We start from the raw sequence: 45,790 nt of genomic DNA, 5'->3' as shown, positions 1-45,790 counted from the left end.
GAATACCGCCGGCTCGGCGACAGCGATCTCGCCGTCTCCGCCATTTGCCTGGGCACCATGACCTTCGGCCAGCAGAACGACCAGGCCGAGGCCCACGCCCAGCTCGACCATGCCTTCGCGCGCGGCATCAACTTCCTCGATACCGCCGAGATGTATCCGGTGCCGCCCCGCGCCGAGACCGTCAACCGCACCGAGACCATCGTCGGCGCCTGGCTCAAGGGCCGGCCGCGCGACCAGGTCGTGGTCGCCACCAAGGTGGCCGGGCCGAACCGCAACATGGCCTGGCTGCGCGGCGGCCCGAAGGCCCTGGACCGCGACAACATCCGCACCGCCATCGAGGGCTCCCTGCGCCGCCTGCAGACCGACTACGTCGACCTCTACCAGCTGCACTGGCCGGCGCGCAACGTGCCCATGTTCGGCAAGTACCAGTTCGACCCGGCCCAGGAACTGGCGTCCACGCCCATCCGCGCCCAGTTGGAGGCACTTGCCGAACTGGTCGCCGAGGGCAAGGTGCGCTACGTCGGCCTGTCCAACGAACACCCCTGGGGCGTCATGGAGTTCCTGCGCCTGGCGAACGAACTGGGCCTGCCCCGGGTGGTGTCGATCCAGAACTCCTACAACCTGATCAACCGCACCTTCGAGACCGGCCTGGCCGAGCTCGCCTACCGCGAGCGGGTCGGCCTGCTCGCCTACTCGCCCCTGGCCTTCGGCCTGCTGTCGGCCAAGTACCTGGCCGACCCGGCCGCCCAGGGCCGGGTGACCGAGTTCAAGGGCTTCGCCCAGCGCTACGAGAAGCCCAACGTGCCGGTCGCCGTGGCCGTCTACGCCGACCTGGCCCGCCGCCACGGCGTGACCCCGGTCGAGCTGGCGCTGTCCTTCGTGTATCGGCGCTGGTTCGTCGCCAGCACCATCATCGGCGCCACCAGCCTGGCGCAACTGGAAGAGAACCTGGGTGCCTGGGACAAGCCCCTGTCGGCCGAACTGCTGGCCGAGATCGAGGACCTGCACCTGCGCTACACCAATCCGGCGCCCTAGACGGGCGGCCGTCTACCAGCTCCCGGAGGCGCCGCCGCCGCCCGAGCGGCCGCCGCCCGAGGACGACGACGAGGAACTGGAGCCGAACGACGAGCCGGACGAGGAACCGCGCGGTTCCGGCCGGGTGCCGCCCCGGCTCGTGGTGACCTCGGCGGGGTCGAACCAGACCCCGAATATCTGGCGCTTGAGCGGCGAGCGCTTGCGTATCCGGAGCAGGCGCTGGCGCGCCAGTTCGCGCCGGTAGGCCGAGTCCGACAGCCAGGCGCGCACGTTGCCGGCGAGCGGCAGGGCGAACGCGGTGGCGAAGAACAGGTTCATGCCGACCAGGCCGACCATCACCTCCGGGTCGGACGGGAAGGCGAAGCCGAACACCGCGAAGAAGAGGCCGAAGAAGACCCCGAAGAAGCCGAACGAGAGCAGCAGCCACTGCGTGTCGCCGGTGCGGCTGCCCAGGCCCTTGTCGCGGCCCCGCGCGCGGCCGCGCGCCCGGGCCAGGAAATAGACCAGCGGCACGGCCAGGTTGCCGGCCAGCCCGGCCAGGAAACGGTGCAGGAAGGCCGCGCCGTCGAAGGGCGGCTCGGCCGGCGCCGCGGGTGCTGCGAGCTCGGGCAGGGCCTCCTCGCCGTGTACCGCCTTGGCCATGGCGTCGAAGCCCTGCATCAGGCCGTCGGCGTATTGCTCGGCCCGGAAGGCCGGCTGGTAGAGCTCGTCGACCACGCGCCGGCAGAACAGGTCGGTGAGGACGCCCTCCAGGCCGTAGCCGACCTCGATGCGCATGCGCCGTTCCGCCGGGGCGACCAGGACCAGCACCCCGTTGTCCTTGCCGGCCTGGCCCAGGCGCCATTTCTCGAAGGTGGCCACGGCGGCCGCCTCGATGCTGTCGCCCTGCAGGCTGCGGGCGACGTAGACCGCCGCCCAGACGCCGTCGTCGTCGCGCAGCGTCTTGATGCGTTCGGCCAGGGCGCTGCGGTCGGCTTCGGCGAGCAGGCCCGCCTCGTCGAGGACGTCGCCCTGGAAGGCGGGTGCGTCAAAGGCCCGGGCGGAGGACGGCAGGATCAGGCACAGGGCGAGCAGCAGGGCGAACAGGCGGGCGCCCGGATGGCTCATGGCGTCGGCTTCAGCAAACTGCCCGGGGTGACCGCGGCGGCCGCTCAGCGGCGCTCGTCATAGTGGCCATTGCCACGCTGGTCGCGCCGGTCGTCGCGCCGGTCGTCGCGGCGATCGTCACGCCGGTTGTCGCGGCGGTCGTCTCGGACGTCGGCACGGCCGCGATGCTTCTCCTGGTAGCGCGGCACGTACTCGCGGTTGTACCAGTCGTCGTCGACGAAATAGACGCGCTCGCCGCAGGCGTGGTACTCCTGGCAATGCTTGCTCCAATGCTTGGCGTGGCCGGGCGGGACGTGCAGGTAGACGGGGCCGCGGTGGTAGGGACCGCGCTCGACGATGACCGGCTCGGCATAGATCAGCCGGGGGCGCGGGAAGTCGCCGATGTCGATGCGGCCGTAGAAGCCGGGTTGGCCGACAGTGATGGAGACGCCGACGTCGGCGGCGAGCGCCGGCAGCGCGGCGAGGCCCAAGGCGGCGGCAAAGAGCAGGCGTTTCATGGGGTGGTTCCTCTTTCGGTTGGTGGCGGGCGGCACCCGGGTGGCCCCGGGCCCATGCTGGCGCCGACGTTACTACTCGGAGCGGGGCGGCACAAGGGAACGTCGGGGCGCGCGAGCGGGGCCATGGGCGTGGCTGCGATCCGGTAGGATAATCGCCCCGAGGAGGAGCACAACATGACAGTCAACCGCCGTGAATTCCTGGCCGCCACGGGCGGCCTGCTCGCCGCCGCCGGCTTCCCCGCCATCGCCGGCGCGCGTCCCAAGATCGTCGTCGTCGGGGCCGGCTACGGCGGCGCCGCCTTCGCCCGCTACCTCAAGCTGTGGACGCCCGAGGCCGAGGTGACGGTGATCGAGCCGAACGACCGCTTCATCTCCTGCCCGTTCTCCAATACCGTCCTGGCGGGCTGGAACCGGCTCGGCGACATCAGCTTCCCGTACGACTACCTGCGCCGGACCGCGGACCATTTCGTGCGCGACGCGGTGACCGCCATCGACCCCGGCAAGCGTACCGTGACCACCCTGGGCGGCCACGTCTTCGGCTACGACCGCCTGATCCTGGCGGCCGGCATCGAGCTGATGTTCGACCGCATCCAGGGCTATGACGCCGCCGCCCAGGAGCACGTCAAGCATGCCTGGAAGGCCGGCCCCAGCCAGACCGGCGTCCTGCGCCGGCAACTGGAGGCGATGCCGGACGGCGGCACCTTCGTGATCTCCATCCCGATGGCGCCGATCCGCTGCCCGCCGGCACCCTACGAACGGGTCAGCCTGATCGCGGACTACTTCAAGCGCGCCAAGCCGCGCAGCAAGATCATCATGCTGGACGGCAACCCGGACATCGTGTCCAAGAAGAAGCTGTTCCTGACCGCCTGGCAGACCCACTACGGCTACGGTACCGAGAACAGCATGATCGACTACCGGCCGAACAACATGCCGGCTTCGCTCGACGTGGCCAAGATGACCATCGGCACCGACTTCGACGACGTCAAGGGCGACGTCATCAACCTGGTGCCGCCCATGCGCGCGGCCGCCCTGACCGGCCAGATCGGCGCCCGCACCGGCGACAACGGCGCCTGGTGCCCGATCGACTACCTCACCTTCGAGTCCCTGGAGGTGGCCAACGTGCACATCCTGGGCGACGCCATCCTGTCCAACCTGTCCAAGGCCGCGGCCCTGGCCAACAACGGCGGCAAGCTGTGCGCCTATGCCCTGTCGGAGATCTTCGCCGGGCGTGCGCCCGACCCGGCGCCGGTGGTCACCAGCACCTGCTATTCCGCCAGCACCGACCACACCGCCTTCCACGTCGCCACCGTGTTCCGCTACAACCCGGCCGACAAGAGCATGGAGGTGCAGCCGGGCAGCGGCGTCTCGGACGTCGAGTCGACCGAGGAATTCAAGTACATGCGCGGCTGGGCGCGCAACATATGGGCCGACACCCTGGGCCTGCCGAAGAGCTACCGCTTCAGCAACCGGGTCTGACCGGCGGCGCTCACGCCGGGCCGGGCGCCGGGGCCTGGCCGAGCACGATGCGCCATTTCCCGGCCCGCACGTTGTCCGCGTACAGCTTGGGCAGCACGGTCTTCCAACTGCCGCCGGTGACGGTGACCCGGTAGCTGCACACCGTCCGGCCGCGCTCGTCGGCGATGGCCCAGGCCAGGCTGGCGCCGTCCGCCAGGTTCGAGCCGGCGCCGCTGACCAGCGTGCTCTGGGCGCAGCCGACGTGGAAGTCCGGACCCAGGTTGGCATCCGGGGCGACCGGGAACGGCCGGGCGTCGCCGAAGCCGAACCAGCTGTCGTGGCTGAGCAGGCTCTGCTTGAAGGTCGGCCAGACCACCTGGCGCAGGAAATGCTGGTCGACCAGGCGCCGTTCGTATTGGTGCCGGGCCGGGAAGTCCCGGGACTCGGCCATCAGACGGCCGTCGAAGACGCCGCCGCAGCCGCCGATCAGCCCGGCCAGGAGCAGCTCGGTATGGGTATAGGCGTCACGCATGACGTGGAACCAGCGTCCGCTCGCCAGCCAGTCCGCGACCGCGGCCGCCTCGCGCCGGGAGATCAGGGAGTCGGCGTCGCGGACCAGCCAGCGCGTCACCGTGGGGTCCGCCATGACCGCGAACCGCCGCATCAGGGGATCGACGCCGTCCCACGCCGGCCCTTCGCACAGCACGACCTGCGCGCCGCGTGCCGCCAGGCGTTGGCGCACGTCCTCGGGCACGCTGCGGTCGCAATAGACGCGCATGGTCCAGCCCGGCAACAGGAAGGCCAGGGCCCGGGCGTTGATGAAGGCTGTCTCGCAGTAAAGCGGCTTGGCGCCGAACAGCGTGTAGGCGACCACGTTGCCGGTCTTGTCCGCGGCCAAGCCGGGCGGCGGGCCGGCCGGGACCTGCCAGAGCGGGGCGGCGGTGACCTCGGCATCATGCAGTTGCAGGGCACGGTGGCCGTATTCGGCGGCGCGGCGGCGCGCCTCCGCGGCGTCGGACGGTGCGCCGGCCTTGAGGGCGGCTTCGGTGCGCCGGCCATACAGTTCGGCGAGGCCGTCGTAGGTGTTGCCGTCGTTCGGCTGCCGTTCGACCAGGCGCTGGAAGCTCCGCTCGGCGACGTCGAAGCGGCCGCTGCGCATGGCGGCACAGCCGACCAGGGCCAGCGGGTAGTCGGGCGAGGGGTCCAGGGCGAGCAGCTCGAAGGCATGCCGGTAGGCCGCCGGCCAGTCGTTCTCGGCCGCGGCCGCCCGGTATTGGCGGTGGATCTCGCGCAGTTGCCGCCGATCGCCCTTGACCATGGCGGTCAATCTCCTGCGCGACGCTCAGTCGCCGAGCGCGAAGACATTGGACAGGGTGTTGATGTAGTTGAAGTAGCCGGTGACGGCGACCGCCTCGACGATCTGGACGTCGCTGTAGCCGAGCGCCTTGAGGGCGTCGATGTCCGACTTGAGTATCTTGTAGTTGTCCTTGTGCGAGGCCCGCAGGCAGAACCGGAGCAGGGCCTTCTCCGGCTCGGGCACGGCCATCGCGTCGATCCCCTGCAGGACCTGGGCGACCAGTTCCTCCGACATGCCCAGCATGCGGGCGATGCGCTTGTGGATGCCGACGCACATCTGGCAGCCGTTTTCCTGCGAGACCAGCAGGGCGATGGCCTCCTTGACCTGGAACGACAGGGTCGTTTCTTCGAGCAGGTAGCTCTGCGCCATCTGGTCGGTCGCGAAGTAGACCCGTTCGTTGACGGCGAGGAGCTTGAATATTTCGCCCAGCTTGCCGGTCCGTTCCAGGATCGGACGTGCCTTGGCCTGGATTTCGGGAGCCATGTCGGCGTATTCGGGTAAGTCGATGTGAGCCATGGATTGTCTCTGGGTGGATGTCGAAAGCCGGCGACCGGTCGGTCCGCCGGCGCGCCGAGGCCGGCCATCCGGCACGACGCCCGGAGCGGCCGGCGGCCGGGCGGACGCCCTGTCGGATGGGGGCGTGGCCGGCGCCGCCGCCCGGGCCGGGCGCCTGGGCGCCGCGCGGCGGGGTGGTGGGGGAGGGCCACGCCGCATGCTACTCCCGCACCCGGCGGTCGTGCCAAGCGGGTTTTTTTATCACGTCGCCCGGGCGCCGGACGCCGCCACCAGGGCGAGGCCGGCCGCCAGCACGGTGGCCCAGAACAGGCGCGCCCGGCGGTGCTGGCGCTCGCCGAACCAGAACACCGACAGGAAGGCGGCGACGACGATGCCGCCGTTGCTGAGCGCCACCGCGTGGGCGGCCGGCAGGCTGGCCATGGCGTGCACGACCAGGGCGTAGGCGTTGCCGATGGCCAGGGCACCGGCGCCGAGCAGGGGCGCGGGCGGCCGCGCCGCCGGCAGGCAACGGCCGCTGCGCCGGTACAGGGCCAGGGTCAGCGCCAGCCAGGCGATCAGGTAGCCGAGCGAGATGTAGCCGAGCCGGCTGGCGTAGTCGGGCAGATGGCCGACCGCCACCTTGTCGCTCAGGGAATACACCGTCGTGGCCAGGGCGGCGGCCAGGGCCGGGGCGATGGCGCGGCCGGCCTCGGCGCGCCAGGCGCTGGCGCCGAGCAGGACCAGGGCCAGGCTGCTGAGGCCGATGCCGGCCAGGCCGAGGCCGTCGAAACGGTCGCCGAACAGCAGGGCGCCGGCCAGGGCGACGAACAGCGGCGCGCTGCGGGCGACCGGATAGGCGAGGGCGACCGGGGCGTGCCGGTAGGCGGCGCGCAGGCCGAGGAAATAGACCGCCAGGGCGGCGCCGGAGAGGCCGACGCAGGTCGCCAGGGTGGCGTCCCAGTGCACCTGGCCGAGCAAGGCCCAGAGCGCCCACGGGCCGATCAGCAGCAGGTGGCCGGCCAGCGCCCACCAGATGAACTCCTGGCGTGCCGGGACATGGCGGGCGAGCAGGTTCCAGGTCACGTGCAGGGCGACCGCGAGCAGGAGGGCCGAGGCGGCGGTCATCGGCGGGTTTCGGCGCTGGACATGGGCCGCACCCTACCGGTTCGGGCGGGAAAGGCAAGCCGCGCCCGGCTATCATGGCGGCCATGCCCGAACTGGTGATCCTCTATGCCGACGCCGACCTGCTGGTGTGCGACAAGCCGGCCGGCCTGCTCGCCGTGCCCGGGCGCGGGCCGGACAAGCAGGACTGCCTGAGCGCCCGCGTCCAGGCCCGCTACCCGGACGCCCTGGTGGTGCACCGGCTCGACATGGCGACCTCCGGCATCATGCTGTTCGGGCGCGGCGCTGCCGCCCAGCGCGCCCTCAGCATGGCCTTCGCGGCGCGCCGGGTGCACAAGCGCTACGTCGCCGTGGTGGCCGGCCGGCTGGCGGCGCCGGCGACGGACTGGGGCGTCATCGACCTGCCCTTGGCGCCGGATTGGCCGAACCGGCCCCGCAGCCGGGTCGACCCGGTACGCGGCAAACCCAGCCTGACGCGCTGGCGGGTGCTCGGCCGGGAGGCCGGGACGACCCGGGTCGAGCTGGAGCCGGTCACCGGCCGCTCGCACCAGCTGCGCGTGCACCTGGCCGCGCTCGGCCATGCCATCCTGGGCGACCCGCTCTACGGCCCGCAGCCGGAAGGCGACCGCGGCGGCCGCCTGCTCCTGCACGCCAGCCGGCTGCGCCTCCGGCACCCGGGCGACGGCCGCGAACTCGACTTCGCCAGCCGCGTGCCGTTCTGATCCGGCCGGCGTTGCCGCGCCGGCGTCGAAATGGCGGAATTTCGCCCGCGTCCGCGCCGGACAGTTGTCAAACGGAAGGCCGAATGTATATATTCGGACGATGTTATCGTTAAAGCAGCACCGGCGGCCGACGCCATGAGCCCCCATACCACCGTCGACCTGGTCGACACCCTGGTCATCCTGATCTACCTCGGGGCGATCGGCTACCTGGGCTGGCTGGGCTGGAAGGGTACCCGCACGGCGTCCGACTTCCTGCTCGCCGGGCGCGGCGCCCACCCGGTCGTGATGGCCATCTCCTACGGCGCCACCTTCATCTCCACCTCCGCCATCGTCGGCTTCGGCGGCGTCGCCGGCATGTTCGGCATGAGCCTGCTCTGGCTCACCTTCCTCAACATCGCCGTCGGCATCTTCGTGGCCTTCGTGGTCCTCGGCGAGCCGACCCGGCGCATCGGCCACCACCTGGGCGCCCACACCTTCCCGGAGCTCCTGGGCCTGCGTTACCAGAGCAAGGGCATCCAGGTCTTCGCCGGCGCGCTGCTGTTCCTCTTCATGCCCCTCTACATTGCCGCCGTGATGACCGGCGGCGCGGTCTTCGCGGCGTCCCAGTTCGGCATCGACTTCGAGGTGGCGCTGCTGATCTTCAGCCTGCTCACGGCCGCCTACGTGATCCCCGGCGGCCTCAAGGCGGTCATGTACACGGACACCCTGCAGGGCGTGATCATGATCTTCGGCATGGCCTTCCTGCTCTGGTTCACCTACGACAGCCTGGGTGGCGTCGGCGACGCCCACCGCGCCCTGACCGACATGGCCGACCTGGTGCCCAAGCCACTCGCCGACATCGGCCACCGCGGCTGGACCGCCATGCCGGCGTTCGGCTGGGGCGCCAAGTCCTACGACCTCTGGTGGACTGTGGTCACCTCGATCATGATCGGGGTCGGCATCGGCGTGCTCGCCCAGCCGCAGCTGATCGTCCGCTTCATGACCGTGCGCAGCCGGCGCGAGCTGGACCGCGCCGTGCCGGCCGGCGCCCTGTTCATCCTGCTCATGGTCGGCACCCCCTACGTCGTGGGCAGCCTGTCCAACGTCTGGTTCGCCCGGAACGGGCCGCTCCTGTCCGGCCGGGTGGTGCAGACCCTCGACGCCGGCCGCGGCCATGCCCTGGTCGAACTGGTGCGCGAGAACGACGCCGGCCGCTGGCAGGCCGTGCTCGACGGCAAGACCGGCAAGCCGGTCAAGGCCCCCCTCGTGGTCAGTGCCCGGCAGCCCGCCGTGGACGCCGACGGCCACCCGTTCGAGCGGGTCAGCGGGCGCTCCATCGCCCTGGTCTACGGCAAGGGCCAGGCCGACCAGATCATGCCGGCCTACATCACCTCGGCCCTGCCGCACTGGTTCGGGCTGCTCTTCTTCCTGACCCTGCTGTCGGCCGCCATGAGCACCCTGTCGAGCCAGTTCCACACCCTCGGCACGGCGGCCGGGCGCGACCTCTGGGAACAACTGACCGGCAAGCCGGGCGGCAGCCAGCCGAGCCTGAAGGTCATCCGCCTGGCCATCCTGGCCGGCCTGCTGGTCTCGGTGGCCCTCGCCTACACGGTGCGCGACGAATACGTCATCGCCCGCTTCACCGCCATCTTCTTCGGCCTCTGCGCCGCCACCTTCATGCCGGCCTACATCGGCGGCCTGTTCAGCCGGCGCATCACCCGGGCCGGGGCGGTCGCCTCCATGGTGGTCGGCCTGGCCGCGTCGCTGTTCTGGCTGCTCTTCATGAAGGCCAAGGAGGCGGGCGCGCTCGGCCTGGTCAAGTGGCTCACCGGCGGCCACAGCAGCCTGGTCGAGGACCTGCCCAACTGGCCGGTGGTCGACGCCATCGTGGTGGCCCTGCCGCTCTCCATCCTGACCGCCATCCTGGTCAGCGCCGTGACCCGGCCGCCGGACGCCGCCCACCTGGCGCGCTGCTTCCCGGAACGGCGCGCCTGAGGAAGACCCCGCATGCTCGGCATCGACGACCCCATGATCTGGCTGGCCTACGTGGCCTGCCTGGTGGCGACCGCCCTGTGCGTCGCCTACGGACTGGTCCGGCGCAACCGCGCCGGTGACGAACTGACCCAGGAGGACCGCGCCTGGGCCGTGGTGGACAGGCAGGTCGAAGATGAACTCTGATGCCCGTATCCTGGCCTTCGCCGGCCTTCTCCTGGCCGCCGCCCCGGCGGTCGCCGACGAGGCCGCCTCGGCCTGGAGCGGCGGCCTCGACCTGCGCCTGCGCGAGGTCGCCATCGAGAACGCCAACGCCCTCGACGAGGACAACGCCAGCGCCTCGCGCCATTTCGAGCGCTACCGCGTGCGCGGCTGGGGCCGCTACGCGGCCAACGACGTCCTTGCCCTGACCGGGCGCCTGATGTGGGAAGGCCGCCACTACTACCGGCCGGGCGAGAGCGCCCACTACGAGACCTGGTACGACGGCGCCCTGATGTTCGACAACCTCTATCTCGACGTCGCCAAGCCGGGCGGCCTGCCGGTCAACTTCCGGATCGGCCGCCAGGAGATCATGTTCGGCAACGGTTGGCTGACCGGCGACGGTACCCCTCTGGACGGCTCGCGCAGTTTCTACCTGGATGCCGCGCGGGCGACCTGGGCCAAGGCCGCCGACACCGTCGACGTGGTCCTGGTGCGCCAGGACGCCAAGACCAGCCTGACCCTGGATGGCGAGCGCGAGGACCAGACCGAGCAGGACGAGCGCGGCCTGATCGCCTACTGGCGCCACAAGGCCGGTCCGGACACCGACCTGGACGCCTTCTTCATCCGCAAGAACAACAGCCCGGTCTCCGGCGAGGCCGGCGCCGGCAGCCTGCGCCTGAACAACGGCTTCATCATCCCGGTGGCGGCGGACCCGTCCGACGACGGCCACGTCAACGCCCTCGGCGGTCGCGTCGAGAGCGCCCTGACGGCGCGCTGGAAGGCACGCGCCGAGGCGGCGTTCGAGTGGGGCCGGCGCAACGGCAAGGACCTGCAGGCCTACGGCTTCAACGGCCGCCTGACCCGGCGCCTCGACGGCGAGCGGGCGGCGCGCGTGCAGATCGGCTACGAGTTCCTGAGCGGCGACGATCCCGACAGCACCGGCAAGACCGAGGCCTTCGACCCTCTCTGGGGCCGCTGGCCGCAGTGGAGCGAGCTGTACGGCCCGTACAGCTACGGCGCCGAGACGCGCACCGGCGAGACCACCAACCTGCACCGCCTCAACCTCGGCTGGGCCGTCAAGGTCCATCCGACCACCGAGCTGAGCCTCGACTACCATGCCCTGTTCGCGGACCGGAACAGCAAGTGCGGCAGCACCGGCTTCAGCTGCTCGGACAAGTTCCGCGGCCACCTGCTCGCGGCCTGGCTGCGCAGCAAGTTCGACAAGCACGTCGCCGGGCACCTGGTGGCGGAATATTTCATCCCGGGCGGCTATTACACCCCGCCCAAGGGCGACAACGCCTATTTCCTGCGCGCGGAACTCGTCCTAAGTTGGTAATTTACTGTCCCATCCCCTTGTCATGAACACAGAACGGCAACTCCTCAACGGCGACGAAGCCGTCGCCCTGGCCGCGCTCCATGCCGGCGTCCTCCTCGGTACCGGGTATCCCGGCACCCCCTCCACGGAAATCCTCGAGGCCTTCGACCAGCTCGGCGGCCGGGCGCAATGGTCGCCCAACGAGAAGGTCGCCCTCGAGGTCGGCATCGGGGTCGCCTTCGCCGGCGGCCGCGCCCTGGTGACCATGAAGCACGTCGGCCTCAACGTCGCCGCCGACCCGCTCTTCACCGCCACCTACACCGACGTCGACGGCGGCCTGGTGGTCGTCTCGGCCGACGACCCCGGCATGGCGTCGAGCCAGAACGAGCAGGACAACCGCCACTACGCCCGGGCCGCCGCGGCGCCCATGCTGGAACCGTGCGATTCCCAGGAGGCCTACGACTACACCCTGCTGGCGTTCGAGATCTCCGAGCGCTGGAAGATCCCGGTCATCCTGCGCCTGACCACCCGGGTGTGCCATTCCAAGACCCTGGTGGTGGCGCGCGCCGACGCCGCCCGCCCGGCCGAGCCGGGCTTCCGGCGCGACGTGCCGGCGCGGGTGATGATCCCGGCCTACGCCAAGCCGGCGCACCTGCGCCTGCGCGCCAAGCTGGCCGAGATCGCCGCCTGGAACGAGGCCGAGGGGCCCAACCGCCGCGTCCCCGGCAGCCCCGAGCTGGGCATCGTCAGCAGCGGCATCGCCGCCATGCACGCCATGGAAGCGGCGCCCGAGGCCAGCCACATGGTCGTCGGCATGACCTACCCGCTGCCCATCGAGGCGATCCGCCGCTTCGCCGCCGGGGTCGCCAGCCTGCTGGTGGTGGAGGAGGGCGACCCGGTCATGCTGGAGGCCCTGCGCGCCGCCGGCATCGCCGCCGAGGGCAAGCCCGAGATGTACCGCTTCGGCGAGCTGACCGTGCCGCGCGTGCGCCGCATCCTGGCCGGCGACACGACGCCCGAGCCGGTGCCGCCGCGCGGCAAGCCGCCCGAGCTGTGCCCGGGCTGTTCGCACCGCGACGTCTTCGAGGTCCTGCGCGACATGGACTGCATCGTCGCCGGCGACATCGGCTGCTACACCCTGGGCGTGCTGCCGCCCTTTTCGGCCATGGACACCTGCGTCTGCATGGGCGCCAGCATCGGCGTCGGCCTCGGCCTCCGGCACACCCTGCCGGCCGAACAGGCGCGCCGGGTGGTCAGCGTGATCGGCGACTCGACCTTCGTGCACTCCGGCATCACCGGCCTGGCCGAGATGGTCTACAACCCGCCGGAAACCGGCCACGTGGTCCTGATCCTGGACAACAGCACGACCGCCATGACCGGCCAGCAGGAGAACCCGAGCACCGGCCGCACGCTCAACCACGAGCCGACCGGCAAGGTCGACTTCGTCGCCCTCGGCCGGGCCATGGGCATCCAGAACGTGGTCAGCCTGGAGATCGTCGGCGAGGGCGAGCAGCTGCCCGCCCTGCTCAACGATCTGCTCGCCAAGCCGGAGACCGCCCTGGTGGTGCTGCGCCAGCCCTGCGTGCTGGCGGCGCCGAAGATACGCTTCTACGACAAGGCGGCCTTGGAGAAGATGAACCAGGCCTGTGCCGCCATGCCGGCGGAGTGAGGGGGCGACCATGGCGAAAGTGACCAACATCGTATTCGGCGGCCTCGGCGGCCAGGGCGTCCTGACCGCCTCCGACATCCTTGCCGATGCCGTGGCCCGGGCCGGCTTCGACGTCAAGAAGAGCGAACTGCACGGCATGAGCCAGCGCGGCGGTTCGGTGTCCAGCGACGTGCGCTACGGCCCCACCGTGCTGAGCCCCATGGTGCCCGTGGGCGAGGCGGACTACCTGGTGGTCCTGGAAGCGACCCAGGTCGAGCCGAACCAGCCGGTGCTGCGCCCGGACGGCATCCTCATCCCGCCCGACGTCATCCCGCCCGACGGCCTGAAGAACAAGAAGAGCTTCAACGTCGCCATGCTGGGCGCGCTCTCGGCCTTCCTGGACATCCCCGAGGCGACCTGGCTGGACGCCATCCACGCCCGCCTGGCCGCCAAGCTGCACCGCCTCAACGACGAGGCCTTCGCGCTCGGGCGCAAGTCCGCGCGGGCACGTTTCAACCTGTCCTGACCCCTGACCCGGATTCCATCATGCAACACGAACTCTGGAACGACGCCGCCGGCGGCTTCAACCCGGTGAGCGCGCCCGACTACCTGCCCGAGGCGCAACTGCGCGAGATCCAGCTGCGCCGCCTGAAGGCGGTGGTCAAGCGCGCCTACGACAATGTGCCGCTGTTCCGCAGCCGCCTCGAGGAACGGGACCTGACGCCCGATTCCATCGCCACCCTGGCCGACGTCGCCAAGCTGCCCTTCACCCTGAAGAGCGACCTGCGCGACACCTACCCGTTCGGCCTGTTCGCCAGCCCCATGCACGACGTGGTGCGCCTGCACGCCTCCTCCGGCACGACCGGCAAGCCCATCGTCGTGGCCTACACGCGCGAGGACCTGGACGTCTGGTCCGAGGTCATGGCGCGCACCTTCGCGGCGGCCGGCCTGCACCGCGGCGACATCGTCCAGAACGCCTTCGGCTACGGCCTGTTCACCGGCGGCCTGGGCGCCCACTACGGGGTCGAGGCCCTGGGCGCCGCCGTGGTGCCGATCTCGGGCGGCAACACCGACCGCCAGATCATGGTCCTGCGCGACTTCGGCGTCACCGCCATCTGCGCCACGCCGAGCTATTTCATGCACCTGGCCGAGAAGGCCATGGACATGGGCGTCGACCTCAAGGACCTGCCGCTGCGCATCGGCGTGTTCGGCGCCGAGCCCTGGTCGGACGCCCTGCGCGCGCGCATGCTCGCCGACACCGGCATCCAGGCCTTCGACATCTACGGCCTGTCCGAGATCATCGGTCCCGGCGTCGCCGGCGAGTGCCAGCAGCACGAGGGCCTGCACGTGTTCGAGGACCACTTCCTGCCCGAGATCATCGACCCCGTGACCGGCGAACCGCTGCCCGACGGCGAGGAGGGCGAACTGGTCCTGACCACGCTGTCCAAGAAGGCGATGCCGATGATCCGCTACCGCACCCGCGACATCACCACCATCCTGCCCGAGCGCTGCGGCTGCGGCCGCACGGTGCGCCGCATCCGGCGCATCAGCCGGCGTTCGGACGACATGTTCATCATCCGCGGCGTCAACGTCTTCCCGTCCCAGGTGGAGGCGGCCCTGTTCTCGGTCGAGGGCACCCTGCCGCACTACCAGATCATCCTGTCGCGCGACCACGGCCTCGACCAGATGTCGGTCGAGGTGGAAGTCACCCCGGACGTGTTCAGCGACAAGGTGCGCGCCATGGAAGTGGTGCGTGCGCGTCTGGCGCACGCCATCGAGCACATCCTGGGCATCCGGGTCGGCCTGCGCCTGGTCGGTCCCCACACCATTCCGCGCAGCGAGGGCAAGGCCAAGCGCGTCGTCGACCGCCGCAACGACTAAGGAGAGCACAGACCATGAAGTTACCGCAGCTATCCGTATTCCTGGAAAACCGCCCCGGCAGCCTGGCCGAGCCGCTCAGGCTCCTGGCCGACGCCCGCATCAACCTGGTCAGCATCTCGCTGGCCGACACCGAGCAGTTCGGCATCCTGCGCCTGGTCCTGAAGGACTGGCAGGCGGCCAAGAACGTGCTCGAACGCGACGGCTGGGTGGTCAACGTCAGCGACGTCGTCGCGGTCGACGTGCCGGACGAGCCGGGCGGCCTGGTCGGCATGCTCGACCTGCTCGCCGCCGAGGGCGTCAACATCGAATACATGTACGCCTTCTGCCTGCGCCGCAACGGCCGCGCCGTGCTGATCTTCCGCTTCGAGGACCCGGACGCCGCCATCGCCACTCTGGCGCGCGTCAAGCTCGCCGTGGTCGCCGACAACGAGCTGTTCTGAGCCGGCGGGGGCCGCGTGAGCCGATTCGTGACCGAAAACCGCATCCTCGACCGCGAGGAATGCCTGCCGCGCGCCGACCTGGCGGCGCTGCAGCTGGAGCGCCTGCGCGCGGTGGTCGAGCGCGTCGCCCAGGTGCCGTTCTACCGCGACGCCTTCGCCCTGCGCGGCGTCTCGGCGAAGAGCCTCCACGGCCTGGACGACGTGCGCCGGCTGCCCTTCACCACCAAGGAGGACCTGCGCCGGCACGCCCCGCTCGGTTTCCTGACCGTGCCACGCGACAAGCTGGCGCGCATCCACGGTTCCTCCGGCACCACCGGGCGGCCGACCTTCGTCGCCTACAGCCCGGCCGACCTGCAGCTCTGGGCCAACCTGTGCGCGCGCTTCCTGGTCGCCGGCGGCCTGCGTCCCGAGCACACCGCCCAGGTGGCCTTCGGCTACGGCCTGTTCACCGGCGGCTTCGGCCTCCACTACGGCATCGAGCGGGTCGGCGCCACCGTGGTGCCGGCCGCCTCCGGCAACACCCGGCGCCAGATCGAGCTGATGCAGGACCTCGGCAGCGAGGTGCTCATCTGCACCCCCAGCTATGCCCTCACCATCGCCGAGACGGCGCGCGAGCTGGGCATCGACCCGCGTACCCTGCCGCTCAAGTTCGCCCATTTCGGCGGCGAGCCGTGGACCGAGGCGATGCGCGCCCAGATCGAGGCCGAGCTGGACATCCTGGCCTTCAACAACTACGGCCTCTCGGAAGTGATCGGCCCGGGCGTCTCGGGCGAGTGCGCCGCGCGCGCCGGCATGCACCTGCAGGAGGACCATTTCCTGGTCGAGTGCCTGGACCCGGACAGCCTGGAACCGGTGCCCGAGGGCGAGCCGGGCGAGCTGGTCGTCACCGCCCTGACCAAGGAGGCCATGCCGCTCCTGCGCTACCGTACCCGCGACATCGCCCGCATCTGGCGCGAACCCTGCGCCTGCGGCCGCACCACGGCGCGCATGAGCCGGGTGACCGGGCGCACGGACGACATGCTCATCATCCGCGGCGTCAACGTCTACCCGTCGCAGATCGAGGAGGCCCTGCTGCGCGTCGAGGGCACCACGCCGCACTACCTGATCGAGGTCGACCGGCCGGACATCCGCGACGAACTGACCATCCGGGTCGAGGTCCTGCCCGAGTTGATGTCCGACCGCATGGACCAGATGCAGAAGCTGCGCGAGCGGATCGGCCGCGAGGTGCTCACGGTGACCGGCATCCGCGCCGCCGTCGAGCTGGCCGCGCCGCGCACCCTGGAACGCTTCGCCGGCAAGGCCAAGCGCGTCAACGACAAACGCCGCCTGAGCGACTGAGAAGGCCATGACCGAGACCGTGCCATTCGAATTCGAACTCGACCCCTACATGCGCCACCTGGGCTTCCAGGCCGAGGTGCCGGCACCGGGCCGGGCCCGGGTGTGGGGCGAGTTGCGCCCGGAGCACCTGAACAGCTTCGGCTCCGCCCACGGCGGCTTCCTGTTCTCGCTGGCCGATTCGGCCTTCGCGCTCGCCTCCAACTCGCACGGCGCCCTGGCCGTGGCCCTGTCCGCGCACATCGAATACTTCAAGGGCACCCGCGCCGGCGACCGCCTGGAGGCGGTGGCGACCGAGATCAGCCTGACCCGGCGCACCGGCGTCTACCAGATCGAGATCCGCAACGGCGCCGAAGCGGTCGCCCTGTTCACCGGCACCGTGTACCGGCGTCCCGAGCAGCCGACCACGCTGAAGGCCGGCAACAGCGCCGTCTGACCCGCACCCCGCACGCCTCGGCGTACCGGGCTCCGGCCCGGGCGCGGCCCGCGCATCGACAATCCGACCGGGACATCCGCAAAGCTTGATCTAAACTGTCAAGAAACCGGTGCATTCTGTCCCGGACTTGCGCAGGAGGTGCTCCCGTGAACTTCGACGCCAGCAGCCACGACCGGCTGGAACGCCGCCTGGACGACATCGACTGGACCGCCCTGCGGCGCCCGGCCTACCACCCGTCCCCGGCCGCCTGGGAGGACCAGGTCCTCTACTTCCTGATGCTCGACCGCTTTTCCGACGGCAACGAGCAGGGCTATCGGGACAACGCCGGCGGCACCGTCGCCGACGGCCGCACGCCGCCGTTCCGCTTCATGGACGATGCCTACACCGCGGACCGCGGCGCCTGGGCGGCGTCCGGCGCCGAGTGGCTGGGCGGCAACCTCAAGGGCCTGGCCAGCAAGCTCGGCTACCTGAAGCGGCTTGGCGTCAGCGCCCTCTGGATCAGCCCGGTGTTCAAGCAGGTGGCGGCCGACCCCCACTCCTACCACGGCTACGGCATCCAGAACTACCTCGACGTCGATCCCCATTTCGGTACCCGCCAGGACCTCGTCGACCTGGTCGACGGCGCGCACCGGCACGGCATCCGGGTCATCCTGGACATCATCCTGAACCACGCCGGCGACGTCTTCGGCTACTGCTTCGACGGCAACCGCTATCCGGCCGACGACGGCGGCATGGACCCGCGCTGGGACGGCGCCCGCTACCCGGTGGCCGGCTGGCGCAACGCCTATGGCGAGGCCAACATCCCGTTCGCTGCGGTCGACCCGGCCAGCCATCCGTACGCCTGGCCGAACGACGCCGTCTGGCCGGCCGAGCTGCAGGACGCCGCGACCTTCACCACCATGGGCCGCATCGTCAACTGGGACTACGACCCGGAATACTACGAGGGCGACTTCTGCACCCTCAAGGACATCCACCACGGCGACCATGTCCGCGACGCCGAGGGCCGGCGCATCCCGGATGCCTTCGTGACCAGTCCGGCGCTGGTGGCGCTGTGCGAGGTGTACAAGTTCTGGATCGCCCTGGCCGACGTCGACGGCTTCCGCATCGACACGGTCAAGCACATGGAGCCGGGCGCGACGCGCTATTTCGTGTCGGTGATCAAGGAATTCGCCCAGAGCCTGGGCAAGGAGAACTTCTTCCTGGTCGGCGAGATCACCGGCGGCCGCGCCAATGCCTACAACACCCTGGAGCTGACCGGCCTGGACGCGGCCCTGGGCATCGACGACATCCCGGACCGCATGGAATACCTGGCCAAGGGCTGGCGCGAGCCGACCGACTATTTCGACCTGTTCCGCAACTCCGCCCTGGTCAACAAGTCGTCGCATACCTGGTTCGGCAAACACGTGGTGACCCTGTTCGACGACCACGACCAGGTCCGCAAGGGCAATGCCAAGGGTCGCTTCTGCGGCGACAAGGGCAACGACGGCTACGAGCACCTTAAGGCCGTGCTCGGCCTCAACCTCTGTTCGATGGGCATCCCGTGCCTGTACTACGGCACCGAGCAGGGCTTCGACGGTGCCGGCGACAACGACCGCTACCTGCGCGAATGCATGTTCGGCGGCGCCTTCGGTTCCCTGCAGAGCTGCGACCGCCACTTCTTCGACGAGGAGCACGAGATCTACCGCTTCGTCGCCGACGTCGTCGCGTTGCGCCGCCAGCACCTGGCCCTGAGCCGGGGCCGCCAGTACCTGCGCGAACTTTGCGACGACCTGGAACCGGGCGAATTCCGCCTGCCCCACCTGCGCGACGGCCGCATCCGCGGCATGGTGCCCTGGTCGCGCCTGTTCGCGGACCGCGAGCTCCTGCTCGCCATCAACACCGACACGGAATACGACCACGCCGCCTGGGTGACCATCGACGCCGCCCTGCACGCCGAGCCGGGTACCCTGACCTGCCTGTATTCCAGCGATCCCGAGCAGATCGGCAGCGCCGCCGACATCATCGCCTGCAACGGCCGCGCGGCGCGCATCCTGGTGCCGGCGGGCGGCTTCGTGGCCTATGGCTGAACCCGTCGTCGGCGCCCGCCGCGGAACCGAATAGGAAAATATTTTTTTTCTTCACAAGCGCAGCCCTTCCGCCGTACCATGCGGCGGGCGCAGACCATGCCGTGCCCGCGCCCGCACAGGGGATCGAGATGGCCGAATTTTCGGCCTTTTTTGCGGATAGGGATAAGAAGTATGAGTAATTCTTCACATTGCCTAGCGACCGGCCTGCTGGCCGGGGTCATGGTGTCGGCCGCCGCGGTGGCGGCCGACGATACCGCGGTCCTGCCCGAGGTCGTGGTGAGCGCGACCCGGACCGAGAAGACGGTCGACGAGGCGCCCGGATTCAACGCCGTGGTCGGGCGCGGCGAACTCGAACAGCGCAGCCTGGAGAGCCTCGACGAGGCGGTCAACGAGGTGCCCGGCGTCTACGTGCGGCGGGGCAAGGGCCTGATGGACACCCTGTCGTCGATCAGCATGCACGGCATCCCGGACGGTTCCCGTTCCCTGGTGCTGCTCGACGGCGCCGTCCTCAACGACGCCTATACCGGGGCGGTCGCCTACGGCGGCCTGCCGGCCGAGTTCCTGACCCGGGTCGAGGTGGCGGAAGGCCCGGCCTCCGCGCTGTACGGCGGCAACGCCATGGGTGGCGTCACCCAGTTCGTCACCCGCTTGCCCGACAAGACCGAATTCCAGGCCAAGCTGGGCTTCGGCGATGCCTTCAAGGACGGCGAAGCCCTGGCCAACATGCGCCGCCTGGTGCTCACCGGGGGCACCCGCCTGGACAACGGCCTGCGCCTGTTCGCCGGTCTCAGCGGCCAGAGCAGCGACGGCTTCCCGACCGACATGGTGACCTCGACGACGGCCCCGGCGGCCGGCCTGTCCGGCTACCAGACCATCACCGACACCAAGGGCAGCCTGCGCTACCTGTACGGCGACAAGGGCGACAACGGCTGGTCCGACCGCAACGCGCTGGTCAAGGCCGAGATGCCGCTCGCCGACGGCACCCGGCTGCGCGCCTCCTGGCTGGGCACGCGCTACCGCTACGACTACGACGATGCCCACGCCTACGCCAGCAATGCCCTCGGCGACGCGGTCTACTACCCGAGCGAGGCCAGCTACGCGGGCGGCCAGGGCGGCCACGAGCGCAACCTCTGGCAGGCCGGCCTGGAGCGGCCGCTGGCCGGCGGCGTCGTCAACGTCGGGCTGACCTACAACGACATCGGCAAGTCCTGGTACGTCACCCCGGGCTCGACCTCGGCGACCACCCTGGACGGCGGTCCGGGCACCTATTCGGGTACCGCCAGCCATTACGTCTCGGCCGACCTGCAATGGACCCGCGACGCCGGCCTCGCCCATACCGTGACGGTCGGCACCACCCTGCGCCGCGACCAGGCCGACAACGAGGAATACCTGCTCGCCGACTGGACCGACGAGGACGCGCGCGGCGCCATCAAGTACCGGGCCGGCGGGGTGAGCCGGAACGCCGCCCTGTTCGTCCAGGACGAATGGCGCCTGGCGCCCGACCTGACCGCCTACCTGGGCGTGCGCGGCGACTGGTGGCGCATCTCGGACGGCTATGCCGAGCAGTTCACCGCGCCGGCCTTCAGCGAGCGCTACGCCAGCCGCAGCGCCAGCGCCGTCAGCCCGAAGGCGTCCCTGGTCTGGAAGGCGCGCCCGGACCTGGTGGTCAAGCTGTCGGCCGGCAAGGCCTTCCGGCCGCCCACGGCCTACGACCTGTACCGGACCTGGAAATCCTCCAGCGGCACCACCTTCGCCGGCAACCCGGAGCTGGAGCCCGAGCGCCTGACCTCCTGGGACCTGGGTGCCGAGACCAGCCCCTGGCGGGGCGGCCTGGTCCGCCTCGACTATTTCGAGAACTACATGAGCGACCTCATCTACAGCACCGGCAGCTGCAGCGGCAGCGGTTGCATCCGGCCCAAGGAGAACGTCGGCAAGGCGTTCGGGCGCGGCGTCATCGTGGCCGTGGAACAGCAGTTCGGCGCTGCCCTGCACCTGTTCGCCAACGCCACCTTCAACGACGCCGAGATCACCGAGAACAGCGCCAACCCGGCCCTCGAGGGCAAGGACCTGCAACACCTGCCCAAGACCATGCTCAACCTGGGCGTGTCCGGCCGCCACGGGGCCTGGGACTACTACCTGGCGCGCCGCTACGCGAGCAAGCGTTACGGCACCGACGACAACAGCGACGTCGTCTCCGGCGTGCCGGGCGCCTTCGACGCCTATGCGGTGGTGGACGCCCGGGTCGGCTACCGGCTGACCAAGAACGCCCGCGTCGCCTTGTCCATCGACAACCTGCTCGACCGCGAGTACTACGCCAGCTACCGGGCGCCCGGGCGTTCCTGGCTGGTCGAGCTGGGCCTGGAATGGTGAGGCGGCCATGAACCTCGTCAGCCTGATCGAGCAGTTCCTGTTCCAGGTCGCCAGCGCGCTCTACCTGCCGGTCATCGGTGCGGTCTCGCTGCTGGTCTTCCACGTCGCCCTGTCGTTCGGCGGCCTTTGCCACGAGGCCTGGGAGCGGCGCCGGCCGGCCCCCGCCCTGGCGCGCTACCGGGCCCGCCTGGGCGAGGAGCTGGCGGCCGCCGAGCCGCACCTGGACGCCCGCCTGGAACGCCTGCTGCAAGGCGAGGAACTGGCCGCCACGCGCCGCCTCGACCGCATCCGCTTCGTGGTCAAGGTCGGCCCGGCCCTGGGCCTGATGGGCACCCTGATCCCCATGGGCATCTCCCTGGCCGCCCTGGCCGAGGGCAACATCCCGAAGATGGCGGGCAGCATGGTGACCGCCTTCACGGCCACCGTGGCCGGCCTCGGCTGCGGCGTCGCCGCCTACCTGATCGCCCTGGTGCGCGAGAAGTGGCTGCGCGCCGACATCCGCGAGATGGAATACCTCACCGAGGTGGCGGCGCGCGAACACGCCGACGGCCAGGAGGGCTCATGCGCTACCTGAGACGGCACCGCCGCTTCGACAACGGCCCGGAGGCCCTGGAGGACCCGATCTCCGGCGTGGCCAACCTGTTCGACGCCTCCGTGGTGTTCATCGTCTCGATGATGATCGCCCTGTTCATGGCCTACAACATGATCGACCTGGTCAACCCCAATGCCGAGGTGACCCTGACCCGCAAGGACAGCGCCGGCAACCTGGAGGTGATCACCAAGAAGGGCAGCGAGATCAAGGTCACCAAGGTGACCGACCGCAAGCTGTCCGGCCAGGGCGAGAAGCTGGGCACCGCCTACCGGCTGGGCGACGGCCGCGTGGTCTATGTCCCGGAATAGCCTGCTCGCCGTCCTCCTCTGGCTGTTCGCCGGACCGGCCCTGGCCGGGCCGCTGGTCAGCCTGGTGCTGGGCGACCTCGATTCCCAGACCGCCGTGGCGGCGGTGCGCCAGCTGCGCGCCGACGCCGGCCTGCGCGGGGTCGAGTTCGCCGTCTACGGCAACACCGGCCTGGCCGAGGCCGACCTGGCGCGCCTGCGCCGCTCGCGCCTGGTCGTCGTCCAGACGGTCGGCCGCCAGGTCGCCCTGCAACTGGCGCCCGAACTGCGCGCCGTGGCGGCACGCGGCGGCCGCGCCTACGCGGTCGGACGCACCTGGGACGCCGACTTCGCCGACCTGGGCCTGACCCTGGACGAGGGCCTGCGCGCCTACATGCAGGCCGGCGGCCCGGACAACGTCGCCAACCTGGTACGCCTGGCCCTGGCGCGCGACCTGCGCCTCGGCAAGCGGCCGCCGGCCCCGGCGCCGATGCCCGAGATCGCCTGCTTCGAGCCGGCCAGCGGCACCGTCAGCGCGGACTACGACGCCTTCCGCAAGCTGTACCGCGCCCGGCCGGGGGCGCGCTGGGTGGGTATCCTGTTCTACCGCAGCAACGCCCTGTCCGGGCAGACCGCCACGGTGCGCGCCATCGCCGCCGCCCTGGCGCGGCGCGGCCTCAACGTCCTGCCGGTGTACGGCTACCCGAACGAGGCGGCGGTGGAGAGGTATTTCTTCGACCCGGACGGCCGGCCCCGGGTCGACGCCGTGGTCGCCCTCGGCCTCAAGATCGGCACCAGCCCGGACCGGGTCGTGCCGGTACTGAGCCGGCTCGGCGCCCCGGTGCTCAACGCCATCGCCCTGGGCAGCCAGAGCCGGGCCGAGTGGCAGGCCTCGCCGACCGGGCTGGACATCGTCGAGCGCGCCTGGCAGGTGGCCGGCGCCGAATTCGCCGGCGCCGTGGCGCCCACCGTGGTGGCCAGCAAGGAGCGGGCGCACGACCCGGAGACCGGTCTCGACACGGTGGTCGAGACGCCCATCCCGGAGCGGGTCGAACGCCTGGCCGAGCGGGCCGCCCGCTGGGTGCACCTGCGCAGCGCCCCGGCCCCGGCCCGGAAGGTCGCCGTGATCTACTACAACTACCCGCCCGGCAAGGAGAACATCGGCGCCTCCTACCTGAACGTGCTGCCGCGCTCGCTCTGGCAGATACTCGAACGGATGCGCCGGGAGGGCTACTGGACCGGCGCCGCGCCGGCTGACGAGAACGCCCTGTTCGAGACCATCCGCGACCAGGGCGGCAACATCGGCAACTGGGCGCCGGGCGCCATCGAGGCCCTGGCGCGCGCCGGCGGCGCCGTGCTCTGGCCGGTGGCGGAATACCGCAAGCGCTTCGACCGCCTGGCCCCGGAACTGCGCGACGCCATGCTGGCGGCCTGGGGCCGGCCCGAGGCGTCCAAGGTGTCGGTCTGGCGCGACGCCCGCGGCGTGCCCTATTTCCTGTTCCCGGCCCGGCGCTGGGGCAACCTGGTGTTCGCGCCCCAGCCCAGCCGGGGCTGGGAGCAGGACGTCAAGAAGCTGTACCACGACGTCACGGTGCCGCCGCACCACCAGTACCTGGCCTTCTACCTGTGGCTGCAGGACGTCGCCGGGGTCGACGCCATGGTCCACGTCGGTACCCACGCCACCCACGAATGGCACCCCGGCAAGGAGGTTGGCTACACCGCCGGCGACCCGGGCGAGGTGTTCGTCGGCGCCGTGCCGCAGCTCTATCCCTACATCATGGACGACATCGGCGAGGCCCTGCAGGCGAAGCGGCGCGGCATGGCCACGATCGTCTCGCACCTGACGCCGCCGTTCGACCGCGCCGGCCTCAGTCCCGAACTCAAGGAACTCAACGGCCTGATCTCCGACTACGCCGTCGCCAAGGGCAAGGGCGGGCTGGCCGCCGCCACGCTGCGCGACGAGATCGCCGCCCGGGCCCGGCGCATGGGCCTTCTCGCCGACCTCGGCCTGGCCGAGCTGGACGACGCCGGCATCGAGGCGATCGAGCACTACATCAAGGAGGTCGGCGAGAAGCTCAGCCCGTTCGGCCTGCACACCCTCGGCGTGGCGCAGCCGGCCGAGCGCCGGCGCGCCACGGCCGAGGCCATCCTGGCCATGGAACCCGACCTGGCGCCGGCCGAGCGGGCCCGCCGCACGGCCGAGCTGAGCGAACTGCTGGCGACCAGCGCCGGGGCCGAACTGGACGCCTTGATGGCCGGCCTGGCCGGCCGCTACGTCGCCGCCGGCCCGGGCAACGACCCGATCCGCAACCCGGACGCCCTGCCGACCGGGCGCGACCTGTACGGCTTCGACCCCTCGCGCATGCCGTCGCCGGCCAGCTACGCGGTGGGCGCCCGTCTGGCCGAGGAGCTCCTGGCCGACTGGCGGCGCCGCCACGGCACCTGGCCCAAGCGCCTGGTGTTCAACCTGTGGGGGGTCGAGTCGTCGCGCCACGAAGGCGTCATGGAGGGCGAGATCATGGCCCTGTGGGGCGTGCGCCCGGTCTGGGACGGGCGCGGCCGGGTCGCCGGCGTGGCGGCCATCCCGCGCGCCGAGCTGCAGCGGCCGCGCGTCGACGTCACCGTGGTGCCTTCGGGCCTATACCGCGACCTCTTCTCGCCCCTCATGCGCCGCCTCGACCAGGCCGCCCAGGCGGCGCGCGCCAGCCCGGAGGCGGACAACCCGATCCCCGAACACGACCGCCGCACCCGGGCCGCCCTGGTCGCGCGCGGGGTGGCCGCCGCCGAGGCGGAACGCCTGGCCGCGGTGCGCCTGTTCTCGGTGCCGTCCGGGGCCTACGGCACCAACCTGGACAAGGTCATCCCGCTCTCCAACACCTGGCAGGACGAGAGGCAGGTCGCCGACGTCTACTTCATGCGCATGAGCCATCCCTACGGCCAGGGCTGGTGGGGCGGCAAGGCGCTGACCCCGGAGGCCGGCGGCGACGTCGCCCCGGGGCTCGGCGTCGACCTCCTGAAGCTGGCCCTCAAGGACGCCGAGGCGGCCATCCACAGCCGCTCGTCGAACCTCTACGCCAGCCTCGACAACGACGATTTCTACCAGTACCTGGGCGGCACCGCGATGGCCATCCGCCAGGTCAACGGCGCCACCCCGGAGGTCCTGGTCGCCAACATGGCCGACCCGCGCGCGATCCGGCACGAGACCCTGGAAAAATACATGGGCCGCGAGATGCGCGCCCGCTACCTGAACCCGGCCTGGATCGAGGCGATGCTCAAGGAGGGCTACGCCGGCGCCCGCTTCGTCGACAAGGTGGTGGAACACCTGTGGGGCTGGACCGTGGCCACTCCGGACAAGGTCGACGCCAGCCGCTGGCAGGAGATGTACGAGACCTACGTGGCCGACCGCTACCGGCTCGGCATCCGGGACAAGTTCCGCGCCGCCGGCAACCTGCTCGCCTACCAGGCCATGGTGGACCGCATGCTGGCGGCCGTGCGCAAGGGCTACTGGCAGGCCGACCCGGCCACGGTCGCGGCCCTGGAACGGGCCAACCGGGAGGCGATCGCCGAGGCCGGCGTGGCCTGCACGCCGGACACCTGTTCCAGCCCGGAGGTGACTGCCCAGGCCCGGGCCCAGGACGCCGCGGCCGGCCGCGCCGCGGCCGCCATGCCGGCACCGGCCCTGGTCGCGCCCGCACCGGCGCGGCCGACCGCGGCGGAGCCGGGCCGCCGCCAGGCGGTGGCGGCGCCGGGCAAGGCGCGGGTCAGCGGGATGGAGATGACCGAGACGACGCAGCGGACCGGCGGCCTGGCACGCCCGCAGGCGGCCGGCTGGGCCGGCGCGCTGCTCGGCCTGGCCATGCTGGCCGGCTGGCAGGGCCGGCGCTGGCGCGCACGCCGGGAGAGCGCCGAGACCTAGACGCCGCCGCTGTGCACGGTCTCGTAGTAGAGCCGTTCGAGCTCGTTCTTGTGCTTGGTTTCCTCGTTCGCCAAGTACTCGAACAGTTCCTTGAACGGCCCCGGTTCGGTGTTCTCGGCGAGGGCGCGGTACTGCTCCATGGCGGTGTGCTCGCGCGCCAGGGCGTATTGCAGGATGGCCTGGTCGTCCGGACGTTCGCCCAGGTCGGGCTGCAGCACGGCGTCCGAGAAACGCCGGTCGCTGGCCGGCGTCGCCACCTCGGCCTGGAGCAGGCGTTCCAGGTCCGGCCGGGCCGCCAGGCCCGAGAACAAGGTGTAGTGGCCGGCTTCCTCCTTGGCCAGGTCCTCGACCAGCCAGCGCAGGTTCTTGCCCACCTTGGGGACCAGGGCGGTGTAGAAGTCGCGCGCGGTGGCCTCGAAGGAGGTCGCCACGTCGAGGATCTCCTTGAGGGTCTTGGTCGCCCGCAGGCGTTCGACGCCGCTGGACGTGCCTTCGTGTTCGCTCATGCCATGACCTCGGCAAGGGTGTTGAGAAACCGGTGCATGTCGGCCGCCACGCGGTGGCCGTCGGCGACCGCATGCACCACGTCCGGCCCGTTCGCCACGTCGCCGGCGGTCCACAGCCAGGGCGCCGAGGTGCGGCCGTTGGCATCGGTGGCGAGGCGGCCGCGCCGCCATTCCACCTGCTCGCTGACCTCGCTGCCCAGGACCGCCTCCGCGTCGCTAAGCTGGCCGATCGCCTCGATCACCCAGGAGCCGGGGTGGAACTGGACGTCGTCGAGGTCGTAGGTGGGCGCGAAGCGGCCTTCCGCGTCGCGCAGGGAGACCACCGCCGCGGTGCGCAGGCCGATCACCTTGCCGTCCTCGATGGCGACGTTCTGGGGACCGCGGGAGGGCAGGATGACGATGTCCTCCTCGCCCGCCTCGACGATCTCCTCGCGGTCGGCCGGGAACTCGCCCAGGGCCTGCAGGGCGGTGACGGTGACGCCGACCTCGCCGTAGCGGATCTTCTGCAACCGGGCCAGGGAACGGGCGATGTCCATCGCCACGTTGCCGCCGCCGATCACCAGTACCTGCTTCGGGACGTCGAGCGGATTGCCGGCGGAGACTTCGCGCAGGAGGTCGACGGCCCGGTAGACGTCCGCATGCTCGCTGCCCGGGATGCGGGTGGAACGGCCGTACTGCAGGCCGATGGCGAGCAGGACGGCGTCGTGGTCGCGGCGCAGCTCGGCCATGCTGACGTCGGTCCCGATGCGGACGCCGTAGCGGATCTCGACGCCGAGGCCGGTGATGACCGCGACGTCGCGGTCGAGCATGGCCTGGGGCAGGCGATAGTCCGGGATGCCGTAGCGGGTCATGCCGCCGGCCTGGGCCAGGGCCTCGTAGACGATCACCCGGTGGCCGGCCATGGCCAGGTCGAAGGCGGCCGTGAGGCCGGCCGGGCCGGCGCCGACGATGGCGACCCGGCGCCCGCTCGGGGCCGCCTTGCCCTGCTCGGCGACGATGGCGGCGACCCGTTCCGGCGCCAGGCTGTCCATGGCGTAGCGCTTCAGCCAGCGGATGGCGATCGGCTCGCCGGTATGGCCGATCGAGCAGGCGTCCTCGCACTTGTGCGTGCACACCCGGCCGCAGGTGTGGGCGAACGGGTTGGTGCGGTAGATCTGGCGCACCGCCTCCTCGACGTCGTCCTGCCAGATGGCGCGGATGTACTCCGGCGCGTGCATGTGGGTCGGGCAGGCATCGTGGCACATGCCGCATTGGACGCAGCGCGAGGCCTCCAGGATGGCCTGCTGGCGGTCGTAGCCGTTGACCATCTCGGCGAAGTTGCCGATGCGCGCCGCCGGGGTCATCTCGCCCATCGCCTGGCGGGCGTGGTCGACCAGGTCGTTGTCGGCCTCCTTGCGCCAGCCCTGGCCGAGGAACTGGCCGTGTATGCCCTTGGGGTCGGGCAGGATGAAGTAGCTCGACAACTGGTCGTCGGTGCAGGTGTGCACGTACTCGCGCGACAGGGTGATCGAGCCGGTCGGGCACAGGTCGACGCAGAGCGCGCACCAGCAGCAGCGGCCGTAGTCGATGGCCGGGCGCATGTCGCGCACGCCCTTGACCGGGTCGTTGGGCAGGCCGGGCACGCGCACCATGGTGATCGCGGCGTTGTCGCACACCTTCTGGCAGGTCGAGCAGCCGACGCACTTGTCCCAGTCGTTCAGGTGGAAGCCGCGGTAACGCTCGGCGGCGACGCGGGGCGCCAGCGGCATGGTGACCGGCTTGCGGGCGAAGAAGGAGAGCGTGCGCAGCGGGTTGAGGATGCTGCCCTTGGCCTTGTAATCGATGTCACTCATCAGCGGTCGACCTCCGGCGGGCAGGCGTCGAGGGAGAACATGATCTGGGCGACGTCTTCCAGGCGGCAGCCCTGGACCAGGGTCTCCAGCACCTGGACGGCGTGCATGGCCGAGGGGCCGCGGATGTGCGTGCGCCAGGGCTTGGCGCCGCCCGTGGAGACGACGTACCAGGCCAGCTCGCCCTTGGACGATTCGACCCGCGAGTAGTACTCGCCGGCCGGCACGTTCCAGGCCAGCGGGTTGGGGATGGGGGCGCGGATCGGGCCGGGGATGCCGGGCAGGCGGGCGACCACCTGGCGCAGGATGCGGATGCTCTCCTTCAGCTCGGCGCGCCGGACCAGGGTGCGCGCCCAGGCGTCGCCGGCCGTCTCGGTCGGGATGTCGAACTCGATCTGGTCGTAGACCAGGTAGGGGTCGTCGCGACGCACGTCGAAGGCGAGGCCGGTGGCGCGCAGGTTGGGCCCGGTGACGCCCAGTTCCAGGGCCTGCTGCTGGCTCATCGGGCCGATGCCGCGGGCGCGGGTGATGAACACCTGGTTGGTGAAGAACAGGTTGTCGTAGTCGGCCAGGCGCGATTCCAGGTAGTCCAGGGTCGCGCTGACCCGGTCCAGGAAGCCGTCCGGGACGTCGCGGCGGACGCCGCCGGGCAGGTTGTAGATGTGGTAGACGCGGCCGCCGGTCAGCTCCTCGAACAGGTCCAGGATCAGGTCGCGGTCGGCGACGCCCCAGAACATGGTGCTGTACATGCCGGTGGTGGCGGCGTGGCCGCCGAAGGTGAACAGGTGCGCGGCCACCCGCGACAGCTCCATCTGGAGCACGCGCAGCCATTGCGCCCGGGCCGGCACCTCGAGGCCGCACAGGGTCTCCACCGCCATCGAGTAGGCCAGTTCCATGGGCGCCGGGTCGGGCACGCAGATGCGCGGCACGAGGGCGATGTTCTGGATCCACAGGCGCTGCTCCATGAGCTTCTCGAAGCCGCGGTGCAGGTAGCCGCCGTCCGCCTTGGCGTCGATCACGGTGTCGCCGTGCAGGCGCACCTTGAGCGCGTAGTTGCCCTCGATGCCGGGGTGGTTGGGGCCGAAGTTCAGCTCGTATTCGTGGCTGGGCGGCTGGGCCCGGGACTGGTAGTTCTCAGCTCTCATGCTTGGCCTTCCGGCTGAAACGCTGTTCGTCCGGGCGGATGGCGATGCCGCCGCCCCGGCTCTCGATGTCGTTGAGCCAGTCCGGGTGGTAGTCCTGCCAGTCGAAGTGGTCGTTCACCCAGTTCTCGGAATCGAATTCCTTGCGCATCGGCGGCGGTCCGTCCCATTCGGTCAGGATGAATTTTTCCATCGACGGGCTGCCCTCGAAGAAGACGCCGTACATCTCGTGGATGTCGCGCTCGAAGAAGGCGGCCGGCTTGTAGATGTCGTACACCGACAGGTAGCGGCCCGGCTCACGCGGGATGCGGATGTGCGCGGAGACCAGGGTCTTCAGCTCGTAGGACCAGACGTGGTAGACCAGCTCGAACTGGCCGTCCTCGGGCCAGTCGACGCAGGAGATCGCCGACAGGTGCACGAAGGAGCCCTTGCCCTGGAGCAGTTCGAGCAGGGCGGGCAGGGCGTCCGGGGCGACGTCGAGGCGCTGCCGGCGGGCATGCCGGCCGCGGTGCTGGACACCCTCGACCTGGCCGATCAGGTGGCCCAGCCACTGTCCGATGTCGGTAGTCATTCCATGTGCTCCAGGCGGCCGGCGTTGAGGGTCATGCGCAGGGGCTCCAGCGGCTTGCGGTGGTCTTCCAGGCGGCGCGTGTGCTCGCCCAGGGTGTCGGGGCCGAACAGGCCGTAGTGCTTGGCCTCGGCGATCACCTCGGTGGGCGTCTGCCAGTCGGCGCCGAACAGGCGCTGCTGGTTGCCCAGGTAGTGGTCGTAGCGCTGGTAGTAGTCCTTCCAGTTGTCCGACGTGCCGGCCTCGATGTTGTCGCGCAGCGCCTTCAGGCCCTCGATGACCGCCTCCGGCCGGGGCATGCAGCCGGCGATGTAGAGATCCACCGGCAGGTAGTCGTTGAGCTTCTTGGCGGTGGCGTAGCTCTGCCAGTACATGCCGCCGTTCACCGTGCAGGAGCAGATGCCGATGACGTACTTGGGCGAGGCCATCTGTTCGTAGGTCAGGATGATGCGCTTCAGGGTCTTCACCGAGACGTAGCCGGTCACCAGCAGGATGTCGGCCTGGCGCGGCGTCACCATGGGCTGGATGCCGATGCGCTCCATGTCGAAGCGCGAGGTCATCGCCGGCGGCAGCTCGATGGCGCCGCAGCCGGTGCAGTAGTGCAGCATGAACAGGGAGCGCGACCGGCAGTAGCGGATGAAGTCGTCGAACACGTTGGCGAGCGGGTTGCCGCCGCGCGCGGGGGCCTCGGGCGGGGTCTGGATGACGGGGATGTCGGACAGTGAGGTCATGGTGTCGCTCCGGTACGGCGTCAATGCATGAGGAAGGCGAGGCCGAGCAGGCCGATCATGGTCGGCCACTTCCACATCAGGCGCACGAGGTCCTCGGTGCGGTAGCGCGGGAACAGGTAGGCGAGGCTGACCGGCACGGCCAGGACCGCGAAGCTCTTGGCCAGGAAGCTCAGCCAGTTCTCGCCGCCGCCCAGGAACAGGGTGACGTAGAGCACGGCGGCGGTGTAGAGCTGGAAGCACTGCATGACGAACAGGCCGCCCATGTGCTTGCCGCTCATCTCGACCATGGGGCCGGTGGCGATCTCGGCCGGGGCGACGTAGATCTCGAACGGCTGCTTGCCCAGCATGCCGTGCAGGGCGAACAGGCCGGCCAGGGCCAGGAGCGGCATCTGGCTGACGCCCCAGCCGGCGATGCCGGCCGCCTGCTGGGCGGCGGCGATGGTGATCAGGTTGCTGCTGCCGAAGTGGAAGGCGACCCCGAAGATGACGATGATGAAGGGCACGTCGTAGGCCAGCATGGCGGTGAGGGCGCGGCTGATGCCGATGGAGCCGTTCGGGTTGGCGCACTGGCCGACGCCGAGGGCGAGGCCCAGCGACGGCACCATCATGACGTAGGCGAGCACCACCAGGCCGCCCTTGTCGGCGATGCCGGTCATGCCCGGGACCGGCAGCATGGTCTCGGCGGCGATGTAGCCGCCCACCGCCATGACGATGCCGAGGTCGTGCACCAGGCCGTGCGAGGTCTGCGTGTGCTTGCCGTACAGCTTGACGATGTCGAACAGCGGCTGGAAGAAGGGCGGGCCGACTCGGCGCTGCAGGCGCGCGGCGATGCGCCGCATCATGAGCACCATGGCCAGGCCGACCACGAAGGCCACCAGCGGCATGAGGACCAGTTCGACGAGCAGGGATGCGACGTTCATAGGGCCACCCAGGCGATCAGGGCGACGCTCGCCGCCAGCAGGTAGAAGGCCGGGTTGATGGCCCGGTACCAGCCGCCGGCACCCTGGGCGACCAGGCTGAGGCCGGAGCCGATGGCGCCCTCCAGCCAGTGGAAGCTGCCCCGGTACCAGCCGCCGATCAGGTGCATCAGGCCGGCGTAGAAATTGTCGCTGTAGTGGTAGCGCATGCCGGCATCGAGGAAGTGGCCGCCGGCATAGTTGTCGAGCTGGTGGACGCGGTGGGTCTTGCCGCCGGCGCCGTAGAACAGCAGGGCACCGACGCCGAAGCCGGCAAACATGACGCCGACCACCCATAGCATGTCCAGGCTGGCGCGCGGGCTGGCGATGCCGCCCAGGGTGTAGTCGATGACCGGCAGGCCGATGGCGGCCTGGGCATCGGCGACCCAGCCGAGCACCAGCCCGGGCGCCACGCCGGTGACGAAGGCCAGGGTGGCGGTGGCGAGCATGGGGATCAGCATGGACAGGGGGGCCTCGTTGAGCTGCTCGTGCTCGGCGCGCAGCTGGCCCAGGAACAGGTTGTGGATCAGCTTGTAGACCGACAGGATGGTGCCCAGGGTGCCGACGATGGCGGCCAGGAACAGGAACGGCCGGCCGTCCTGGATGAGCGAGGAATAGACCATCCACTTGGACACGAAGCCGCTCATGGGCGGCAGCCCGGCCAGGCTGATGATGCCCAGGAGCAGGGCCAGGAAGGACAGCGGCATGCGCGCGACCAGGCCGCCCAGGCGGTTCAGGTCGGTGTGGCCGACCCGGTGGCGAACGCCGAACACCACCATCAGCAGGGTCGCCTGGGTGGCGGCGTAGTTGATCACGTGCAGGAGGCCGCCGGCCGAGCCGAGCGCGCTGCCGACGATCAGGCCGAGCAGCATGTAGCCGCCCTGGCCGATGCCGTGCCAGGCCAGCAGGTAGCGGGCGTCGTTCTGCTTCAGGGCGGTGTAGGTGGGCAGCACCACGGTCAGGGCGGCGACCCAGGCGACCACGTCCTGGGCGGTCAGGAAGGTGAACGGCACCGCCAGGGCCTGCAGGTGCGGGATGCCGATCAGGCCGACCAGGACCAGGGCGAGGGCGAACAGGCCCATGCGGCCGACGACGCCGCCCAGGAACACGGAGCCGGGCGCCGGGGTCTCGGAATAGGCCGCGGCCTGCCAGAGGTGCAGGGGCAGCAGGGCCAGCTTGGCGCCGAAACCGAGGCCGAACAGGATGATCAGGGCCCAGAGCGGACCCGGCGCCATCGCCGCCAGGGTCGCCCGCGCGGCCTCGTAGCTGAACGAGCCGCCGGCCTGGAACAGGACCACCAGGGCACCCAGCAGGGCCATCGCCCCGGCCATGGCGTAGACCAGGTAGCGCAGCGCCGCGTCGCGGGCGAGGCCGCCGGCCAGGGCCATGAGCAGGAAGCCGGCCCAGGAGGTGGCCTCCCAGCCGACGAACAGGGTCAGCAGGTCGCCGCTGCCGAGCAGCAGCAGCATGGCGAAGACGTTGGCGGCGAGGGCGGACTGGAACAGGCGGCGCCGGCCGGTGTAGGCGCGCAGCCATTCCCCGGCGCCGTACCAGCTGGCGAAGAACGCCGTGCCCAGGGTGACCACGGCGAAGAACCAGGACAGGGCGTCGAAGCGCCAGCTCAGCTCGAAGCCGAGCGCGGACAGGTCGAAGCTGGTCGAGCCGGTGCGCTGCATGGTGAACAGCAGGGCCAGCTGGACGCCGTACATGAGGGTGGCCAGGACGCCGGCGCGGCGCCAGTCGCCCAGGACCAGCATGGCCGCCAGGGTGGCCGCGGAGGCCAGGTAGAGGGTATCCAGGGGTGTCACAGGCCGCCTCCCAGGGTCAGTGTCCGATAGGCCGCCGTGTCGGCGGCCTGGCTGGCGAGTCCGGCCAGGGCGTCGGACACGGCCGGCAGGGTCAGCATGGCGGCGACCAGGACGGCCCCGCCCAGGCCGGCGACGGCGAGCGCGCGCGGGCTGTGGCGGTCGCGGAACTCGCCCGGGCTGTACAGGATGCCGACCAGGCGGAACAGGTAGTGGGCCTCGACCACCGTGACCGCCAGGACCAGGGCCAGCGCCGTGAGGTCGAACGGACCGGCGCCACGGGCCAGCTCGAGCAGCACGAGGAGCTTGGCCCAGAAGCCGGGCAGGGGCGGCACGCCGACCAGGGACAGGGCGAACAGGGTGAACAGGCCGGCCGCCAGCGGGCTGGCCCGGCCCGCCCCGGCCAGCTTGTCGAGGCTGCCGTGCCAGCGTTCGGCGAGCATGAACAGGGCCGGCTTCACGAGCAGGTGGTGCAGGGCGACGGCGAGCGCCGCGGCCAGGCCGGCCGGCCCGGGCAGGGAGAGGGCGACGAACAGGAGGCCGAGCTGGCCGATCGACGAATAGGCGAGCAGGCGCGGCAGGTCGCGCGCGCGCCAGGCCGCCAGTTCGCCGGTGACCAGGCCGGCCAGGCCGAGGACCATGAGCATCTCGCGCGCTTCCGGGCTGTCGAACACCAGCACCGTCAGGCGCAGGAGGACCAGGACCGCGAGCTTCGACACCACGCCGGCGAGCAGCGCGGAGATCGGTTTGCCCGCGCAGGCATACAGGTCGGGCACCCAGTTGTTGACCGGGAACAGCTCCGCCTTGACGCCGAACCCGATCAGCAGGCAGGCGAAGGCGGCCAGGCCGAGCGGGTTGGCCAGGCGCTCGGGCGCCAGGTCGGCCAGCTGGGCCAGGTTCAGGCTGCCGGTCTGGGCGTACAGCAGGGCGATGCCGGCCAGGGCGATGAGGGAGCCGAAGCCGCTCACCAGGACGTAGCGGACCGTGGCGACGTAGGCGCGCCCGGTGCCGGTGGCGCTGGCCAGGCCGAACGAGGCGACCGTGAGCAGCTCGTAGAAGACGTACAGGTTGAACAGGTCGCCGGACAGCGCCATGCCGGTGCCGGAACCGACCAGGAGGAGCATCAGGGCGCTCTGCCGGACGCCGGCCTCGCCGGCCTCGGCGCGCGGCCACAGGAGCAGGGCGGAGACCGGCACGGCGATGGCCATGAGCAGGGCCAGGGCGTCGGCGTAGAAGACGATGCCGACCGGCGGCGCGAAGCCGCCGATCGCGGCGGTGACCGGTTCGCCGCCGGTCAGCAGGGCGATCTGGACCAGCAATCCGGCGCATACCAGCAGCACGGCCGGGCCGGCCCAGCGCGCCAGGGCCGCGGACAGGCGGCCGGCCGGCTGGAGCAGGAAGGCGGTCAGCAGGGGCAGGACGACGGGCAGGACGAGGGCGTTCATGGCCGTTCCCCGATCAGGCCGGCCGGGCCCGGCAGGGTGGCCGGCGCCTGGGCGCTGTCCGGCTCGCCGATGCCGGCGGCGGCGCGGATGTCGCGTTCGACCAGGGCCTTGAGCTCGGCCAGGTCGAGGGTGCCGTAGGCCAGCTTGACCCGGACCAGCAGGGCCACGGCCAGGGCCTGCACGCCGACCCCGATGACGATGGCGGTGAGCACCAGGGCCTGGGGCACCGGGTCGACCATGGCGGCCGGGGCGCTCCCGGTCAGGATCGGCGCCACGGCATCCCAGCGGTAGCCGGCGATGACCAGGAGCAGGTTGGCGCCCGCCTCGGCCAGGCCGAGGGCCAGGACCAGGCGGAACAGGTGGCGGCCGAAGGCCAGGCCGGCGGCGCCGACGACGATCAGGCCGAGGGCACCGATGACGAGCAGGGCGAGCGGGTCGGGGGCGAAGGTCATGTCCATCCGGGCCTCATTCAGCCAGTTGGGCCAGCAGGCCGGCCAGTTCCGCGCCGACCTTGAGGCCGACGGCGAGATAGAGCAGGGGCAGGCTGCCGGCCGAGACCAGCTCGCCCAGCATGCCGCGGTCGAGCAGCGGTTGCAGGAAGGCGCCGCCGCCGGCCAGGGCGGCCAGGCCGATGCCGATGAAGGCGGCCCCGGCCAGGCCCTCGATCAGGCTGATGACGCCGTGGCCGGGCCGGTGCGACGGCCGCGCCAGGAAGGAGGCGAAGAACGCCGCGGCGAGCACGACGCCGCCCTGGAAACCGCCGCCCGGGGTCAGGTGGCCGTGCAGGACGATGTAGAAGCCGACCGTGAGCAGGAGCGGGAAGAGCAGGTCCGAGCCGGTGCGCAGGATGAAGCCGGCCTCGCCGTTGCGGCTCCGGCTGCCGGCGTGGCCGAGCACCAGGCCGGCCGCCGTGGCGGCGGCGAACAGGATGGCCAGTTCGCCCAGGGTATCGATGCCGCGGTAGGCCAGGACCACCGAGGTGACGATGTTGGCGGCGCCGATCTCGCCCGGGGCACGGGCCAGGATCTCGTTGCCGATCGCCATGGGCGTGGCGCCGAGGGGCAGCTGGGCGGCCAGGCCGAGCAGGAGGACGCCGAGGCCGAGCGCGAACAGCAGGGTGGCGATCCTATGCATGGTCATCCTCCGCCTTGATGCCGGCCAGGCCGAGCCGGCGCAGGCCGAGGGCGAGCACCGCCCCGGACAGGCCGGCACCGACGGCCGCCTCGGTCAGGGCGACGTCGGGGGCGGCCAGGAGGGCGAACAGCACCGACAGCAGCAGCGATACCACCGAGGCGGCGGCCACCGCGGCGACCAGATTGTCGAGGAGCAGGACCAGGACGGCGGCACCCAGCATGAGCACCACCAGCAGGAGGACGAGCCAGGCCATCAGGATTGCCCCTTCTGCCAGACGGCGACGCCGGCGCGGTGGAAGGCGCGCGCCAGGGTGGAGGAACCGACCGGGCTGGTGAACAGGATGAAGCCGATGATCGCCACCAGCTTCGCCCACCAGCCGGGCTCGAGCAGGCCGACCCCGACCAGGATGAATACCGAGCCGAGGGTCGAGGCCTTGGTGGCGGCCTGGATGCGGTTGTAGACGTCGGGCATGCGCAGCAGGCCGACGGCGGCGAGCAGGCAGAGCAGGGCACCGGCGAGCAGGAACAGGTCGGCGAGCAGTCTCATGACCGGGCCCCCTCGATGGCGCGTGCCAGGGCCACCACGCCGACGAAGCTGAGGACGCCGTAGACCAGGGCGACGTCCAGATACAGGGCGCTGCCCAGCAACCAGGCGACCAGGGCCAGGCCGGCGGTGGCGACCACGCCCAGGGTGTCGGCGGCAACCAGCCGGTCGGGTGCGGCCGGCCCGCTGCTCAGGCGCAGGAAGGCGAGCGCCAGGGCCGCGGCGAGGATCGCGAGGACCAGCCACTCGAGGGGATTCAGCTCGGGCATCATGACAGGAAGCCTCGGATGCGTTGTTCGAAACCGGCGGCGATGGCGCGCGTCGCGGCCTCCATGTCGGTGCCGCCGGCGCGGTCGATCCAGTGGATGAGCAGGCGGTCGTCGTCGACGTCGACCGTCAGGGTGCCGGGCGTCAGCGTGATGCTGTTGGCCAGGAGCATGCGGCCGAGTTCGGAGCGCAGGCCGGTGTGCACCTCGACCATGCCGGGGTCGAGCGGCAGGCTGGGCGAGAGGATGCGCCGGGCCATGTCGAAGTTGGACAGGGTGAGCTGGACCAGGAAGTAGCCCAGGTAGCGCACCAGGTGCAGGGGGGCGGCCGGGCTCAGGCGCAGGCCGCCGAGCAGGGTCAGGCGGCTGCCGGCGGCCGCCGTGGCGACCAGGGCGACCAGCGCGCCGGCCGCCAGTTCGCTGGCCGCCAAGGTGCCGGTGAGCAGTATCCAGGCCAGCAGGCAGGTGCCGAAGCCAATCACGTACGCCCGCGCCGGGGCGGCGCGGAATGCCGGGTTGCTAGTCACCAAGGCGTCCTTTCGCGGTGGGTCGGGTTTCACTAAGCACGTCCCGGGCCAGGTGCCGGGCAGGAAGGCCGGCGCAGGCGCCGGCAAGGGGTCGTGCGGTGCCGGCGGGGAGCCGGGTGCGGGTTGGTCGAGGCAGGATAATCAAATGGTTATATTTACTCGGGCGCTTGGCCAACAGGCCAGGCGGGACGTCTCGGGGTGCGGCCGGATGATGCCAAGCGCAGGTGACAGCCGCGTTACGGACCGTGCGGCGCGCACCAGGCTGAGTCACCGGTGCCCCAAGATGCGGCCGCCGGGTTTTCCTCGCCACGCGCCGAAACGGGAAAGGGTCGGCATTATAAGAAAAATGAACCGTTTGTCATAACCGCGGCTACAATTCCGGACGAATCGCGCGCCGCCGGCCGGGAGCCGCCGGTCCCGCATCGAGGAGAAGCCCCTATGCACATACCGGATGGATACCTGAGTCCCGCCACCTGCGTCGCGGCCTACGTGGTCACGCTGCCGTTCTGGTATCTGGCCCTGAAGAAGGTCGACCGCCAGTTGAACAGCCGCATGGTGCCGCTCCTGGCGGTCTTCTCGGCCTTCTCGTTCGTGATCATGATGTTCAACCTGCCGCTGCCCGGCGGCACCACCGGCCACGCGGTCGGCCTGGGCATCGCGGCCGTGGTGCTGGGGCCGTGGGCGGGCATGCTGGCGATCTCCATCGCCCTGCTCATCCAGGCCGTGTTCTTCGGCGACGGCGGCATCAGCACGCTGGCCGCCAACTGCCTGAACATGGGCGTGGTCGGGGTCGGCGTCGCCTACGCGGTCTACCGCCTGGCGGCCGGCCGCGCGCCGCTCGACGCCCCGCGCCGGGTGTTCGCCGCCGGCCTGGCCGGCTACCTCGGCCTCAACGCCGCCGCCCTGCTCACCGCGGTCGAGTTCGGCGTGCAGCCCCTGTGGTTCCACGATGCCGACGGCACCCCGCTGTACGCGCCCTATCCCCTCGCCATCGCCGTCCCGGCCATGATGATCGGCCACCTGGGCATCGCCGGCATCGCCGAGGCGGTGGTCAGCGCCGGCCTGCTGTCCTACCTGCAACGCAGCGATCCCGGCCTGTTGCGCCTGAGCGCGCCGGCCGCCGCCGCGGCCGGGCCGGTCGCCGTGCCGGAGCCGGTGTTGGCGGCAACCGGCTGGTCCGGGGCGCGCCGGCTCTGGGCCATCCTGGCCCTGCTCATGGTGTTCACCCCGCTCGGCCTGGTCGCCACCGGGGTGGCCTGGGGCGAATGGGGCAGCGAGGACTTCGGCGACCCGGCCATGCGCCAGGAGATCGCTCTGGCCTCGGCGGACCAGGCGCCGCCGGCAGAGGCGCCGCGCGGCCTGGCATCGCTGGCGACGCTCTGGCGCTCGCCGATACCCGACTACGAGGTGCCGTTCCTGCCCAGCGGGGCCGGCTACGTCCTCTCCGCCATGCTCGGCACCGGGCTGGTGATCCTGCTCTGGCTGGTCGCCGCCTGGCTGGTCGGCCGGGCGCGCGGCCAGCCGGTCCGCTCCTGAACGGCGCGGGCCGGTGCCGGAGCAGTCCTTCGTCGGCCACCGCCACCGGCGGGCGGGCTTCCTCGAGCGCATGGCCGGGGACCTCCTGGCGGTGCTCGAACACGCCCTCGTGGCCGAGGGGCTGGCCCGGCGCCCGGGTCTGCTGCAGCGTTTCGACCCGCGCGTGCGCCTGTTCGCCATCCTGGCCCTGATCGGCGCCACGGTGGCGGCGCACAGCCTGGCGGTGGTCTATGGCCTGCTCCTCCTGGCCGCCCTACTGGCCCGGCTGTCGCACATCCCGGTCGGCCTCCTGGCGCGCGGCATCTGGCTGAGCGTGCTGCTGTTCACCGGCATACTGGCCCTGCCGGCCCTGTTCCTGGTGCCGGGCGAGGCCGTCGCCCGGCTGCCCGGGCTGGGCTGGGCGATCACCGCCCAGGGCCTGGCCAGCGCCGCCTTCCTGGTCGGCCGGGCCCTGGCGGCGGCCAGCTTCGCCGCCCTGCTGATCCTGGCGACGCCCTGGCCGCACCTGCTCAAGGCCTTGCGCACGCTCGGCCTGCCGAGCGTGCTGATCGTCATCCTGGGCATGACCTACCGCTACGTCTTTCTGCTCCTGCTCAACGCCCACGAACTGTTCGCCGCGCGCCAGAGCCGCCAGGTCGGCGACCTGTCCGGGGCCGAGCAGCGCCGCCTGGTGGTGTCAGGGGCGGGCGCCCTGCTGAGCCGGAGCATGCATCTGGCCGACGAGGTGTTCCTGGCCATGCGTTCGCGCGGCTACCGCGGCGAACATGCCAGCCTGGCCGAGTTCGAGCTCACGGCCGCGGACTGGGCGGCCTTGGCGATCATGGCGGGCGCCCTCGCCGCGGCCCTGGCGGCGGCCTACTGAGCACCGCCATGACCGAACCCGCCTTCGAAGTCCGCGACGTCACCTTCCGCTATCAGGGCGTCACCGCCCTGGACGGCCTGTCCCTGCGCATCGGCCACGGCCGCCGGGTCGCCCTGCTGGGCGCCAACGGGTCCGGCAAGTCGACCCTGCTGCGTGTCCTCGACGCCCTGTATTTCCCGGAAGCGGGCGAGGTGCGGGCGTTCGGCGCCCGCCTCGACGAGGCGGCGCTGGCCGAGGAGGCGGATGCCTTCGCCTTCCGGCGCCGGGTCGGCATGGTGTTCCAGAATCCCGACGTGCAATTGTTCAACGCCACCGTGTTCGACGAACTGGCCTTCGGGCCGCTGCAGCTGAAGTGGCCGCGCGCGCGCATCCTCGACGCGGTGCACGCCATGCTCGCGCACATGGGCATCGGCCACCTCAAGGACCGGCCGCCGCACCGGCTGTCCGGCGGCGAGAAGAAGAAGGTGGCCCTGGCCTCGGTGCTCATCCTCGACCCCGAGGTGCTTCTGCTCGACGAGCCGACCGCCTCGCTCGACCCGGAGAGCCAGAGCCAGTTGATCGAGACCATGATCGGCTGGGGCGGCGGCGCCAAGACCATGGTCCTGGCCACCCACGACATCGACATCGTCGAGGACGTCGCCGACGTCTGCCTGGTCATGCAGCACGGCCGCCTGGTCGCCGAGGGGGCGCCGGCGGACATCCTGTACGACGTCGAGCTGTTGCGCCGTACCGGCCTCATCCACGCCCATCGGCACAGCCACGACGGCCAGCACAGCCACCTGCACCACCACCTGCACCGCGCGCGGCTCGGCTAGGCCTAGAATGGCGGTCCTTCACGTTGCCCGGACGCGACCATGAAATTCCAGCACCTGCCCGTCGGGGCCCGCTTCGAGTACGAGGGCAAGACCTACGTCAAGACCGGCCCGATCGCCGCCGCGTCGGAGACCGGCGCCCAGCGCATGATCCCGCGCCACGCCGTGCTGAACCCGCTCGACGGCGCCGGCGAGCGGGCGCCGGCGCGTGCGGCAAGGAAGTTGGCGGAGGCGACGGTCCTGGCGGCTTTCGAGCGCTATCACGCCGAATGCCTGGGCCTGGCCGGTGCCGAGGCCGGGCCGGCCCTGGCGGCGGCGCGCGGGCGCTTCCTCGCCGCCCTGGCCGACTAGGCGGCGGTCAGGCGCCCTGCTTGCCGAGGTCCAGGCGCAGGTCGTTGCGCGAGGACAGCTGCACCGACTTCGGCTCGACCCGCCAGATGTCCCGGCAATAGTCGCGGATGGTACGGTCGGAGGAGAACTTGCCGCTCCGGGCGACGTTCAGGATCGCCATGCGCGACCAGCGTTCCTTGTCGCGGTAGGCCTCGCCGACGTCGGCCTGGCAGTCGACGTAGCTCTGGAAGTCGGCCAGCAGCATGTAGGGGTCGTGGTTGATGAGGTGGTCGACCAGGGGCTGGAACAGGTGACGGTCGCCGCGGCAGAAGTGGCCGTCGCGGATCAGGTCGAGCACCGCCTTCAGCTCGGGATTGGCGTGATACCAGTCCGGCGGCCGGTAGCCCTGCCGCTGCATGGCCTGCACCTCCTCGGTGGTGAGGCCGAACAGGAAGAAGTTCTCCGGCCCGGCCTCTTCGCGGATCTCGATGTTGGCGCCGTCCAGGGTGCCGATGGTGAGCGCGCCGTTCATCATGAACTTCATGTTGCCGGTGCCCGAGGCCTCCTTGCCGGCGGTCGATATCTGCTCGGACAGCTCGGCGGCCGGATACACCCATTGCCCGGCGCCGACGTTGAAGTTGGGCAGGAACACCACCTTCAGCAGGTCGCGCACGTCCGGGTCGCGGTTGATCGTGTCGCCCACCGCGGTGATCAGGCGGATCATCAGCTTGGCCATGTGGTAGCCGGGCGCGGCCTTGCCGCCGAAGATGAAGGTGCGCGGCGTGATGGTGACGTTGGGATCGTTCTTGATCCGGTGGTAGAGGGCGACGATGTGCAGGACGTTGAGGTGCTGGCGCTTGTACTCGTGGATGCGCTTGACCTGGACGTCGAACAGGCTGTTGGGGTCGATGGCGACGCCCAGGCGGCGGCGCGCGAAGCCGGCGAAATCCTCCTTGACCGCGCGCTTGATGTAGCGCCACTCGCTCCGGAAGGCGGCGTCGTCGGCATAGGTCTCGAGGCCGCGCAGGCGGTCCAGGTCGCGCACCCAGCCGTCACCGATGGTGCGGTCGAGCAGGCGCGCGAGGCGCGGGTTGGCCAGGGCCACGAAGCGGCGCGGCGTGACGCCGTTGGTCTTGTTGCTGAACTTCTTGGGCGCGAAGGCGTAGAAGTCGGCCAGGACGTCCTGCTTGAGCAGCTCGGTGTGCAGGGCGGCGACGCCGTTGATCGCCTGGCTGCCGACGCAGGCCAGGTTGGCCATGCGCACGTAGCGCTCGCCGTGCTCGTTGATCAGCGACATGCGCGCCAGGCGGTCGTGGTCGCCCAGGAAACGGATGCGGACCTCGTCCAGGAAGCGCGCGTTGATCTCCATGATGAGTTCCATGTGACGCGGCAGGACGCGGCCGAACAGATGCACCGGCCACTGCTCGAGGGCCTCCGGGAGCAGGGTGTGGTTGGTGTAGGCGAAGGTGTTGCGGGTGATGCTCCAGGCCCGGTCCCACTCCATGTCCTGCTCGTCGATCAGAATGCGCATCAGCTCGGCGATGGCGACGGCCGGGTGGGTGTCGTTGAGCTGGACGGCGAACTTCTGGTGGAACTTCTCGAGCGGGATGCCCTGGTTGCGCATGATGCGCATCATGTCCTTGAGCGAGCAGGCGACGAAGAAGTACTGCTGCTGCAGGCGCAGTTCCTTGCCCTGGATCTGCTCGTCGTTCGGGTACAGGACCTTGGTGATGTTCTCCGAGATCACCTTCTTGTTCACGGCGCCCCAGTAGTCGCCGCGGTTGAAGGTGGTCAGGTCGAAGGATTCGGGGGCCTCGGCGCGCCACAGGCGCAGGGTGTTGGCGGTGTTGTTGCGGTAACCCAGGATGGGGGTGTCGTAAGGCGTGCCCATGACCGTCATGGCGGGCACCCATTGGGCGCGATGGCGGCCGTCGCGGTCGACGAAATGGTGGGTGTGGCCGCCCAGGTGGACCTCGACCGCCCACTCCGGGCGCGGAATCTCCCACGGGTTGCCGAAGCGCAGCCACTTGTCGGTCAGCTCGACCTGACCGCCGTCGACGATGTCCTGGGCGAAGATGCCGAACTCATAGCGGATGCCGTAGCCCAGGGACGGAATCTCCAGGGTTGCCATGGAGTCCAGGAAGCAGGCCGCCAGGCGGCCCAGGCCGCCGTTGCCGAGGCCGGGTTCCTCCTCCTGGGCGAGAATCTCCTCGAACGACAGGCCGAGCTCGCGCAGGGCCTGGCGGGCCGTGTCGTAGATGCCCAGGTTGAGCAGGTTGTTGCCCAGGTGCGGGCCGAGCAGGAATTCGGCCGACAGGTAGGCCACCGTGCGCGCCTGGCTGGCGGCGTAGGCCTCCGCCGTGCTGATCCAACGCTGCAGCAGGCGGTCGCGTACCGTGTAGGCGAGCGCCATGTAGTAGTCGTTGCGGGTCGCGAGGGCGGGGAACTTGCCCTGGAAGTAGAACAAGTTGTCCAGGAAAGCGCGCTTCAGCGCCCCCTTGGTGAGGGCGGTGCGGTTGTCCTCGCAGACGGGGTTGGCGGTAGGCGGTTGGGTAGGCATCGTTCAGCGGGTTCGGCGTAGGTCCAGGGTATAGGGATATTCGCCGGGAGCCTCCTCGGCGGGCGGCGCCATCGGTCCGACGTAGGTTCCGGCCGGGACGAATCCCGATACGGTACCCACCCAGGGTGGCGGGGCGTAATGGCCGATGTTGAAGCCCATGTCCTGGAAGCGGATGTGGCGGCGCGCCTCGGCCTCGTTGGCATTGACCGGGAAGTGCTCGTAATTGCGGCCACCCGGGTGCATGACGTGGTAGGTACAGCCGGCGAGGGCGCGATTGTTCCACAAGTCGATCAGGTCGAACACCAGCGGCGTGTGCGGGGCGATGGTCGGATGCAGGGCCGAAGGCGGCTGCCAGGCGCGGTAGCGCACGCCGGCGACGTATTCGCCGTGCCGGCCGGTGCTCTTGAGCGGCACCCGGCGGCCGTTGCAGGCGAGGGCGTAGCGGCCGTCGGTCAGCCCGGTGGCCGTGATCTGCAGGCGCTCGACCGAGGAGTCGACGAAGCGCGCGGTGCCGGCCCGGGTCGCCTCTTCGCCGAGCACCGGCCAGGGCTCGATCGCGGCGCGCAGCTCGACCTCGATGCCGCCGACCCGGAAGGTGCCGTGGCGCGGGAAACGGAATTCCAGGAAGGGCGCGAACCAGTCGAGCTGGAAGGGATAGCCGGCCTCGGTCAGATCCTCGGCCACCTCCTTGAGGTCCTGCCACAGGTAATGCGGCAGCATCCAGCGATCGTGCAGCTCGGTACCCCAGCGCACCAGCGGCTTGTCGTAGGGGGTGCTCCAGAAACGCGCCACCAGGGCGCGCAGCAGGAGCATCTGGGCCAGGCTCATGCGCGCGTGCGGCGGCATCTCGAAGGCACGGAACTCGAGCAGGCCCTGGCGTCCGGAGGAACTGTCCGGCGAATACAGCTTGTCGATGCAGAACTCCGAGCGGTGGGTGTTACCGGTCAGGTCGGCGAGCAGGTTACGGAACAGGCGGTCGACCAGCCAGGGCTGGTCGGCGCCGCCGAAAGGCACCTGGGAGAAGGCGATCTCCAGTTCGTACATGGCCTCCGGCTTGCCTTCGTCGACGCGCGGGGCCTGGCTGGTGGGGCCGACGAACAGGCCGGAGAACAGATAGGACAGCGACGGGTGGTGCTGCCAGTAGGTGACCAGGCTCTTGAGCAGGTCGGGCCGGCGCAGGAACGGACTGTCGGCCGGGGTCGGGCCGCCGAGGGTGACGTGGTTGCCGCCGCCGGTGCCGGTATGGCGGCCGTCGAGCATGAACTTTTCGGTACCCAGGCGGGACAGGCGCGCCTCCTCGTACAGCGTCGTGGTGCGGGCGACCAGTTCGTCCCAGGTGCGGGCCGGGTGGATGTTGACCTCGATGACGCCCGGGTCGGGGGTGACCAGCAGCTTTTCCAGGCGCCCGTCGGAAGCCGGCGCATAGCCCTCGACGGCGACCGGCAGGGCGAGCGCGGCGGCGCTTTGTTCGACCGCGGCGATCAGGTCGAGCGCGTGCTCCAGGCGGTCGAGCGGCGGCAGGAAGACGTGCAGGCAGCCGCCGCGTACCTCGATGCTGACCGCGGTATGGGGCACGCTGACCTCGCCGCGCGCCCGGTCGGCGGTCGGCTGCGGACGGATTTCCGGATGGGCGTCGAAGGTCGGCTCGATGTGGCTGTAGCGGGCCGCCACCTCGCCGTGGAAATCCGGCAGGGGTGGGCGCGGCTCGAAGGGATCGGTCTCGCCGACCCACTCCAACTCGTCCTCGGCCTGCCAGGGCAGGGAATTCAGGGGCAGGCGCAGGCCGATCGGAGAATCGCCCGGGATCAGGTACAGGCGTTCCCGGCGCAGCGGCCAGGGCGCCGAATACCAGCAGCCCACCTGCCAGTTCCAGCCCACCGGCAGGATGTAGCCGGCCGGGGTGTCGAGGCCGCGCGAGAGCACGTTGGCCAGGCGCCGGCGTTCCAGGTCGTCCTTGAGATCGACCTGGTCGAGCGCCAGGTTGTCCGGCAGC

At 70.8% G+C, this 45,790-nt stretch carries 42 protein-coding genes; 21 read left to right on the top strand and 21 right to left on the bottom strand.

Going from position 1 to position 45,790, the window contains the following annotated elements; all coding sequences use genetic code 11:
- Window positions 1–1,035, top strand: a 1,035-nt coding sequence (locus tag EZJ19_RS01725; RefSeq protein ID WP_131444577.1) for an aldo/keto reductase, incomplete at its 5' end; no start/stop codon positions are given.
- A 12-nt stretch (window positions 1,036–1,047) separates the two neighbouring features.
- Here the strand turns inward: EZJ19_RS01725 and EZJ19_RS01720 are convergent.
- Window positions 1,048–2,142: a TPM domain-containing protein gene (locus tag EZJ19_RS01720; protein WP_131444576.1), complete on the bottom strand. Its 1,095-nt coding sequence runs from the start codon at window positions 2,140–2,142 to the stop codon at window positions 1,048–1,050.
- Between the two features lie 44 nt (window positions 2,143–2,186).
- On the bottom strand, window positions 2,187–2,639 hold the full coding sequence (locus tag EZJ19_RS01715) for a hypothetical protein (RefSeq protein WP_131444575.1): 453 nt from the start codon (window positions 2,637–2,639) through the stop codon (window positions 2,187–2,189).
- Between the two features lie 174 nt (window positions 2,640–2,813).
- Between EZJ19_RS01715 and EZJ19_RS01710 the strand changes: the two genes are divergently transcribed.
- Window positions 2,814–4,115: an NAD(P)/FAD-dependent oxidoreductase gene (locus EZJ19_RS01710; RefSeq protein WP_131444574.1), complete on the top strand. Its 1,302-nt coding sequence runs from the start codon at window positions 2,814–2,816 to the stop codon at window positions 4,113–4,115.
- Between the two features lie 10 nt (window positions 4,116–4,125).
- Here the strand turns inward: EZJ19_RS01710 and EZJ19_RS01705 are convergent, their stop codons facing one another.
- From EZJ19_RS01705 to EZJ19_RS01695, 3 genes are all read right to left on the bottom strand, one after another.
- Window positions 4,126–5,412: a tetratricopeptide repeat protein gene (locus tag EZJ19_RS01705; RefSeq protein ID WP_131444573.1), complete on the bottom strand. Its 1,287-nt coding sequence runs from the start codon at window positions 5,410–5,412 to the stop codon at window positions 4,126–4,128.
- A 24-nt stretch (window positions 5,413–5,436) separates the two neighbouring features.
- Window positions 5,437–5,967 carry a carboxymuconolactone decarboxylase family protein gene (locus tag EZJ19_RS01700; protein ID WP_131444572.1) on the bottom strand — a complete coding sequence of 177 codons (531 nt, stop codon included), beginning with the start codon at window positions 5,965–5,967 and terminating at the stop codon, window positions 5,437–5,439.
- 240 nt (window positions 5,968–6,207) lie between these two features.
- Complete coding sequence (locus EZJ19_RS01695; protein WP_131444571.1) at window positions 6,208–7,071, bottom strand: DMT family transporter; 864 nt, start codon at window positions 7,069–7,071, stop codon at window positions 6,208–6,210.
- A gap of 74 nt (window positions 7,072–7,145) precedes the next feature.
- Between EZJ19_RS01695 and EZJ19_RS01690 the strand changes: the two genes are divergently transcribed.
- From EZJ19_RS01690 to EZJ19_RS01625, 15 genes are all read left to right on the top strand, one after another.
- Entirely contained in the window at window positions 7,146–7,790 is a 645-nt protein-coding gene (locus tag EZJ19_RS01690) for an RluA family pseudouridine synthase (protein ID WP_206199282.1), read from the top strand.
- A 135-nt stretch (window positions 7,791–7,925) separates the two neighbouring features.
- Window positions 7,926–9,764 carry a sodium:solute symporter family protein gene (locus EZJ19_RS01685; RefSeq protein WP_131444570.1) on the top strand — a complete coding sequence of 613 codons (1,839 nt, stop codon included), beginning with the start codon at window positions 7,926–7,928 and terminating at the stop codon, window positions 9,762–9,764.
- Window positions 9,765–9,776: 12 nt separating this feature from the next.
- Window positions 9,777–9,947: a symporter small accessory protein gene (locus tag EZJ19_RS15735; protein ID WP_165873422.1), complete on the top strand. Its 171-nt coding sequence runs from the start codon at window positions 9,777–9,779 to the stop codon at window positions 9,945–9,947.
- Complete coding sequence (locus EZJ19_RS01680; protein ID WP_206199281.1) at window positions 9,937–11,298, top strand: alginate export family protein; 1,362 nt, start codon at window positions 9,937–9,939, stop codon at window positions 11,296–11,298. The genes EZJ19_RS15735 and EZJ19_RS01680 overlap by 11 nt, the downstream gene beginning before the upstream one ends.
- Before the next feature lie 22 nt (window positions 11,299–11,320).
- Window positions 11,321–12,946, top strand: coding sequence for a thiamine pyrophosphate-dependent enzyme (locus EZJ19_RS01675; protein WP_131444569.1), 1,626 nt, complete (start codon window positions 11,321–11,323; stop codon window positions 12,944–12,946).
- A 10-nt stretch (window positions 12,947–12,956) separates the two neighbouring features.
- Window positions 12,957–13,451, top strand: coding sequence for an indolepyruvate oxidoreductase subunit beta (locus EZJ19_RS01670; RefSeq protein ID WP_131444568.1), 495 nt, complete (start codon window positions 12,957–12,959; stop codon window positions 13,449–13,451).
- Between the two features lie 20 nt (window positions 13,452–13,471).
- Entirely contained in the window at window positions 13,472–14,806 is a 1,335-nt protein-coding gene (locus EZJ19_RS01665; protein WP_131444567.1) for a phenylacetate--CoA ligase family protein, read from the top strand.
- Window positions 14,807–14,820: 14 nt separating this feature from the next.
- Window positions 14,821–15,246 carry an ACT domain-containing protein gene (locus EZJ19_RS01660; RefSeq protein ID WP_131444566.1) on the top strand — a complete coding sequence of 142 codons (426 nt, stop codon included), beginning with the start codon at window positions 14,821–14,823 and terminating at the stop codon, window positions 15,244–15,246.
- 15 nt (window positions 15,247–15,261) lie between these two features.
- Window positions 15,262–16,584: a phenylacetate--CoA ligase family protein gene (locus EZJ19_RS01655; RefSeq protein ID WP_131444565.1), complete on the top strand. Its 1,323-nt coding sequence runs from the start codon at window positions 15,262–15,264 to the stop codon at window positions 16,582–16,584.
- 7 nt (window positions 16,585–16,591) lie between these two features.
- Window positions 16,592–17,017 carry a hydroxyphenylacetyl-CoA thioesterase PaaI gene (gene paaI, locus EZJ19_RS01650; RefSeq protein WP_131444564.1) on the top strand — a complete coding sequence of 142 codons (426 nt, stop codon included), beginning with the start codon at window positions 16,592–16,594 and terminating at the stop codon, window positions 17,015–17,017.
- Window positions 17,018–17,163: 146 nt separating this feature from the next.
- A complete protein-coding gene (locus EZJ19_RS01645) occupies window positions 17,164–19,083 on the top strand; it encodes an alpha-amylase family glycosyl hydrolase (RefSeq protein WP_206199280.1) in 1,920 nt (639 codons plus the stop codon).
- A 171-nt stretch (window positions 19,084–19,254) separates the two neighbouring features.
- On the top strand, window positions 19,255–21,453 hold the full coding sequence (locus EZJ19_RS01640; RefSeq protein WP_165873421.1) for a TonB-dependent receptor: 2,199 nt from the start codon (window positions 19,255–19,257) through the stop codon (window positions 21,451–21,453).
- Window positions 21,454–21,460: 7 nt separating this feature from the next.
- Window positions 21,461–22,027 (top strand): MotA/TolQ/ExbB proton channel family protein, encoded by a 567-nt coding sequence (locus tag EZJ19_RS01635; protein ID WP_131444562.1) that lies wholly within the window; start codon window positions 21,461–21,463, stop codon window positions 22,025–22,027.
- Window positions 22,015–22,353 (top strand): DUF2149 domain-containing protein, encoded by a 339-nt coding sequence (locus EZJ19_RS01630; protein WP_131444561.1) that lies wholly within the window; start codon window positions 22,015–22,017, stop codon window positions 22,351–22,353. The genes EZJ19_RS01635 and EZJ19_RS01630 overlap by 13 nt, the downstream gene beginning before the upstream one ends.
- Window positions 22,340–26,245 carry a cobaltochelatase subunit CobN gene (locus EZJ19_RS01625; protein WP_131444560.1) on the top strand — a complete coding sequence of 1,302 codons (3,906 nt, stop codon included), beginning with the start codon at window positions 22,340–22,342 and terminating at the stop codon, window positions 26,243–26,245. Before EZJ19_RS01630 ends, EZJ19_RS01625 begins: the two co-directional genes overlap by 14 nt.
- Here the strand turns inward: EZJ19_RS01625 and EZJ19_RS01620 are convergent.
- From EZJ19_RS01620 to EZJ19_RS01555, 14 genes are read right to left on the bottom strand one after another with little or no spacing between them, the layout of a single operon-like run.
- Window positions 26,242–26,751 (bottom strand): ferritin family protein, encoded by a 510-nt coding sequence (locus tag EZJ19_RS01620; protein WP_131444559.1) that lies wholly within the window; start codon window positions 26,749–26,751, stop codon window positions 26,242–26,244. The genes EZJ19_RS01625 and EZJ19_RS01620 overlap by 4 nt on opposite strands.
- Window positions 26,748–28,583: an FAD-dependent oxidoreductase gene (locus tag EZJ19_RS01615; RefSeq protein WP_131444558.1), complete on the bottom strand. Its 1,836-nt coding sequence runs from the start codon at window positions 28,581–28,583 to the stop codon at window positions 26,748–26,750. Before EZJ19_RS01615 ends, EZJ19_RS01620 begins: the two co-directional genes overlap by 4 nt.
- The gene (locus EZJ19_RS01610; protein ID WP_131444557.1) at window positions 28,583–29,725 is read right to left on the bottom strand and encodes an NADH-quinone oxidoreductase subunit D; all 1,143 of its coding nucleotides are present in this window, start codon (window positions 29,723–29,725) and stop codon (window positions 28,583–28,585) included. Before EZJ19_RS01610 ends, EZJ19_RS01615 begins: the two co-directional genes overlap by 1 nt.
- Complete coding sequence (locus tag EZJ19_RS01605; RefSeq protein WP_131444556.1) at window positions 29,715–30,293, bottom strand: NADH-quinone oxidoreductase subunit C; 579 nt, start codon at window positions 30,291–30,293, stop codon at window positions 29,715–29,717. The genes EZJ19_RS01610 and EZJ19_RS01605 overlap by 11 nt, the downstream gene beginning before the upstream one ends.
- Window positions 30,290–31,021 carry an NADH-quinone oxidoreductase subunit B gene (locus EZJ19_RS01600; RefSeq protein ID WP_131444555.1) on the bottom strand — a complete coding sequence of 244 codons (732 nt, stop codon included), beginning with the start codon at window positions 31,019–31,021 and terminating at the stop codon, window positions 30,290–30,292. The genes EZJ19_RS01605 and EZJ19_RS01600 overlap by 4 nt, the downstream gene beginning before the upstream one ends.
- A 20-nt stretch (window positions 31,022–31,041) precedes the next feature.
- Entirely contained in the window at window positions 31,042–31,941 is a 900-nt protein-coding gene (locus EZJ19_RS01595) for a respiratory chain complex I subunit 1 family protein (RefSeq protein WP_131444554.1), read from the bottom strand.
- The gene (locus EZJ19_RS01590) at window positions 31,938–33,785 is read right to left on the bottom strand and encodes a proton-conducting transporter transmembrane domain-containing protein (protein ID WP_206199279.1); all 1,848 of its coding nucleotides are present in this window, start codon (window positions 33,783–33,785) and stop codon (window positions 31,938–31,940) included. The genes EZJ19_RS01595 and EZJ19_RS01590 overlap by 4 nt, the downstream gene beginning before the upstream one ends.
- Window positions 33,782–35,227 carry a complex I subunit 5 family protein gene (locus EZJ19_RS01585; protein ID WP_131444553.1) on the bottom strand — a complete coding sequence of 482 codons (1,446 nt, stop codon included), beginning with the start codon at window positions 35,225–35,227 and terminating at the stop codon, window positions 33,782–33,784. Before EZJ19_RS01585 ends, EZJ19_RS01590 begins: the two co-directional genes overlap by 4 nt.
- Complete coding sequence (locus EZJ19_RS01580; protein WP_206199278.1) at window positions 35,224–35,685, bottom strand: sodium:proton antiporter; 462 nt, start codon at window positions 35,683–35,685, stop codon at window positions 35,224–35,226. Before EZJ19_RS01580 ends, EZJ19_RS01585 begins: the two co-directional genes overlap by 4 nt.
- Window positions 35,686–35,692: 7 nt before the next feature.
- On the bottom strand, window positions 35,693–36,361 hold the full coding sequence (locus EZJ19_RS01575; RefSeq protein WP_206199277.1) for an MnhB domain-containing protein: 669 nt from the start codon (window positions 36,359–36,361) through the stop codon (window positions 35,693–35,695).
- The gene (locus tag EZJ19_RS01570) at window positions 36,354–36,614 is read right to left on the bottom strand and encodes a hydrogenase subunit MbhD domain-containing protein (protein WP_131444551.1); all 261 of its coding nucleotides are present in this window, start codon (window positions 36,612–36,614) and stop codon (window positions 36,354–36,356) included. Before EZJ19_RS01570 ends, EZJ19_RS01575 begins: the two co-directional genes overlap by 8 nt.
- Window positions 36,614–36,907, bottom strand: a complete 294-nt coding sequence (gene mnhG / locus EZJ19_RS01565) for a monovalent cation/H(+) antiporter subunit G (protein WP_131444550.1) — start codon at window positions 36,905–36,907, stop codon at window positions 36,614–36,616. Before mnhG ends, EZJ19_RS01570 begins: the two co-directional genes overlap by 1 nt.
- A complete protein-coding gene (locus tag EZJ19_RS01560) occupies window positions 36,904–37,176 on the bottom strand; it encodes an MrpF/PhaF family protein (protein ID WP_131444549.1) in 273 nt (90 codons plus the stop codon). Before EZJ19_RS01560 ends, mnhG begins: the two co-directional genes overlap by 4 nt.
- Window positions 37,173–37,697 carry a Na+/H+ antiporter subunit E gene (locus EZJ19_RS01555; RefSeq protein ID WP_131444548.1) on the bottom strand — a complete coding sequence of 175 codons (525 nt, stop codon included), beginning with the start codon at window positions 37,695–37,697 and terminating at the stop codon, window positions 37,173–37,175. Before EZJ19_RS01555 ends, EZJ19_RS01560 begins: the two co-directional genes overlap by 4 nt.
- Window positions 37,698–38,135: 438 nt before the next feature.
- On the opposite strand from EZJ19_RS01555, the gene cbiM reads away from it, so the two are divergent.
- From cbiM to EZJ19_RS01535, 4 genes are read left to right on the top strand one after another with little or no spacing between them, the layout of a single operon-like run.
- Window positions 38,136–39,233, top strand: coding sequence for a cobalt transporter CbiM (gene cbiM / locus EZJ19_RS01550; protein ID WP_131444547.1), 1,098 nt, complete (start codon window positions 38,136–38,138; stop codon window positions 39,231–39,233).
- A 13-nt stretch (window positions 39,234–39,246) separates the two neighbouring features.
- On the top strand, window positions 39,247–40,095 hold the full coding sequence (gene cbiQ / locus EZJ19_RS01545; RefSeq protein ID WP_131444546.1) for a cobalt ECF transporter T component CbiQ: 849 nt from the start codon (window positions 39,247–39,249) through the stop codon (window positions 40,093–40,095).
- A gap of 8 nt (window positions 40,096–40,103) precedes the next feature.
- Window positions 40,104–40,910 carry an energy-coupling factor ABC transporter ATP-binding protein gene (locus EZJ19_RS01540; RefSeq protein ID WP_131444545.1) on the top strand — a complete coding sequence of 269 codons (807 nt, stop codon included), beginning with the start codon at window positions 40,104–40,106 and terminating at the stop codon, window positions 40,908–40,910.
- A gap of 39 nt (window positions 40,911–40,949) precedes the next feature.
- Entirely contained in the window at window positions 40,950–41,258 is a 309-nt protein-coding gene (locus EZJ19_RS01535) for a hypothetical protein (protein ID WP_131444544.1), read from the top strand.
- Window positions 41,259–41,265: 7 nt separating this feature from the next.
- Here EZJ19_RS01535 and EZJ19_RS01530 read toward each other — a convergent pair whose 3' ends face one another.
- The gene (locus tag EZJ19_RS01530) at window positions 41,266–43,797 is read right to left on the bottom strand and encodes a glycogen/starch/alpha-glucan phosphorylase (protein ID WP_131444543.1); all 2,532 of its coding nucleotides are present in this window, start codon (window positions 43,795–43,797) and stop codon (window positions 41,266–41,268) included.
- Between the two features lie 3 nt (window positions 43,798–43,800).
- Window positions 43,801–45,790 (bottom strand): transglutaminase family protein (locus EZJ19_RS01525; protein WP_165873420.1); only part of this gene is annotated, 1,990 nt, incomplete at its 5' end.

Source organism: Parasulfuritortus cantonensis (assembly GCF_004337445.1).
Classification (GTDB): Bacteria; Pseudomonadota; Gammaproteobacteria; order Burkholderiales; family Thiobacillaceae; genus Parasulfuritortus; species Parasulfuritortus cantonensis.
Note: the sequence above shows the minus strand (reverse complement) of the source record. Positions and strands in the feature narration are given on the sequence as shown.

Bases quoted from the DNA above. Each gene is read 5' to 3' on its own strand.
- EZJ19_RS01620 (WP_131444559.1), bottom strand. From the start codon at position 26,751: ATGAGCGAACACGAAGGCACGTCCAGCGGCGTCGAACGCCTGCGGGCG.
- EZJ19_RS01610 (WP_131444557.1), bottom strand. From the start codon at position 29,725: ATGAGAGCTGAGAACTACCAGTCCCGGGCCCAGCCGCCCAGCCACGAA.
- EZJ19_RS01635 (WP_131444562.1), top strand. From the start codon at position 21,461: ATGAACCTCGTCAGCCTGATCGAGCAGTTCCTGTTCCAGGTCGCCAGC.
- EZJ19_RS01540 (WP_131444545.1), top strand. From the start codon at position 40,104: ATGACCGAACCCGCCTTCGAAGTCCGCGACGTCACCTTCCGCTATCAG.
- EZJ19_RS01690 (WP_206199282.1), top strand. From the start codon at position 7,146: ATGGCGGCCATGCCCGAACTGGTGATCCTCTATGCCGACGCCGACCTG.
- EZJ19_RS01615 (WP_131444558.1), bottom strand. From the start codon at position 28,583: ATGAGTGACATCGATTACAAGGCCAAGGGCAGCATCCTCAACCCGCTG.
- EZJ19_RS01580 (WP_206199278.1), bottom strand. From the start codon at position 35,685: ATGGACATGACCTTCGCCCCCGACCCGCTCGCCCTGCTCGTCATCGGT.
- EZJ19_RS01640 (WP_165873421.1), top strand. From the start codon at position 19,255: ATGAGTAATTCTTCACATTGCCTAGCGACCGGCCTGCTGGCCGGGGTC.
- EZJ19_RS01630 (WP_131444561.1), top strand. From the start codon at position 22,015: ATGCGCTACCTGAGACGGCACCGCCGCTTCGACAACGGCCCGGAGGCC.
- mnhG (WP_131444550.1), bottom strand. From the start codon at position 36,907: ATGAGACTGCTCGCCGACCTGTTCCTGCTCGCCGGTGCCCTGCTCTGC.
- EZJ19_RS01625 (WP_131444560.1), top strand. From the start codon at position 22,340: ATGTCCCGGAATAGCCTGCTCGCCGTCCTCCTCTGGCTGTTCGCCGGA.
- EZJ19_RS01665 (WP_131444567.1), top strand. From the start codon at position 13,472: ATGCAACACGAACTCTGGAACGACGCCGCCGGCGGCTTCAACCCGGTG.
- EZJ19_RS01595 (WP_131444554.1), bottom strand. From the start codon at position 31,941: ATGAACGTCGCATCCCTGCTCGTCGAACTGGTCCTCATGCCGCTGGTG.
- EZJ19_RS01575 (WP_206199277.1), bottom strand. From the start codon at position 36,361: ATGCATAGGATCGCCACCCTGCTGTTCGCGCTCGGCCTCGGCGTCCTC.
- EZJ19_RS01670 (WP_131444568.1), top strand. From the start codon at position 12,957: ATGGCGAAAGTGACCAACATCGTATTCGGCGGCCTCGGCGGCCAGGGC.
- EZJ19_RS01685 (WP_131444570.1), top strand. From the start codon at position 7,926: ATGAGCCCCCATACCACCGTCGACCTGGTCGACACCCTGGTCATCCTG.
- EZJ19_RS01680 (WP_206199281.1), top strand. From the start codon at position 9,937: ATGAACTCTGATGCCCGTATCCTGGCCTTCGCCGGCCTTCTCCTGGCC.
- EZJ19_RS01700 (WP_131444572.1), bottom strand. From the start codon at position 5,967: ATGGCTCACATCGACTTACCCGAATACGCCGACATGGCTCCCGAAATC.
- cbiM (WP_131444547.1), top strand. From the start codon at position 38,136: ATGCACATACCGGATGGATACCTGAGTCCCGCCACCTGCGTCGCGGCC.
- EZJ19_RS01720 (WP_131444576.1), bottom strand. From the start codon at position 2,142: ATGAGCCATCCGGGCGCCCGCCTGTTCGCCCTGCTGCTCGCCCTGTGC.
- EZJ19_RS01660 (WP_131444566.1), top strand. From the start codon at position 14,821: ATGAAGTTACCGCAGCTATCCGTATTCCTGGAAAACCGCCCCGGCAGC.
- EZJ19_RS01705 (WP_131444573.1), bottom strand. From the start codon at position 5,412: ATGGTCAAGGGCGATCGGCGGCAACTGCGCGAGATCCACCGCCAATAC.
- EZJ19_RS01600 (WP_131444555.1), bottom strand. From the start codon at position 31,021: ATGACCTCACTGTCCGACATCCCCGTCATCCAGACCCCGCCCGAGGCC.
- EZJ19_RS01605 (WP_131444556.1), bottom strand. From the start codon at position 30,293: ATGACTACCGACATCGGACAGTGGCTGGGCCACCTGATCGGCCAGGTC.
- EZJ19_RS01710 (WP_131444574.1), top strand. From the start codon at position 2,814: ATGACAGTCAACCGCCGTGAATTCCTGGCCGCCACGGGCGGCCTGCTC.
- EZJ19_RS01675 (WP_131444569.1), top strand. From the start codon at position 11,321: ATGAACACAGAACGGCAACTCCTCAACGGCGACGAAGCCGTCGCCCTG.
- EZJ19_RS01560 (WP_131444549.1), bottom strand. From the start codon at position 37,176: ATGATGCCCGAGCTGAATCCCCTCGAGTGGCTGGTCCTCGCGATCCTC.
- EZJ19_RS01530 (WP_131444543.1), bottom strand. From the start codon at position 43,797: ATGCCTACCCAACCGCCTACCGCCAACCCCGTCTGCGAGGACAACCGC.
- EZJ19_RS01570 (WP_131444551.1), bottom strand. From the start codon at position 36,614: ATGGCCTGGCTCGTCCTCCTGCTGGTGGTGCTCATGCTGGGTGCCGCC.
- EZJ19_RS15735 (WP_165873422.1), top strand. From the start codon at position 9,777: ATGCTCGGCATCGACGACCCCATGATCTGGCTGGCCTACGTGGCCTGC.
- EZJ19_RS01695 (WP_131444571.1), bottom strand. From the start codon at position 7,071: ATGACCGCCGCCTCGGCCCTCCTGCTCGCGGTCGCCCTGCACGTGACC.
- EZJ19_RS01715 (WP_131444575.1), bottom strand. From the start codon at position 2,639: ATGAAACGCCTGCTCTTTGCCGCCGCCTTGGGCCTCGCCGCGCTGCCG.
- EZJ19_RS01535 (WP_131444544.1), top strand. From the start codon at position 40,950: ATGAAATTCCAGCACCTGCCCGTCGGGGCCCGCTTCGAGTACGAGGGC.
- EZJ19_RS01585 (WP_131444553.1), bottom strand. From the start codon at position 35,227: ATGAACGCCCTCGTCCTGCCCGTCGTCCTGCCCCTGCTGACCGCCTTC.
- paaI (WP_131444564.1), top strand. From the start codon at position 16,592: ATGACCGAGACCGTGCCATTCGAATTCGAACTCGACCCCTACATGCGC.